Source organism: Clostridium sartagoforme (assembly GCF_039521405.1).
Lineage (GTDB): Bacteria > Bacillota > Clostridia > Clostridiales > Clostridiaceae > Clostridium > Clostridium sartagoforme.
Genome location: NZ_BAAACH010000016.1, coordinates 115,344 through 173,014 on the forward strand (window position 1 = coordinate 115,344; position 57,671 = coordinate 173,014).

The 57,671-nt window shown below is 28.4% G+C and carries 60 protein-coding genes and 1 pseudogene (2 of these 61 cut by a window edge); 1 reads left to right on the forward strand and 60 read right to left on the reverse strand.

Going from position 1 to position 57,671, the window contains the following annotated elements; genetic code table 11:
- The 57 genes and pseudogenes from ABDZ60_RS08035 to ABDZ60_RS08315 all read right to left on the reverse strand — a co-directional run.
- Positions 1-112: the 5' end (the start) of a flagellar biosynthetic protein FliO gene (locus ABDZ60_RS08035; protein ID WP_047001597.1), read on the reverse strand. 257 nt of this gene lie to the left of the window's left edge; the window shows 112 of its 369 coding nt (coding positions 1-112); it begins with the start codon at positions 110-112; the stop codon falls past the left edge of the window.
- Positions 113-130: 18 nt separating this feature from the next.
- Positions 131-577, reverse strand: coding sequence for a flagellar basal body-associated FliL family protein (locus tag ABDZ60_RS08040; protein WP_047001598.1), 447 nt, complete (start codon positions 575-577; stop codon positions 131-133).
- Between the two features lie 2 nt (positions 578-579).
- Positions 580-1,320, reverse strand: a complete 741-nt coding sequence (locus ABDZ60_RS08045) for an OmpA family protein (protein ID WP_343777384.1) — start codon at positions 1,318-1,320, stop codon at positions 580-582.
- Positions 1,320-2,129, reverse strand: coding sequence for a motility protein A (locus ABDZ60_RS08050; protein ID WP_047001600.1), 810 nt, complete (start codon positions 2,127-2,129; stop codon positions 1,320-1,322). Before ABDZ60_RS08050 ends, ABDZ60_RS08045 begins: the two co-directional genes overlap by 1 nt.
- A gap of 17 nt (positions 2,130-2,146) precedes the next feature.
- Positions 2,147-2,338 (reverse strand): flagellar FlbD family protein, encoded by a 192-nt coding sequence (locus ABDZ60_RS08055; protein ID WP_016206582.1) that lies wholly within the window; start codon positions 2,336-2,338, stop codon positions 2,147-2,149.
- A 310-nt stretch (positions 2,339-2,648) separates the two neighbouring features.
- Positions 2,649-4,724 (reverse strand): flagellar hook-basal body complex protein, encoded by a 2,076-nt coding sequence (locus tag ABDZ60_RS08060; protein WP_242849829.1) that lies wholly within the window; start codon positions 4,722-4,724, stop codon positions 2,649-2,651.
- 24 nt (positions 4,725-4,748) lie between these two features.
- A pseudogene (locus tag ABDZ60_RS08065) lies at positions 4,749-5,321 on the reverse strand (flagellar hook-basal body complex protein); the annotation flags it as partial.
- A gap of 43 nt (positions 5,322-5,364) precedes the next feature.
- Positions 5,365-5,751 carry a TIGR02530 family flagellar biosynthesis protein gene (locus ABDZ60_RS08070; protein WP_047001603.1) on the reverse strand — a complete coding sequence of 129 codons (387 nt, stop codon included), beginning with the start codon at positions 5,749-5,751 and terminating at the stop codon, positions 5,365-5,367.
- Between the two features lie 34 nt (positions 5,752-5,785).
- Positions 5,786-6,478, reverse strand: coding sequence for a flagellar hook capping FlgD N-terminal domain-containing protein (locus ABDZ60_RS08075; protein WP_343777388.1), 693 nt, complete (start codon positions 6,476-6,478; stop codon positions 5,786-5,788).
- A gap of 12 nt (positions 6,479-6,490) precedes the next feature.
- Positions 6,491-8,011: a flagellar hook-length control protein FliK gene (locus ABDZ60_RS08080; protein WP_343777390.1), complete on the reverse strand. Its 1,521-nt coding sequence runs from the start codon at positions 8,009-8,011 to the stop codon at positions 6,491-6,493.
- Positions 8,012-8,028: 17 nt separating this feature from the next.
- Positions 8,029-8,460, reverse strand: a complete 432-nt coding sequence (gene fliJ / locus ABDZ60_RS08085) for a flagellar export protein FliJ (RefSeq protein ID WP_047001606.1) — start codon at positions 8,458-8,460, stop codon at positions 8,029-8,031.
- A gap of 14 nt (positions 8,461-8,474) precedes the next feature.
- A complete protein-coding gene (fliI, locus tag ABDZ60_RS08090; protein ID WP_343777392.1) occupies positions 8,475-9,785 on the reverse strand; it encodes a flagellar protein export ATPase FliI in 1,311 nt (436 codons plus the stop codon).
- A gap of 15 nt (positions 9,786-9,800) precedes the next feature.
- On the reverse strand, positions 9,801-10,559 hold the full coding sequence (locus tag ABDZ60_RS08095; protein ID WP_016206589.1) for a FliH/SctL family protein: 759 nt from the start codon (positions 10,557-10,559) through the stop codon (positions 9,801-9,803).
- Positions 10,543-11,559, reverse strand: a complete 1,017-nt coding sequence (gene fliG, locus ABDZ60_RS08100) for a flagellar motor switch protein FliG (protein ID WP_016206590.1) — start codon at positions 11,557-11,559, stop codon at positions 10,543-10,545. Before fliG ends, ABDZ60_RS08095 begins: the two co-directional genes overlap by 17 nt.
- A gap of 4 nt (positions 11,560-11,563) precedes the next feature.
- Positions 11,564-13,126, reverse strand: coding sequence for a flagellar basal-body MS-ring/collar protein FliF (fliF, locus tag ABDZ60_RS08105; protein WP_343777393.1), 1,563 nt, complete (start codon positions 13,124-13,126; stop codon positions 11,564-11,566).
- A gap of 19 nt (positions 13,127-13,145) precedes the next feature.
- A complete protein-coding gene (gene fliE, locus ABDZ60_RS08110) occupies positions 13,146-13,451 on the reverse strand; it encodes a flagellar hook-basal body complex protein FliE (protein ID WP_016206592.1) in 306 nt (101 codons plus the stop codon).
- Positions 13,452-13,459: 8 nt separating this feature from the next.
- Positions 13,460-13,864, reverse strand: coding sequence for a flagellar basal body rod protein FlgC (gene flgC, locus ABDZ60_RS08115; RefSeq protein WP_047001609.1), 405 nt, complete (start codon positions 13,862-13,864; stop codon positions 13,460-13,462).
- A 2-nt stretch (positions 13,865-13,866) separates the two neighbouring features.
- The gene (gene flgB / locus ABDZ60_RS08120; RefSeq protein ID WP_343777397.1) at positions 13,867-14,262 is read right to left on the reverse strand and encodes a flagellar basal body rod protein FlgB; all 396 of its coding nucleotides are present in this window, start codon (positions 14,260-14,262) and stop codon (positions 13,867-13,869) included.
- Positions 14,263-14,585: 323 nt separating this feature from the next.
- Positions 14,586-15,443: a flagellin N-terminal helical domain-containing protein gene (locus ABDZ60_RS08125; RefSeq protein ID WP_343777399.1), complete on the reverse strand. Its 858-nt coding sequence runs from the start codon at positions 15,441-15,443 to the stop codon at positions 14,586-14,588.
- A gap of 166 nt (positions 15,444-15,609) precedes the next feature.
- Positions 15,610-16,659: a glycosyltransferase gene (locus tag ABDZ60_RS08130; protein WP_343777401.1), complete on the reverse strand. Its 1,050-nt coding sequence runs from the start codon at positions 16,657-16,659 to the stop codon at positions 15,610-15,612.
- A 187-nt stretch (positions 16,660-16,846) separates the two neighbouring features.
- The gene (locus ABDZ60_RS08135; protein WP_343777403.1) at positions 16,847-17,746 is read right to left on the reverse strand and encodes a UDP-3-O-(3-hydroxymyristoyl)glucosamine N-acyltransferase; all 900 of its coding nucleotides are present in this window, start codon (positions 17,744-17,746) and stop codon (positions 16,847-16,849) included.
- 28 nt (positions 17,747-17,774) lie between these two features.
- Positions 17,775-18,755 carry a Gfo/Idh/MocA family protein gene (locus ABDZ60_RS08140; RefSeq protein ID WP_343777405.1) on the reverse strand — a complete coding sequence of 327 codons (981 nt, stop codon included), beginning with the start codon at positions 18,753-18,755 and terminating at the stop codon, positions 17,775-17,777.
- The gene (locus tag ABDZ60_RS08145) at positions 18,752-21,130 is read right to left on the reverse strand and encodes a glycosyltransferase (RefSeq protein WP_343777407.1); all 2,379 of its coding nucleotides are present in this window, start codon (positions 21,128-21,130) and stop codon (positions 18,752-18,754) included. The genes ABDZ60_RS08140 and ABDZ60_RS08145 overlap by 4 nt, the downstream gene beginning before the upstream one ends.
- Before the next feature lie 223 nt (positions 21,131-21,353).
- Positions 21,354-23,399, reverse strand: a complete 2,046-nt coding sequence (locus tag ABDZ60_RS08150) for a glycosyltransferase (protein ID WP_343777409.1) — start codon at positions 23,397-23,399, stop codon at positions 21,354-21,356.
- Between the two features lie 193 nt (positions 23,400-23,592).
- Positions 23,593-24,411: a flagellin N-terminal helical domain-containing protein gene (locus ABDZ60_RS08155; protein WP_343777411.1), complete on the reverse strand. Its 819-nt coding sequence runs from the start codon at positions 24,409-24,411 to the stop codon at positions 23,593-23,595.
- A gap of 158 nt (positions 24,412-24,569) precedes the next feature.
- Positions 24,570-25,382, reverse strand: coding sequence for a flagellin N-terminal helical domain-containing protein (locus ABDZ60_RS08160; RefSeq protein WP_343777412.1), 813 nt, complete (start codon positions 25,380-25,382; stop codon positions 24,570-24,572).
- A gap of 158 nt (positions 25,383-25,540) precedes the next feature.
- On the reverse strand, positions 25,541-26,353 hold the full coding sequence (locus ABDZ60_RS08165) for a flagellin N-terminal helical domain-containing protein (RefSeq protein ID WP_343777413.1): 813 nt from the start codon (positions 26,351-26,353) through the stop codon (positions 25,541-25,543).
- A gap of 161 nt (positions 26,354-26,514) precedes the next feature.
- The gene (locus ABDZ60_RS08170; RefSeq protein ID WP_343777415.1) at positions 26,515-26,847 is read right to left on the reverse strand and encodes a flagellar protein FliT; all 333 of its coding nucleotides are present in this window, start codon (positions 26,845-26,847) and stop codon (positions 26,515-26,517) included.
- Positions 26,848-26,851: 4 nt separating this feature from the next.
- Complete coding sequence (gene fliD, locus ABDZ60_RS08175; protein WP_343777417.1) at positions 26,852-28,906, reverse strand: flagellar filament capping protein FliD; 2,055 nt, start codon at positions 28,904-28,906, stop codon at positions 26,852-26,854.
- 49 nt (positions 28,907-28,955) lie between these two features.
- Positions 28,956-29,339, reverse strand: coding sequence for a flagellar export chaperone FliS (gene fliS, locus ABDZ60_RS08180; RefSeq protein ID WP_343777419.1), 384 nt, complete (start codon positions 29,337-29,339; stop codon positions 28,956-28,958).
- Positions 29,340-29,352: 13 nt separating this feature from the next.
- The gene (locus ABDZ60_RS08185) at positions 29,353-29,643 is read right to left on the reverse strand and encodes a hypothetical protein (protein ID WP_343777421.1); all 291 of its coding nucleotides are present in this window, start codon (positions 29,641-29,643) and stop codon (positions 29,353-29,355) included.
- A 15-nt stretch (positions 29,644-29,658) separates the two neighbouring features.
- On the reverse strand, positions 29,659-30,009 hold the full coding sequence (locus tag ABDZ60_RS08190) for a flagellar protein FlaG (RefSeq protein WP_343777422.1): 351 nt from the start codon (positions 30,007-30,009) through the stop codon (positions 29,659-29,661).
- A 151-nt stretch (positions 30,010-30,160) separates the two neighbouring features.
- Entirely contained in the window at positions 30,161-30,385 is a 225-nt protein-coding gene (gene csrA, locus ABDZ60_RS08195; RefSeq protein ID WP_343777424.1) for a carbon storage regulator CsrA, read from the reverse strand.
- A gap of 172 nt (positions 30,386-30,557) precedes the next feature.
- Complete coding sequence (gene fliW, locus ABDZ60_RS08200; RefSeq protein ID WP_343777426.1) at positions 30,558-30,983, reverse strand: flagellar assembly protein FliW; 426 nt, start codon at positions 30,981-30,983, stop codon at positions 30,558-30,560.
- 13 nt (positions 30,984-30,996) lie between these two features.
- Positions 30,997-31,992 (reverse strand): flagellar hook-associated protein FlgL, encoded by a 996-nt coding sequence (gene flgL / locus ABDZ60_RS08205; RefSeq protein WP_343777428.1) that lies wholly within the window; start codon positions 31,990-31,992, stop codon positions 30,997-30,999.
- Between the two features lie 11 nt (positions 31,993-32,003).
- Positions 32,004-33,839, reverse strand: coding sequence for a flagellar hook-associated protein FlgK (flgK, locus tag ABDZ60_RS08210; RefSeq protein ID WP_343777430.1), 1,836 nt, complete (start codon positions 33,837-33,839; stop codon positions 32,004-32,006).
- Between the two features lie 16 nt (positions 33,840-33,855).
- Positions 33,856-34,266, reverse strand: a complete 411-nt coding sequence (locus tag ABDZ60_RS08215; RefSeq protein WP_047001628.1) for a flagellar protein FlgN — start codon at positions 34,264-34,266, stop codon at positions 33,856-33,858.
- A 1-nt stretch (position 34,267) separates the two neighbouring features.
- A complete protein-coding gene (locus ABDZ60_RS08220) occupies positions 34,268-34,543 on the reverse strand; it encodes a flagellar biosynthesis anti-sigma factor FlgM (RefSeq protein ID WP_047001629.1) in 276 nt (91 codons plus the stop codon).
- Positions 34,544-35,167: 624 nt separating this feature from the next.
- A complete protein-coding gene (fliY, locus tag ABDZ60_RS08225; protein WP_343777433.1) occupies positions 35,168-36,250 on the reverse strand; it encodes a flagellar motor switch phosphatase FliY in 1,083 nt (360 codons plus the stop codon).
- Entirely contained in the window at positions 36,243-37,238 is a 996-nt protein-coding gene (gene fliM, locus ABDZ60_RS08230; protein ID WP_343777435.1) for a flagellar motor switch protein FliM, read from the reverse strand. Before fliM ends, fliY begins: the two co-directional genes overlap by 8 nt.
- Before the next feature lie 16 nt (positions 37,239-37,254).
- On the reverse strand, positions 37,255-37,653 hold the full coding sequence (locus tag ABDZ60_RS08235) for a chemotaxis protein CheW (RefSeq protein WP_047001666.1): 399 nt from the start codon (positions 37,651-37,653) through the stop codon (positions 37,255-37,257).
- Positions 37,654-37,676: 23 nt separating this feature from the next.
- A complete protein-coding gene (locus ABDZ60_RS08240) occupies positions 37,677-38,036 on the reverse strand; it encodes a response regulator (protein WP_047001667.1) in 360 nt (119 codons plus the stop codon).
- 15 nt (positions 38,037-38,051) lie between these two features.
- Positions 38,052-38,651, reverse strand: coding sequence for a chemotaxis protein CheC (locus ABDZ60_RS08245; RefSeq protein ID WP_047001668.1), 600 nt, complete (start codon positions 38,649-38,651; stop codon positions 38,052-38,054).
- A gap of 14 nt (positions 38,652-38,665) precedes the next feature.
- Entirely contained in the window at positions 38,666-40,678 is a 2,013-nt protein-coding gene (locus tag ABDZ60_RS08250; protein ID WP_343777439.1) for a chemotaxis protein CheW, read from the reverse strand.
- A 14-nt stretch (positions 40,679-40,692) separates the two neighbouring features.
- Positions 40,693-41,457: a CheR family methyltransferase gene (locus ABDZ60_RS08255; protein ID WP_016208898.1), complete on the reverse strand. Its 765-nt coding sequence runs from the start codon at positions 41,455-41,457 to the stop codon at positions 40,693-40,695.
- Positions 41,458-41,465: 8 nt separating this feature from the next.
- The gene (locus ABDZ60_RS08260) at positions 41,466-42,056 is read right to left on the reverse strand and encodes a CheB methylesterase domain-containing protein (RefSeq protein ID WP_343777440.1); all 591 of its coding nucleotides are present in this window, start codon (positions 42,054-42,056) and stop codon (positions 41,466-41,468) included.
- 17 nt (positions 42,057-42,073) lie between these two features.
- Positions 42,074-42,574: a chemotaxis protein CheD gene (locus ABDZ60_RS08265; RefSeq protein WP_084820777.1), complete on the reverse strand. Its 501-nt coding sequence runs from the start codon at positions 42,572-42,574 to the stop codon at positions 42,074-42,076.
- Positions 42,571-43,017 carry a chemotaxis protein CheW gene (locus ABDZ60_RS08270; protein WP_343777443.1) on the reverse strand — a complete coding sequence of 149 codons (447 nt, stop codon included), beginning with the start codon at positions 43,015-43,017 and terminating at the stop codon, positions 42,571-42,573. Before ABDZ60_RS08270 ends, ABDZ60_RS08265 begins: the two co-directional genes overlap by 4 nt.
- A gap of 11 nt (positions 43,018-43,028) precedes the next feature.
- Positions 43,029-44,798 (reverse strand): flagellar assembly protein A, encoded by a 1,770-nt coding sequence (locus tag ABDZ60_RS08275; RefSeq protein WP_047001672.1) that lies wholly within the window; start codon positions 44,796-44,798, stop codon positions 43,029-43,031.
- A 119-nt stretch (positions 44,799-44,917) separates the two neighbouring features.
- A complete protein-coding gene (locus ABDZ60_RS08280; RefSeq protein WP_343777446.1) occupies positions 44,918-45,730 on the reverse strand; it encodes an aminotransferase class IV in 813 nt (270 codons plus the stop codon).
- Between the two features lie 16 nt (positions 45,731-45,746).
- Positions 45,747-46,385, reverse strand: coding sequence for an HAD-IB family hydrolase (locus ABDZ60_RS08285; RefSeq protein ID WP_016208892.1), 639 nt, complete (start codon positions 46,383-46,385; stop codon positions 45,747-45,749).
- Positions 46,386-46,536: 151 nt separating this feature from the next.
- Positions 46,537-47,730, reverse strand: a complete 1,194-nt coding sequence (locus tag ABDZ60_RS08290; RefSeq protein WP_016208891.1) for a pyridoxal phosphate-dependent aminotransferase — start codon at positions 47,728-47,730, stop codon at positions 46,537-46,539.
- A gap of 14 nt (positions 47,731-47,744) precedes the next feature.
- Positions 47,745-48,566: a PHP domain-containing protein gene (locus ABDZ60_RS08295; protein ID WP_343777449.1), complete on the reverse strand. Its 822-nt coding sequence runs from the start codon at positions 48,564-48,566 to the stop codon at positions 47,745-47,747.
- Between the two features lie 94 nt (positions 48,567-48,660).
- Positions 48,661-48,993: a DUF1292 domain-containing protein gene (locus tag ABDZ60_RS08300; RefSeq protein WP_016208889.1), complete on the reverse strand. Its 333-nt coding sequence runs from the start codon at positions 48,991-48,993 to the stop codon at positions 48,661-48,663.
- A gap of 155 nt (positions 48,994-49,148) precedes the next feature.
- Complete coding sequence (gene nifJ / locus ABDZ60_RS08305; RefSeq protein ID WP_343777452.1) at positions 49,149-52,661, reverse strand: pyruvate:ferredoxin (flavodoxin) oxidoreductase; 3,513 nt, start codon at positions 52,659-52,661, stop codon at positions 49,149-49,151.
- A 177-nt stretch (positions 52,662-52,838) separates the two neighbouring features.
- On the reverse strand, positions 52,839-53,264 hold the full coding sequence (locus ABDZ60_RS08310; protein WP_016208887.1) for a flavodoxin: 426 nt from the start codon (positions 53,262-53,264) through the stop codon (positions 52,839-52,841).
- 163 nt (positions 53,265-53,427) lie between these two features.
- Complete coding sequence (locus ABDZ60_RS08315; protein ID WP_343777454.1) at positions 53,428-54,513, reverse strand: undecaprenyldiphospho-muramoylpentapeptide beta-N-acetylglucosaminyltransferase; 1,086 nt, start codon at positions 54,511-54,513, stop codon at positions 53,428-53,430.
- A 259-nt stretch (positions 54,514-54,772) separates the two neighbouring features.
- On the opposite strand from ABDZ60_RS08315, the gene ABDZ60_RS08320 reads away from it, so the two are divergent.
- Positions 54,773-54,976 (forward strand): alpha/beta-type small acid-soluble spore protein, encoded by a 204-nt coding sequence (locus tag ABDZ60_RS08320; RefSeq protein WP_343777456.1) that lies wholly within the window; start codon positions 54,773-54,775, stop codon positions 54,974-54,976.
- Positions 54,977-55,093: 117 nt separating this feature from the next.
- On the opposite strand, the gene recJ is transcribed toward ABDZ60_RS08320, so the two are convergent.
- The 3 genes in view from recJ to ABDZ60_RS08335 are tightly spaced (at most 21 nt apart) and all read right to left on the reverse strand, a layout consistent with a single transcriptional unit that may run on beyond the window.
- Positions 55,094-56,875, reverse strand: a complete 1,782-nt coding sequence (recJ, locus tag ABDZ60_RS08325; RefSeq protein WP_343777458.1) for a single-stranded-DNA-specific exonuclease RecJ — start codon at positions 56,873-56,875, stop codon at positions 55,094-55,096.
- Positions 56,876-56,896: 21 nt separating this feature from the next.
- The gene (locus ABDZ60_RS08330; RefSeq protein WP_343777460.1) at positions 56,897-57,433 is read right to left on the reverse strand and encodes a DJ-1 family glyoxalase III; all 537 of its coding nucleotides are present in this window, start codon (positions 57,431-57,433) and stop codon (positions 56,897-56,899) included.
- A gap of 13 nt (positions 57,434-57,446) precedes the next feature.
- Positions 57,447-57,671, reverse strand: the 3' end of a protein-coding gene (locus tag ABDZ60_RS08335) for a DNA topoisomerase IV subunit A (RefSeq protein WP_343777462.1). Its footprint extends 2,685 nt past the window's final position; 225 of the gene's 2,910 nt are visible here — the last part of the coding sequence; its start codon lies off the right edge, out of view — the gene reads right to left on this strand; the stop codon is at positions 57,447-57,449.

Below are 57,671 nucleotides of genomic sequence, written 5' to 3' on the forward strand. Positions count from 1 at the left end.
CTTCATTAATCTTATTAAGTTTATTCCCACTTATTTTAAATAATATATAAATAAGCCCAAGTACTATCGTTAATGCAAATATTAACTTAAATATTAAAAATACTAAATCCATCTTTTAAATCTACTTCCTTTATTGTACTATAATATCACTTATATAAACATCTTTCAGTAATCCTGATGTTAACTTTTGATTAATTCTAGTCATTATATCACCTTTTAACACTGCTTCATTGGCTGGTTCAAAATCCTTTGCTTTACAGGATTTTATATAGAATATAGCGATATCTCTAATTACAACTTTTTTATCTTCTATTTCCTTTGCTAAATCTTTATTCTTACTATCATAACTTATTGAAAGATTAAGCTTTATGTATCTTTTGGAACCTTCATCACTTAAATTTACAAATATTTCACCAACCTCAAAAAAAGCTTCTTGTATAACAACTGGCTGTGAGGCATTATCTTTATTCATAAAATAATATACTCCTCCAAATGTTCCTCCGCCTAAAACTGCTAATATAGCAATAATTAAAATTAATTTATTACCTTTTTTCTTTTCTTTTTTCTCCTCAGCCACTTTTATTCTTCCTCCTTTTCAGTTGTTACAATTAAAATATCTACTCTTCTATTTTTAGCCATATTTTCATAAGTATCATTTGGTGCTACTGGATGAAATTCACCATAACCTGCTGCACTAAATCTTGTAGCATTTTGTCCTTTGCTCTCAATAAAATATCTTACTACATTAACTGCTCTATCTGCAGACAACTCCCAATTTGATGGAAACCTACTTGTATTTATAGGTCTATTGTCTGTATGTCCTTCAACTAATATAGGATTTTCGACAGACTCTATAAGAGAATTTATTTTGTTTAGTACTTCCTTACTGTCTTCTCTTAAGTCAGAACTTGATGTCTCAAATAATATGTTATCCCTAAGTTGTATTACTATTCCTCTTTCATCATCAATTATATCTACAACAGAAGATAAATTATTATCATTAACAAATTCCTTAACATCTTTATACATTCTTTCTTGCTCAGTTAATTCTTCGCCACCTTCTATGTTATCTTCTGTTTCTCCTCCTATTAAAGGAACCTCACCGTTATACATATTATATTCTAGTAAACTAGTTCCTTCACTTCCATTCATCATAGAAGTAAATGCCTGCGCTATACTTTTTGTTTTTTCAACATCAACAGATGCCATAGAATATAAAAGAACAAAAAATGTAAGCAATAAGGTTACTGTATCTGCATAAGTTGGAAGCCACTCATCACCTCTTAGTCCGCCTTCACTAGTCTTTTTCTTTCTTGCCATTAAATAACAACCCCTTCACCATTTTCAATATTGTTATTTAAATATTCTAATTTTTCTTTAGGTGGTAAATATGTTATTAGTTTTTCTTCTACAATTCTTGGATTTACTCCTGATTGTATTGCAAGTATACCTTCTAACATCATTTCTCTTTCTCCAACCTCTTTTGCACTTTTTTGCTTTAAATTTGCCGCTACTGGATTACATAACATATTTGCTAAAAGTGATCCATAATATGTTGTAATTAATGCTTTTCCCATTCCTGATGCTATATTGGCTACATCAGTTAGATTTGCAAGCATTTGAATTAAACCTATTAATGTACCTAACATACCAAAAGCTGGTGCATAAGCTCCCCAAGACAAGAAAAGTCCTGCTCCCTTTTCATGTCTATTTTCCATTTCTCCAATTTCTAGTTCTAATATTTCTCTTATAGTTTCTGGTTCAATACCATCTACAACCATTTGTAGACCTTTCTTCAAAAAAGGATCTTCCATATTAGCAATTTCATCTTCTAAAGATAGTAAACCTTCTCTTCTAGCTTTCTTGGAAAGTTCTGTAAAACTAAGAATTATCTCTTTTGCAGATGATTTATTTTCCTTAAAAGCTTGAGTCATTAATTTACCAATATTTTTAACTTCTTCTAAAGAATAAGTTATCAAAAGGGCTGAAATAGATCCTCCTACTGTTATTAATACTGATGATAGATCCCAGAAAATTTTAAGACTACTTCCACCAAGAACCATACCATAAAACATTAATATTATACCTGATATTAATCCAATGGAAGTTAATGAGTCTGACTTTTTCATTTTATAATTACCTCCAACTATACCCTATAAGTAACAATTTTATTTTTATATCTAATTACTTTTTCTACTATTTCTTCAACACTTTCAAGAACTATATACTTTTTTCCATTAGTCAATGTTATTAAAGTTTCTGGAACTTCTTCAATTTTTTCTATATGATCTGCATTTAGAATAATTTCTTTATTATTCATTGTTGTAACATCAATCATAAACTACCACCCCACTCTTTGTTAGTGAAAAGTTCACAAGGCACAGTGCATAGTTGATTTATTTTGCGAAGCAAAATAGTGAAAAGGGAATAGTGAAAAAGTGAATAGTGATGGAAAAAATTCTTATAGGATTTTGAAATAAAGAGTACTTAACACCTATATATTTAAAGTTTTGCTTAGCAAAACATCCTTAACTTTTCACTTTTTCCCTCGTAACTTTTAACTAAAAAATTGCTTCGCAATTTATATCATAACCTATTACATGTTCCCTTATCAAAAAACTGTGAACTGTGAATTGTGCACTATCTAACTATCTTTTTAAGTTAATTATATCTTGAAGTATTTCATCTCCAGTTGTTATCATCTTCCCTGATGCTTGGAAAGCTCTACTTGAAACTATCATATCTGTAAATTGTTCTGCTAAGTCAACATTCGACATTTCAAGCATACCTTGAAGTGAATCACCATATCCCTTTGAATTATCATCGTTTAATGTTCCTACACCACTCTTTATAATTGCATCTCCTGAGTTAACTGATGAGCTATAAAGATTTCCTCCAAGTTTTGTTAAACCTTCTGGATTTTTAAAGCTTGCCATAGCTATTTGTCCAAGTGCTGCTACTCTACCATCTTCAAGGACTCCATTTATTACGCCATTCTTATCTATTGTATAAGTTTTTACTCTAAGTTCTATATCTGATCCTGGTATTCTAACCTTATCAGGAATTTTAAGAGTCTTTAATTCTCCATCATAAGATTTAAGATCTTTTGTTCCATCTACAAAGTTAATACTTCCGTCCCCATTCATACTTTCTATTGGAGTTCCTCCATTTGTTTCTTCTGATTCAACTCCACCAATTTCCATAGGCTTGTTTGAAACTGTTATACCTTGATTTATTCCTTTATCTTCTAAAGCTCTAGTTAAAGCATCTTGTATATTTTTTGCTGTAATAGCATTTGCAGTAACAAAATCACCATTTATTGTTATTGTTTTATTTTTTGTATCAATTGATGCTTCTGTTTTGGTTCCTGCTGTTACTGTACCTATTTGGAATTTATATCCATTCAATGCTGCGCCTGCATCTAGAAGTATGTCTACTCCTCCAACTGTTACTTTTCCTGGAGCCTTATCAACTTCTCCTCCATCTATATTATCAGAAGTTAGTCCTGTATAAGGTTTAGAAGTACCTGATACTTTAACCTTTGGAGCTTCTACAGGATATTGTGCTAATAATGCTGCATTTATTTTATCTTCTAAATCCTTTGCTGCTACCTTTTTAGTAAAATCTCCTTTAATAACTAATTTATGAGCATTTCCATTTGCTGCTGGCTCATATTCTACTGATAATCCTGCTTCATTTATATCTGTAATTTCAAATTGTAATTCATTTAATAAAGTTCCTGTAGGAAGATCTACATTTAATCCTGCTATATTTAAAGATTTTGGAGAACTTGCTGTAACCCCACCACTTAATTTAGCTTTATTTGATATATCACCGATATTTATATTTCCTGCTACATTTAATTGAGTTTTTAATCCATTAGCTTTTAATGCACTATTTAACTTTGTTTGCAATTCTGCACTAGTAAATTTAGCTGGTGTTGTATTAAAATCTCCATTTATTATTATATTTCCATTTTCAACAACTACTGTAAGTGGAGTTCCTATTGCACTTTCTCCTATAGAAATAGTATAGTCATTTAATTCTCCATTAGTTTGTCCAGAAAAAGTAAATCCACCTACAGTTGTAGCAGTGCCTGAACTATTAGAATAATCTATTGATGCTGGAGAATCTACCTTACCTGAAGCATCTGATGCTCCACTGATATTTCCTAAGGTAGCTGGAGTTCCTGTAATTTTTGCTTCTTGCGTAATGCCTGCTGCTTTAAGCTTATTATTTAATTCATCTTGTAAATCAGATGCATTAAATGATTTATTTAAGAAATCAGCATTTATAACTATTTTCTTTCTTCCACTTTCTACATTTACAGATAATGGATCACTTGATATTTCACCAATTTCAAAACTATAGCCATTTAAAGCACTACCTTCACTAAGTTGTATATTAAATCCTGCTATTGTAACTGATTTAGGTGCTAATGCATCTGTTCCACCAACAACTGCTGGTGAACCTAATCCTTCAAAACTTATAGGTTTTCCTGAAACATATACTTGTTGAGATATTCCTGCTGAAGATAATCCCTTGCTTATTGCAGACTCAACTTGAGCTGTTGTTAATGCTCCTGTTGAAGAGAAATCTCCATTTACTACTATAAGCTTTTCTGCTTTATTAACGTCCGCTGAAGTAACAGTTCCTGGTCCTACTGCTCCTAATACAACCTTAAATCCATTTAATTGTGACCCTGGGCCAAATCTAAAGTCCAATCCTGCTGTACTAACTGAGTTTGGAGATAGCCCTGTTGCTTGTTGTGAACTATCATCATTAGTTAATGAGTAACCCATAATTCTAAATCCATCACCAGTTAATAAATTTCCTTGTTCATCTAATATAAATGAACCATCTCTACTATACATTATTTCACTTCCAGAGTTACTTAAGGATTGTGCTGTTATGCTATGTGCACCTGCTCTATGATTTACTTCCAATGATCCATCATAAATTGCTGGTCCTTTACTTACCATAAAGAATCCATCTCCATCTATTGCAACATCTAAAGCTCTACCTGTTGGCTGCATCATACCTTGAGTCATAACTGAATCTATACTTGCAAGTTGAACTCCAAGTCCTACTTGACTTGCATTTACTCCCCCTTGATTATTAGATGGAGCCATAGCATCTGATACATTTTGACTTAACATATCGCTAAATCTTGCTCTTGATGCCTTAAATGAAGTTGTTCCTACATTTGATATATTATTTCCTATAACATCTAATTTAGTTTGATTAACTTTCATACCGCTAATACCGGAATACATTGATCTTAACATAATTGACCTCCAAAATATTATTTTTTCTTGCATCTGTCGTTCAGCAAGAATTAAGCTTCCTAATACTAGGTCCAGCCTATAAAATTACTACACTATCTATATTAGTAAATACATTTTCTTTAGATCTTTCTTTTTCTACTGCTGTTATTACAGTTTTATTTTCTATACTTGCAATTAAAGCTACATCTTTATAAAGCATTACTGAATTTTTAGCTCCTTTATTTTCTGCCATTTTAAAGCCTTTTGCTATTTTTTCCATGTCTGCAGCTGTAAAATTAATCTCTTTTAATCTATCTGCTGCATGCTTTGATAAGGTATATTCTTCACTACTTTTATTTATAGCCTCATTTAAAATATCACTAAAATTACTTTTATTATAATTATCATCTTCATTCACCTTATCATTTGGTATTTGAAAATTTCCTACTGGATAAGCTTTTCCGTTTATAACCCTAAAACTCAAAAAAATCACCTACTTAAATAACTTACTTATCCCTTTACTCCTCACTACCCTTTATTTCATCTTTATTATTTGAAGCTTTTACTATCTTATCATAAGTAAATTCTTTTATTTCATCTGAATCATGTAGCTTAACTCTTACCTTTACAACTCCATTATCCTTAAGTACACCAAGAACTTCTCCCGTATATTTATTTCCCTCTTCATCACTTTCACTTAATTCAACATGCTTTCCAATAAATGAAGATGCAACTAAAAATGACATATTTCCATTAATATTATTAATTGATGGTATTGAGTAATCTGGAACATCTAAAACAGTAAGCACATCTGATATATCAAAATCCTTGTACACATTTGACCCATCTTCGTTAACCTCAACTGAAATAGTTGTTTTGGATGATGTTGAAGTTACAGATTTTACAACCCCTGTATAAGGCACTCCCTTAGAATCTACACTCTTTAATGTTACACCTTTTCCAACCATTGAGTTATTTGCATAACTAGACATTGTATTATTTAAATTAGTCATTTGCTCCATAGAAGCAAATTGTGCCATTTGAGTAACATATTGAGTAGAATCATTATTACCCATTGGATCCATATTAGATAATTCTGCAGATAATATGGTTAAAAAAGCATTTTTATCCATATCTTGTCCTGGTTTAACTACTTTAGTTCCTCTATCAGTCGCTCTTGCTCCTGTATAATTATTTATAACATTAGACACCGTACTTTCCCCCTATGCTAATAAATTTACATTACTTTGATTAAGTAAATCTTCTGTGCTATTTTCATCTTCATTAAGTATAGATTGAGATTTATTAATATTTTCTTTACTTTGGTTATTGTTAAAACCCTCAGATGAATTCTCTTCACCACTAAAGAATGTTGTATCTTCATTGTATATTCCTATATTTACTTCCTGAATCTTTATATTTTGATCTATTAAAGTCTTCTTTATATCCTGTAGATTAGAATTTAATAAATTATATGTTTCTTTGGACATAGCCTTTATTTCTGCTTTCATTATACCTTCTTCTGAAAGAATCTTTATAGTCATTTCTCCAAGTTCTTTAGGATATATTTTTACCTTCAATTCTTGCACAGCATTTTTTATCATAAATTTTACATTTTTTATTATATCTAAATCTATACTTTGTTTATTAACAACTACAGGTTCTTTCACTATATCTACATTATTTTTATTATATATATCATAAGAATTTAGGATTTTAGAAAAAGAACTTTTATCATCTCCATCTATAATTTTAGATAATATTCTATCTTCATCAGTATTTTCATCAATACTATATTTACCTGAAGATTCATTATCTTTCAAATTCTTATCTGTAGGTGTTTCATAGTTTAGTGTGTTATCTTCATTTAAAATATTTGATTCATCTAAAATTATCTTTGATTCATAATTATTAGCTTTATCTATACTACCTAAACTATTATTAATTTTTTCTAGTAATACTACACTTAAAATTTTAACCTTTTCTTCATCTCCTAGGCTAGAAGAAATTTTTTCTATACTTTCCTTTGGTAAAGTCTCTAATAAAGCAAAAATTTTGTTACCTAATTTATTCTCATAGCTCTCCGTAGAAACATTACTTGAAGTTTCTGATTTAATATTACTTAAAATATTGTCAGTTAAATCTTTCATATCTTTCAATAAACTTTTTATATCTTCAGAGTTTAAATTATTTTCTTCTAAACCATTTAAATTTAATAAAGAATCACTTAAATTTACATCTTCTGTATTGCTAAACAATGATAAAAACAAATTACTTATATCATTTTTGTTTAAATTTTCTACATCTATGCTACTTAAATCTAAGTTTTCTAAATAGCCGTCCTTAGAAGTAAATTCATTTAACTCTTCATTGTTTAACTTATTATTTAAAAGACTTATTAATAGATTTAGAATTTCAGTTAAGTCTTCTATATCAGATTCATTTCCTAGGAAATCTTCTTTACTTATAATCTCATCTAATTTATTAGAAACATCACTTAATATAGATTCTATCTTCTTAGTTTCCTTAGATACATCTGTATCAGCTTTTAAGGAATTATAATCTTGCTTCTCTACAGATTCTTTAGTTGAGTTATTTGAAGTGCTATTATTAATCTCCTTTTTTAAATAATCTTTAAAATTATCATTAGCCTTATTTTCTTTATTAGAAACATTATTACTAGTATTATTATTTATACTATTTAACTTATTATCTAAATCAACTATCATCTTAGTACTTATCATTAATTACTCACCTCCTTTCACTGTTTTCTCATATATGCATATAAGGCAAGTTCATCATTAAATATTTGCTCTTTTCTTTCTTGTTCTTTATAAAACTCTGAAGTTTTTCTTTCCTTCAATATGTCTACAGTCTTTCTTTCTATTTGCTTTTTAAGTAAATCTTCTCTTCTTATATCAAGTTCTTTTATTTTTATATGTAAGTCTTTTTGAGTTTGGACTATCCCCTTATCTAAAGCAAACAAATAATTTCTTTTTATTTTTTGATAAGCTAAAGTTTCACCTTTATTTATTCCACTATACTTTTCATAATTATTTTTAAGAACATTTAATCTCTCTTCTGTGTTTTGCTTTTCTCTTTGTGTCTTAGTGAATAATCTTTTACTTTCATCTTCTTTTTCTATTCTTATTTCAAGGAGTTTTTCTAAACTAAATTTAAATTTTTCTGACATAATCACCTCTCCTTTTAATTTCTAAACATTGAAAGGAGTTGCTCTAAGGAAGTGTTAAAATCGGACTTTTCCTCTATTTTTTGTTTTAAATAGCCCTTTAATCTATCATTATATTGAATTGATAAATCTATCTTTTTATTACTTCCCTTAACATAAGCTCCTAAATTTATTAAATCCTCTGCATCCTTATATGTTGCAAGTAGATCTCTTCCTATTGAAGCCGCTTCTTTATGTGGATCAGTTGCTATGTTCGGCATAAGTCTACTAACACTATTTAATATATCTATTGCTGGATAATGGTTTTTGTGTGCTAATGATCTAGATAAAACTATATGTCCATCTAATATACCTCTTACGGCATCTGCAATTGGCTCATTAAAATCATCTCCATCAACTAAGACTGTATAAAAGGCTGTTATAGAGCCTTTTTCTGATGTTCCTGGCCTTTCCATAAGCTTAGGTAATTTAGCAAATACTGATGGAGTATATCCCTTTTGAGCTGGCGGCTCTCCTATAGCTAGTCCCACTTCCCTTTGTGCCATTGCAAATCTTGTTACTGAATCCATCATCAAGATTACTTTTTTACCTTTATCTCTAAAGTATTCAGCTATAGCTGTAGCTGTTAATGCCCCTTTAATTCTTATTAAAGCTGGCTTATCTGAAGTTGCACATATAACAACCGATTTTTTCATACCTTCAGGACCTAAATCTTTTTCAATAAATTCTAATACTTCTCTACCTCTTTCTCCAATAAGAGATATTACATTTATATCAGCTTCTGCTTCTCTTGCAATCATCCCTAGAGTTGTACTTTTACCAACACCTGAGCCTGCAAAAATACCTATTCTTTGACCTTCTCCAACAGTTAAAAACCCATCTATTGCTCTTACTCCTGTTGGAAGAATTTCTGTTATTCTTTTTCGTTTCAATGGATCTGGAGGTTGGTTTTCCAAAGGATATTCTTCACCTTGAAAAATCCCCTCTCCCTCAAGTGGATTTCCTAAACCGTCAAGTATTTTCCCTAATAAATCATCAGAGCACTTCACTTCTAGCGGCCTTCTTTCAGGTACTACCCTACATCCTGGTGATATTCCTATAAGCTCTCCAAGAGGCATTAATAATACAGCATCTTCTCTAAAACCTACAACTTCACATTTAATTGGAAGATTATCCTGATTATATATAGTACAAAGTTCTCCTACGAAAGCCTTAACTCCTTGAACTTCAACCGTAAGCCCTATTATTTGCTTAACTGTACCCTCTAAATAATAAGTATTAGCTTCTTTTACTTTTTTATTTAATAAATCAAAATCTATATTTATCATATCTTCACCTAATTATTACTTAAATAATGCTTCTTCAAGTTTTTCTAAAGCAATATCTAACCCAACTATAGCTCTTCCAGTATCCTTTTCTATAATTGCATTTCCACTTTTCATCAAAGGATCCTCAAGTATAAATATTTCACCTTTTATAGCATAAGCTTTCTTATAGTAATCTCTTTTTTCTTCAATTGCCTTAATATGATCTTGATTACATCTTATTATTATGTTTTCTTCTCCTTTAGCATCTTTTAAGACATCTTCAATTAAAGATGTAATGCCATCAGATTCTTGCAATTCTTTTTTGGCTATTATTCTAGCCATTTCATATGCAAGTTTAATAATATCTTTCTCTTTGTTTAGTAAATAGTCTTTATATTCAATATTTGCATACTTCAATATTTTTTCTGACTTTTCTATATTTTCTTTTACCATTAATTCTGTTTCTATCTTTATTTTTTCTAAACCTTCTTTATATCCATCTTCAAAGCCATTTTCTTTTCCTTGGTTATAACCTTCTTCATAAGCCTTCTTTTCAATTTCTATAATATTCTTCCTAGTTTGCATAAGAAGTTCTTCTGCTTCAGTCTTAGCTTTTTTTAAAATATTAGCTCCTAAGTTTTCATAACTTTTTCTTATTTCATCCTCAATTGATTTTCTCTCTAACTGACTTTCTTCTTCTAAAACTTCAACTTTAGTTACATAATTAGTTTCTATTTTCTTTTTTGATGTTTCCTTAGTAGATTCATTTTTTATAAGATTATAATATAATTGCATCTTCTCCACCTCTTGAAATTATTATTTCTTGGGCTTCATCTAACCTTCTAATTATAGAAACAATTTTTTGCTGTGCTTTTTCTACATCCATAAGTCTTACCGGACCTAAGAATTCCATATCTTCCTTTAAAGCAGCTGCAGCTCTCTTAGATTGGTTTCTATAAACAGTGTTTGCAACTTCATCAGAACATCCTTTAAGAGCAAGTGCAAGTTCTTTTCCATCAACTTCTCTAAGAATTCTTTGAATTGATACATCATCAAGAGTGATAATATCTTCAAATACAAACATTGAGCTTTTAATTATATCTGCAAGTTCTGCATCTTCTCTTTCTAAGCTTTCAGTAATATTCTTTTCTGTTGTTCTATCAACTTGATTTAGAATATCAACTAAAGTCTCAACTCCTCCAAGGGCTGTCATTTCACTTCTAACAACATTACTTAATTTACTTTCTAGAACTTTTTCTATTTCTTTTATTACCATTGGTGAAGTATTGCTCATAGTTGCAATTCTATATGCAACTTCACTTTGTATATCCTCAGGTAATTCAGCTAAAACTTGCGCTGCCTTATCTGGTTGAAGGTAGCAAAGAATTAAAGCTATTGTTTGTGGATGCTCATAACTTATAACATTCAAAAGTTGATGAGCATCAGCTTTTCTTGCTATAGAAAATGGTCTATATTGCTGTGTAGCTTCCGTAACTTTCCCCAATATCTCATTTGCCCTTTGAGTTCCTAAAGCTTTTGATAATAGGGTTCTTGCATATTCAATTCCACCTTCTATTATATAATCTCTAGCCTTATTCATTTCTAAAAATTCATCTAATATAGTTTGTCTTTGCTCTGATGTAACTGAAGATATGTTAGCTATTTCATATGTTATTTTTTGTATCTCTGGTTCAGGAAGTTTTTTTAAAATGGCTGATGACGCCTCAGGGCCTAAAGTTATAAATAATATAGCCGCCTTTTGTACTCCATTTAATTTTGATGAATCTCTTGCCATTTTATCACCTCTCATTATCTGCTAGCCAAGATTTTACTATATCTGCAACTTGATCTGGTTTATCTGTTGCATATTTCTTTATCTCATTTTCAATATGCGCCTTTGGATTTATACTTTCAAAGTTAATTGGATCAAACTTTTCAGTATTTTCTCTTGAAACTCTATCATCTATAACAACATCTAACAGACTCTCTTTTTCCTCTTTTTTACTCTTAGATTTTCTTCTAATTAAAATTAAGCTTATTATAACCAAAATAAGTGCTAATACTCCTAAACTTGAGTATAATATTATTTTATTTCTTTTTTCTTTTGCTAATAATTCATTTATTGCATCAAATTCTTTTTGTGCTTCTTCCTTTGTTACTGGATCAAAAGTCATTCCAACTACTGATACATTATCTCCTCTTTCTGTACTTATACCAATGGCATTTGATACAGATTTTTCAATAGCTGCTTGTACATTTGCATCTAAGTTTCCATCTACAAATACAGATGCCGTAAGTCTTTTTACTTCTCCTGGAGCACTAATAGTTTTAGTTTCTGTTTTTCCAACTTCATAATTGGTTTTAACTTCTTCTCTTGAAGATGTTCCTCCAGTTGCTCCATCATCTATTGTGTTTTGCATATTATTATCTACAGGAGCTCCACTATTCTCTCCTGAGCCAGTTGTATTATTTTCTTTAATGGTTTCTTGGCTAATTATAACCTTATTAGGGTCTATTATAGTTTCTGTCTTTTGCTTTGAATCAAAATCTAGCTCGACATTAACAGAGCTTTTAACCTTATTTTTTCCAACAACTGGTTCTAAAAGCTCAACAATAGACTTTTGTATATCTTCTTCATATTTTTTTTCTAAACTAAATTGTTTTTCTACAGAATCTGAACTTACTTCTGCACTTTCTGTGTTGTTTAAATCCTTAGTTAGAAGATTCATATCATTATCCATTACTTCGATATTCTCTTTAGGTACATTTTCAGTACTTCCTGAAACAAGTGCAACTATTGATTCTACTTGTTCTCTACTTAATTTATTACCTGGAACTAACTTTATATATACAGCAGCTTTTCCCGGTTCTTTATCTTCTACAAAAACAGAATCCTTTGATGGAGTTATATGTACTCTTACCGTCTCTACTTGTGAAAAGCTTTTTATAGTTTTCTCAAGCTCTCCTTGTTGCATTCTCAACTTCTTTAATTTAAATTCTTCATCCGTCATTCCAAAAGAATTTCCACTATCCATTAACTCATATCCAGTGCTTCCCCCTGAAAGTTCTGGAGCAAGTTCTAGCCTTAATTCATCAACTGATTCTTTGGGAACCATTATTGTTTCCCCTTCAATTTTCATGTCCACTTTTTTTTCTTTTAATTTACTTGTTACAAGTTGTGCATCACTTGCTTCTAAGTTAGAAAATAAAACTTTATATTTAGTAGCTGAATTATAAAAAAATAAAGATCCTATAGCAATAATTACCGTTACCAATGTAGCTATTATTGCTATCTTTATTCCTTTACTAAAGGATTTAAACTTCTCCTTCAGCTTACCAAAGCTTTCCTTTAGCTTATCCATTAATAGCACTCCTTACTTATTACAATTGCATTCTTGTTAATTCTTGTACAGCTTCAACAACTTTATTTCTTACTTGTATTGCTAATTGAAGTGACATTTTAGCTTCTTCCATGCCAAGAATCATTTCATGAAGATCAACTTCTCCTCCTGAAACAAACTCACTTGTCATATTATCTGCTTCAACTTGTTTTTCATTTAACTTATCTAAATTATCTTTTAATATATTTTGAAAGCTGCCTTCTATAGAGTTTGTTTTATTACTACTATTGGAATTTATGCTATTCTCAAATATTTTTTCAGTTGGAATAAAATTATTAATTATCATATATCATCCTACCTTCCTAGTTCTAGTGTTTTAGTAAACATACTTTTTGAAGCATTCAATGTATCAACATTAGCTTCATAAGCTCTTGAAGCTGCTATCATATCTGCCATTTCATTAAGTAAATTAACATTAGGCATTAAAACATAGCCCTCTTCATCAGCATCTGGATGTGTAGGATCATATACACTCTTAAGTGGTGATTCATCATTTACTATTCCAACAGCCTTAACACCATTAAGCTTCTTGGCTTCATCTAAATTTTCTTGAAATACTGCAATTTTTCTTACATAAGGTTTTCCATCTTCACCTCTTGTAGTTGTTGCATTAGTTATATTCGATGTTATTGTATCCATTCTTAATCTTTCTGCTGAAAGACCACTTGCACTTATTCTCATAGTATTAAAAAGTCCCATGCTTAATTTCCACCTCCTGATATAACACTTTTAGTCATACTTAATTTGGAATTTGCTTGAGTTATTAAAGCATTATACATTAAAGTGTTAGCAGCTTGATTTACTTTTTCTAAATCCATATCCACATTATTCCCATCACTTCTCATGCTTGTACTATTATCTTCTTTAACACTAATTAAAGAATCATCTGAGCTTCCACTTAAATGTTGGCTTTTAGTTCTTTTTAATGAAAGTTCACCAGTTGCCTTGTTTAAATTTTCTTCAAAAGAAACATATGACTTTTTAAAATCTTTAGTATTAATATTTGCCATATTATTTGCTATAACCTTTTCTCTTAATGCTGATGCATCTAAACCATACTTTATAAATTTCATTGTGCTATCATTATATATATTCATAATACCTCTCCTAAAACTACAAATTTTTCATTTTATTTCTATATAATACCATAAAATAATTTTATTTTTTATACTTGCCTGTATATTTAATTAAAATTCTACATACTAGTATTATAGTTTAATATAAATTATTTTTCTATAATAATTTTTCAAAAAATCCTTCGCAAAATTTTACATTACTTATATGTAAACACTCAAAATGCCTATTTTATATATTTTATTACATATTTATACATTATTTTTGTTAACATACTACATTTTTTTTTATATATTTATAAAAAACAAAAAAAACAGAGGATTTTTTATAATCCTCTGTCGATAAATTATTTTAAATTTTCAAGAATTCTTAATACATCTTGTGGAAATTTGTTAGTTTGTTGCATTAATGCTATTGAACTTTCATGTAATATTGATGTTCTTGCATACTCAGCCATTTCTAATGCTATATCAGAATCTCGTATTCTACTTTCTGCAGTTTCTAAGTTAAAAGAACTTCCATTCAAATTTTGAGCTGATGTATCCATTCTATTTTGAATTGCTCCATACCGGCTTCTCACCGAGTTTATACTTTCTATTGCTGAATCTACAACTTTTAAATTCTTATCCAGTTCATTTATATTAGTTACATTGATATTTTTTAACGAATTTCCTTCTGGATCTATAAGCATAGTTGTATTAACATTAAATACAGGTATATTTATTTCCTCCTCAGTATTAGCTCCTACCATATGATTTAAATATTTAGGATAATCATTGTTAGTAACTTTTTCAGAGTTTAATAATTTTACTCCATTAAATTCTGAATTATTTACTGTATAATCAATATGTTCTTTTAGCTGATCAATTTCTTCTTGAATTATTTCTAAGTCACTATTATTTTGTGCCCCACCAGCTTGAACTGTTAATTCTTTTATTCTAATTAAAGATTCACTAATTGTTGATAAAGCTCCATCAACAGTTTGCATCATGGAAACACCATCTTGAATATTTTTTTCAGCCATTTGAAGACTTCTTATTTGCATTCTAAGACCTTCGCTTACCCCTAGTTTATTAGGATTATCCTTAGCTGAATTAATCTTACTTCCTGTACTTATTCTATTTAAAGTTGCTGCTTGAACCGTTAAATTCTTCTTATAATTTCTATATACATTTAAAGATTCCATATTTTGATTTAATCTCATAATATCTCTCCTAAACTATTATCTAATTACTTTATATATCGTTATATCTTATATTATCTTTAACTAATATAAAGAAAATTTATACATTGTTATGTAAATATTATTTATTAACTTTAACAACAGAATATGATCATTATCTTAAGAATTTATTCTATTAAAATTTATATCACTTTTCCAGAAAACTTATTCTTTCTAAAGCCTTATCATAATTTTTACACATATAATAAAACTCTACAGCTTTTTCTTTATTACCTAAACACTCAAATATAACACCTATATTATAATTTGCAAGATAATCATTAACACCCTCCATCTTGCATATTTCTATCTTTTTAGAATTCTGAAATTCAGTTATGGCTTCAATGAACAATCCATTATTCATATATATAAGACCTGCTAAAAATATATAATCTGCTGAATTTTTAAATTCTTCATATAAATTTAAAAGTTTTATAGATTCTTTATATTCACCTATATTAATTAAGGAATAACCATAACTTTCTACTAAGTCTTGAACATATTCATATTTAGTGTCTAAATTAAAACCTAGTGCTTTTTCAAAATTGATTTTTGCCTCATTATAATTCCCATCCATATAGTAACTTTTACCTAATTGATAGTATATATAAGGATCACTATCATTACTCATTAAGGATGCCTTTAATAATTGAATATTTCTACTTATTTTATTTTTTCTACTTATTTCGTCATTATCATATCCTAAGTGATTAATTGTTACTGGTAATTTGTATGTTTTATATCCATTACCATCTTTCCTTACTATTTGTTCATGTATACATCCATTATATTCATATTTATCTTTATCAAAAACTCTACTTACATAATCAGTATATACAAATTTATTGCCGTTTCTTAAGTACTCATTTTTTATATTTATTCTTCCTACTTCGTTAGCTCTATCAAGTATTTTTTTTCCCAATTGCTCTTTATCTAAGTTTATTACAATTTCATCTGCAGCTAACACCAAAACATACTTATTATTAGCTTTACTAATTGAAAAATTTATAGCTTTACTAAAATCATTACACCATTTAAAATCATATACATTTTTTGTATATCGCCTAGCTATTTCTTTAGTATTATCTATTGAACCAGTATCAACAATTACAATTTCAAAATTATAATCTTTTATACTTTCTAAACATTTTGCTAAAACTTTACTTTCATCTCTTACTATCATACAAATTGATATCATAGCTACCTCTGTTTCATTTAAATTATTTTTTCCGCCGAGCCTATCTATTAATCCCCTATTATTTTAGATAAAGATTTTATTATTTCCCTACTTATATTCTTAAATACAACTATCTTTAATCTTACCGTTAAATCATTTATCAAATAGTTATATTTATAAATAATTAACTTTACTATCTGTAAATATCTTAACGTATTTTTCTTATAAAGTCTAAGAATTTGGAATGATCAATTGCAAAATTGCCACTTACTTTCTTTCCATCATCAACATTTTTTGTAACAACTGAACCTATACTTACTCTCGTTTCATTTCCTATAACAAGATTATTTGACACTGTAGCTCCTAACCCAATCCAATTATCATCTCCTATTACTGTGTACCCACCTATTCTAGAATTTGCAGGAAATAAACACCTTTTACCTATTTTGGCAGAATGTCCAATGTGTACAAGATTATCAATCTTAGTAAAGTCATCAATTATAGTGTTGTCCCATGGAAATATTGCTCTATCTATGCAACAATTATATTGTATTTCTACATTATTACCTATTATTACTCCGCCAGCGTGTTTACCTGGAAATATTCCTTTATTATTAGCCTTATTAAATAAAAAGCCTTCTCCCCCAATTATACTACCAGCTCTTATTATTGAATTATCACCAATTTTAACATTTTCCCTTATAATTACATTTTCCTCAATAACAACATTTTTACCAATAGTAACATTATTATTTGATATAATACTTTTATCACTTATTATACAATCATCATCAATTATTGTACTATATATCATTCTCTTATAATCAAAATTACTATCGCATAACTTATTATGAAGTTTATAAAACTCATATTTAGGATTGTCACAAATTATGATTCCAAACCCCTCAAAAGAAAAACAATCTAGCATCTCCTTCCTTATAAATAAACATGATATATCACTTGAAATTTTATCAATATACTTTCCATCCTCAATAAATGAAATTACCTTTTTACCTATTTTAGTATCAATTAATCCAAAAGTTTCAAACTCTCCATCATATTTTATTTCTAAATTACCAAGAAAATTTAAACATTCACTAATTTTCATTTAAACACGTCCTTTATAACTTATTACTTTATATTAACTTCTCCACAGTATTTCGTATCCTTTCGATAGTTTCAGTAATATCAAACCATTTTTTAGATACTTTAGTTTCAGTATTATTTTTTACAGCTAAAATAAAATCTAATATTTCGTCATATAAGGGATTATTTGAATATCGTATTTTTATCATATCATAATTTTGAGAATACCATATATTCTCTCCAAAAGCCTCTATATTTCCTTTTTTCATTATATTAGCAGTCTGGTTCATAAAATCAAACTCTCCAAATACTTCATCATTTGAAATATTAAATTTTCTTATTTTTATACTTCCTCCCCTATCACATAAAAATCTTGCAATTGAACCATTATCAAACATTACACTAATATTTGAAATATCATATTTATTACTATTTTTATTATAAGAGGAAATATTTCCTTGTATATCTACAATTTTATTTAAATCTATTATTTCAGATAATACTGCTAAATCATGAGTCATCAAATCTTGAATTACATCAATATCTTTTGTATCATTTCTTTTACTTTTTTGTCCTATTCTATAAAAATCAATAATACTAAATCCCTTATGATCATTCAAATATTTTTTTACTCCAATAGTGGTACTGTTATAAACTTCCGTATATCCAGCTGAAATAAGAACTTTTTTCTCTTTAGATAGCTTATAAAGTTCTTCAGCTTGTGAAAGCGAAACTACTATAGGTTTTTCAATTAGTACAGGCTTGTTATTATTAATTAATAACTTAGCTATAAAGAAGTGTTCAGAAGATGTAGTTGCAATTATAGCTGCATCAAATTTATCATCCTTTATCATATCTTCTACACTATAATAAGCGTTAACTTTAAGTTTCTTTACAAATTCATCTGTTAATTCCTTATTATTATCACATATACATGTAAGCTTACATATTTTTTCACTCTCTAACTTAAGAATATTTTTTAAATGTAATTTCCCCATATTTCCAAGTCCAATAAGTGCTATACGTATCATAAAAATCTCACCTCATTAGTTAAAATCCATTCTTTTATTTCTATCATCTCTTTAGGCATATTTTCAACAGTTAAATTTTTTATAAAGTCTCTTTTTCTTATTATCTCTAAAAGCTCATTTAACTCTAGTTCATTTCTAATATACATAATAATGATTTCTGAAAAATCAACTCCATATCCATAAAGTTTTTGTAGAACTTCGCCTCTTTGTCTTATGGCATTTATAACTTCATCAATAGTTAAAATTCTATTTTTCAAACAATAATAACCTGAAATTAATAATGATAATAAATGAAGTGATAATTTTTCAAAATTAATTGTTTTACTTAAAGTATCATTAGAAATCCTTCTAACATATATATAATCTTCTGAAACTTTAATTTTTTTATATGGATTACTTGCTAAAATTCTTGCTAACATAACATAATCTTCAGATACTCTAAAAATTTCATTTGGTAACGACTTTTCTACATTTTCTTTAGTGTATATTGCCCCTGCATTAAACACATACATTTCACCTGTAAAAAAAATGTTTTTAAGAATTTCACTACTAGTAACTCCATCAAATTCTCCTCTATCATATCCTGGTGAGAGTTTATTTTCTGAATCTAAATTTACAACATATCTGGGAATAATTATATTATGATTTATATCTAATAGTTTTAAGTTTTCATTATACTCTTTATCATCATAACTAAGAATAATATCGTCATCTCCTAGAAATGTTACATACTTTGTTTTAACAAAGCTAACAGCTGTATTAACAGATGCTGCAACTCCCTTATTTTCATTATGAAAAACTATTTTTTGTATTCCCATAAATCCATTTAACTCATTTAAAGCTTTTCTATGATTCTTATCTGAATAATCATCAACAACTATTTTAGTTTGATCTCCTAATTTATAACCTTTTTTTAAATCATCTTCTAAAATTTTAGCTCTATTATATGTGGGAATTACTATAGTTAATTCTTTTATCTTTTGAAATCCTAAGCTTTCACTTAGTTTTGTTCTTGTCCTTTTTATATAATCTCCTAAGTTTTTTTCAAGAACATTATTTTCACTACTTATTTCAATTAACGTAGTTTTTATTTTTTCTATTTGTATTTCTAATGAATAATTTTCATCAATAAATTTTCTATATTCATTTGAATTATAATTCATATCCGTTATCATATTGATGGCCTCATCAACTGTATTGAAAGTATAATTTTCTCCCCAAATTTCTTTTGAAAAAATAAAGTTATGTATAATAGGCTTTATTCCTCTACTCATAGCTTCTGCTATCCCATATCCAAAACTTTCATGAATGCTAGTAGATAAAATGTAATTTTTATCTTGTAACCATTCATCTATATTATCCTGCCACCCCTCAAAAACCACATTTTCCTGTAAACCCATTTGTTCTATTTGATAATTAAAATATAGCTCAATTAAGCTATCTTGAAATTCGCCTGCAATATAGAGCTTATATTTTTTGTCAATCTTAACAAGTTTATCAATTATTTGAAGAAGTAAAGTTGGATTCTTTCTACTATGTATATATCCCACGTACGCAATATTGAATCCATATTTTCTCTCTTTTAATTTATATTTAGCCATATCTACCCCATTGAATATAGTGATAATATCTACACTTTCTTCAATTTTAGGTATTTTTTTTACTAACAATCCTTTAATATGATCTGTAACTATTATAAGCTTATCTACATTTTCCCAAACAACATTCTCTGGATAGTTCGTAAAAGCTTCATATCTATGTAATCTACATATAATTTTCTTTTCATTTGCTAAATAATTCTTACTTCCATAAACTATAAGTTCATCGCACCATTCAAACCAACATATATCAGCCCACTCCATACCAATATCTATAGATCTGTTAGCACTAACCTCCATTTTAATACATATAAATTCTGAATCTAATCCCTTTATTATATCTTTTAAAAAAGAATCCATACCTGGTTTTGAAAAAAATACTACCTTCTTTGCTTTTTCAATATTATATTCACACTCTAAACTTCTAATAATCTCCTTAATATTTTCTTGAATTTCAATTTCATTACAATACGAAAGTGCATCCTCATACATAGTTAAAGCTTTAGAAAGTTCATTATTATTCATATATAAGTAAGCTAAATTATATAGTAGATCAAAATTATATAAATCAATCGCTAATCCTTTTTGGGCAATATCTATGGCTTTTCTAATATCCCCTTTCATTGTTAATGAAACTACATACATAGAGTGAAATTCTATGCATTCAGGTATTTCTTCAATTAATACTTGTAAAAATTCTATAGCCTCTTTGTAATAATTACGCTCTATTAACTCCTTTATTTGATTTTTTATTTTTTCTATATCAAACTCCATCATATCTTACCTCTTAATTATTATCTCTTTTTCACTTGTTTTTGGTATGATTATTTATTTAAATTATTATTTTCAATTATATTAATCTGTTTCTTAAAAAGGTTATATTCGTTGCACAATTTATAAGCTTCACGATATCAGTTGCTATTTATAAAAGAATATCAATAAGTTTCTATGAGATTTTCTACATAATAACTGTTTTTATTGACAAGTAAATCTATATCCTTTAATAAAGTATATTAATATATTCCTCATAAAAAATAATATCTTCATCTCTATCTAGTATCTTGTTATATTCATTAATATTATTTTTTGCTTCCTCTAATTTATTTTCCATTAATAAATTCAAAATAATATTCTTAAATTGTTTCTTACATTGATCCATTTCATTATTAATAAAGGAATTTTCAATAAATATATTACTTAAGAGTTTAATAATATCCTTAAATTGCGGCTCAATAATTAAAGCATTTTTAAGTAAATCAACAGAATGTTTAACATCAGTATTTTTATAATTGAATGCCTCATAAATATAAAGACAAAATCTTTCTCTATCTGTTAATAAATACATATTTTCTGCTAAAAGTACTTCTTCTTTATAAATTGACGTTATATATTTTATATTTAACAAAATATATTTAATAATCACTTGTATATTTGCATCAGCTTTATTAGCCAGTAGAAATTCATATAAATAATTATTAAAAAACTTTATTTGTGATAAATCTCCAGTTTTAATCTTATCAGTCATAGCTTCAATAAAATTATTATTATCTACGGATTTTTTATTAATTAAATATTGAATAAATTTAGAGTTGCTTTTAAAACTTATTTTTTTCAAAAAATCACTTATATCAATATCATTGTTTATACTAATTTCTATTATCATTGAATAAAAACTTTCATTATTATTCAAATCATGTAAGCTTAAAAAGTTATTAATTAATTCATTCTTTTTATCTATATCTTCTTCAATTAATATTTTATTATAATCACCATAAATATCATTAATTTTAGATAATTCATACCTAATGTTTTTATTTAAATCTTTATTACTTTCTATATATTTATTTTCTATTATTTCTGAAATCATTTGTCTATTGTTAAAATCCATTTTTTTATAAAGTTCTAAAATATCTTCTTGTTTTAAATATTCTATTATTGCATTAATACATACTCTTTTATCCCCAATGTTTTTAAGTTTATCTATTTCTACTAAAGCTTTCTTATATTCCTTTTCTTTTAAATAGCAGGATATTAAATTTATCCTAGCTGTATTTTGAAATCCATCTTCTATATTATAAGAACTTATAGATAAATCTTGTGAAATCTCTAATTTATCAAATCTACTTAACAAATCAAAATATTTTTCAAAATCCATAATAGCTTCTTTATAATTAAATAACATAAAGTTATTTATTCCTCGTAAATAATATAAATCTATATAATCATTCCTAACAGTTATACCCTCTGTACATATTTCCCTTGAAACTTCAAATTTTCTAACTATATTTGCACATCTTGAAAACGCTCCATATAGATAACTATTTTTATATTTTTCATTATTAGACTTTCTACTTAATATATCATAGGCTCTTTTAAAAATATCATAGGCCTTTGCAGATTCATTATGCATATCATAGCTTACACCTAATTGAAAAATGTAATATATATTTTCAGGATCACTTTTCAATTCCTTTTCTAATATACCCTTTGTTCGTATAAATTTTTTTTCCATAAGTTCTTTATCTTTAACATTATATCCATAATGATTTATATATAAGTTAATTTTATGTATTGGATTTTTATAAATTGGTTGATTATGTACAGACCCTAAGTACTTAAACTCCCCATCATTTTTAAAGAATCTAGGTGATGGTGTTATAGCTACAGTGCTTTCATCATTTAAATCATTATAATTTCTTATGTTGCAAATTATTGTATTATTTTTATTAATATTTTTATCTAAAAGATATTTTTTTAGTTTATCTTCTTCTAAAACTTCTTCATCTGCATCTAAAATAAATATCCATTCTCCTGTTGCATAACTAATAGTTATATTTCTCATTTCTGAGAAGTTATTATTCCACTTATGAAAATAAACTTTGTCTGTATACTCCTTAGCTATGCTTACTGTATTATCACTAGAACCTGTATCTACAATTATTAGTTCTGCAATACTATTACATAGATTTTTAACACTTTCACAACATCTTCTTATATTTTTTTCTTCATCTTTAACCATCATGCATATACTTAAAATCTTTTTCATATATATTAACTCCTTAAATTCTATTTAAATCTACAAAATTCACCTTTGATTCTATTATCGTATATTAATTAAAAACCTTTATATAAAACAAAAGGGTATAATAATCAAATTATTATACCCTTTTAGCTTTATTTATTTTATTATTAACATTTCAAAATAACGTTTTAACTAAAGTTTAAACTTTGTTCTCTAATTATCTCAATAATTGAAGAACGCCTTGTGGTTGTTGATTAGCTTGTGCAAGCATTGCTTGTGCAGCTTGTTGTAATATGTTGTTCTTTGAGAACGTCATCATTTCTTTAGCCATATCAACATCTCTTACTCTACTTTCTGCAGCTGTTAAGTTTTCTGATGCAGTTCCTAAATTATTGATTGTATGTTCTAATCTGTTTTGTAATGCTCCAAGCTTTGATCTTTCTGTTGAAACCTTTGTTATTGCACCACTTATATTAGAAATAGCTTTATTAGCAGCAGTTGTGTTAGTTACAGCAATATTTGCACCAGTTATACTTAAACTTCCAGCTGACATATTAGTAATTGATAAACTTATAGTTTGTCCCTTATTAGCTCCAACTTGGAATTGTTTTCCTGTTATATTACCATTTAATAATTTTTGCTCATTAAATTCTGTTTGTTCTGATATTCTTGTTATTTCTGAACTTAATTGTTCCATTTCTGCTTTTATAGCTGATCTATCTACACTTACATTTGTATCATTAGCTCCTTGAACTGCTAATTCTCTCATTCTTTGAAGTATTGAATGAGTTTCATTTAAAGCTCCTTCAGCTGTTTGAATTAATGATATAGAATCTTGAGCATTTCTTCCTGCTTGATCTAAGCCTCTGATTTGTCCTCTCATTTTTTCTGATATTGCAAGTCCTGCAGCATCATCACCTGCTCTGTTTATTCTTAAACCTGAGCTTAATTTCTCCATTGACTTACCAGCTGTTGCTGTGTTTCCTGTCATATTTCTGTGTGCATTTAATGCATTCATATTGTGATTAATTATCATAATAAATTCCTCCTTGATTTTTAAATTGACATCCTTGTCATAACTTTAGTTATATTATATAAAATATGTTTTCTTTATTAAGGGAAACTCCTTCTGAATATTTGGAAGGAGTAAGTGACTCACACAATTTTAGCTAACGCTTAAAATTGGTTCCCTGCTTATCTCAATAATTGAAGAACACCTTGTGGTTGTTGATTAGCTTGTGCAAGCATTGCTTGTGCAGCTTGTTGTAATATGTTATTCTTTGAGAACGTCATCATTTCTTTAGCCATATCAACATCTCTTACTCTACTTTCTGCAGCTGTTAAGTTTTCTGATGCAGTTCCTAAATTATTAATTGTATGTTCTAATCTGTTTTGTAATGCTCCAAGCTTTGATCTTTCTGTTGAAACTTTTGTTATTGCTACACTTATACTTGAAATTGCAGCATTTGCACTTCCAACACCACTAACAGCTAAGGAATTTACACCTAGATTTGTAGCTGACATACCACTAATTGATAAACTTATAGTTTGTCCCTTATTAGCTCCAACTTGGAATTGCTTTCCTGCGAAAGTATTGTCTAATAATTTTTGTTCATTGAATTCTGTTTGACTTGATATTCTTGTTATTTCTGAACTTAATTGGTCTATTTCTGCTTTTATAGCGGATCTATCTACAGTTACATTTGTATCATTAGCTCCTTGAACTGCTAATTCTCTCATTCTTTGAAGTATTGAATGAGTTTCATTTAAAGCTCCTTCAGCTGTTTGAATTAATGATATAGAATCTTGAGAGTTTCTTGCTGCTTGATCTAAGCCTCTGATTTGTCCTCTCATTTTTTCTGATATTGCAAGTCCTGCAGCATCATCACCTGCTCTGTTTATTCTTAAACCTGAGCTTAATTTCTCCATTGACTTACCAGCTGTTGCTGTGTTTCCTGTCATGTTTCTGTGTGCATTTAATGCATTCATATTGTGATTAATTATCATAATAAATTCCTCCTTGATTTTTAAATTGACATCCTTGTCATAATTTTAATTATATTATATAAAATATGTTTTCTTTATTAAGGGAAACTCCTTCTGAATATTTGGAAGGAGTAAGTGACTCACACAATTTTAGCTAACGCTTAAAATTGGTTCCCTGCTTATCTCAATAATTGAAGAACACCTTGTGGTTGTTGATTAGCTTGTGCAAGCATTGCTTGTGCAGCTTGTTGTAATATGTTATTCTTTGAGAACGTCATCATTTCTTTAGCCATATCAACATCTCTTACTCTACTTTCTGCAGCTGTTAAGTTTTCTGATGCAGTTCCTAAATTATTAATTGTATGTTCTAATCTGTTTTGTAATGCTCCAAGCTTTGATCTTTCTGTTGAAACTTTTGTTATTGCTGCACTTATATTTGAAACTGCGGTATTTGCATTTCCAACATTATCAACTGCTAAAGCATTTACTCCTAGATTCGCAGCTGACATACCACTAATTGATAAACTTATAGTTTGTCCCTTATTAGCTCCAACTTGGAATTGCTTTCCTGAAAAATTATTGTCTAATAATTTTTGTTCATTGAATTCTGTTTGACTTGATATTCTTGTTATTTCTGAACTTAATTGGTCTATTTCTGCTTTTATAGCGGATCTATCTACAGTTACATTTGTATCATTAGCTCCTTGAACTGCTAATTCTCTCATTCTTTGAAGTATTGAATGAGTTTCATTTAAAGCTCCTTCAGCTGTTTGAATTAATGATATAGAATCTTGAGAGTTTCTTGCTGCTTGATCTAAGCCTCTGATTTGTCCTCTCATTTTTTCTGATATTGCAAGTCCTGCAGCATCATCACCTGCTCTGTTTATTCTTAAACCTGAGCTTAATTTTTCCATTGACTTACCAGCTGTTGCTGTGTTTCCTGTCATGTTTCTGTGTGCATTTAATGCATTCATATTGTGATTAATTATCATAATAAATTCCTCCTTGATTTTTAAATTGACATCCTTGTCATATATTTATTGAACTCCTACCACTTAAGGTGGAGAAATTCTCTATATAGAGTTTAAGTTGCTTAAGCTTATATTATATATATCGTGTCATTTTATTTAACTTTATAGTTTTTATATTTTTTTTATATTTTTATATTAAAAAAATTATTTATTTTTCTATTTTTTTCATAAGCATTGTTAGCATTTTTAATTTTATGAAGTTTTTTTATTTCTTCTTTCACTTTTATCTGTTCTTCCTGTATAGAATTTTTTAATTTTTTATCAAGTTCTAATAATCCTTTTGATATATATACTTGTTTTACTTCTTTAACATTTATATTTTCATGCTTAAATAACTCATTAATTAATGCTTCTCGTTTATCCATAAGATTATTTAAATCTTTATCATCATTACTGATATTTTGTATTATATATTCTGTTATAATTTTATATTCTTCTAATATATTTTCTAACATAGTTTTAACCCATTCCCAATTGTTGCGTTAAATAACTTTGCTGAGAATTATATTTATTCATAATAGTTTCTAAAGTAGAATACTTTGAATATAAGGCTTGTTCTCTTCTAGCAAAATCTATTTCCATATCAGCCATCTTTTTCTCATATTCTTCAATTGATCTAGTTAAAGTATTGTTATATGCTGTAACTGTACCTTCATACCCTACTTTTTTCAGGAAATTAGAGGTTGAAGTCATAGTTTCGTTATATATAATATCTTTTATTCTTTGTATCAAACCTGTTTTGGAGTATTTTTGAGAATCCGAAAGATTTTCATCTGTAGGTTTTGATTTTATAAATAAATTCATTACTTCTTCTGAGTTTTCTTCTAAAGCTTTTGTTAATGTATTTTCATCTATAGTAAAAGTCCCATTTTTAGTTCCTTGATAATCTGAAACAGGTTTTATACCTATTTTCTCTAAATTAAGACCAGACCCATCTACTAATGTTCTCATAGAATTTTTCAAACTATTTGCTATTCTAGTTAAATCAGTATCTCTACTAAGTTGACCTTTTTCTACTTTTTCATTCCAAAGCTTTATTTCATTCTCAGACATCTCTTTCTTTTGATCTGCTGTTAAAGGATCAAAATTTCTATTTCTTTTTTCAGTGGTCAATTTATTTAACTTTTCAATTAAAGTATTATAATCATTAATAAATTTAACTAATTTCTCCTTAGTTTCTGTTACATCTACTTTACCATTTATAGTTATAGAACTATTTTCAGGTATATCACCATTAAACTTAAATGTTACTCCATCTAAAGTAATAGAATTACTTATACCATTATGAGTATAAATCCCACCAGTACTATTTTTGATTACAATTTCAGCATCTTGCCCTCCGGTAGCTAATTCTACTCCACTTCCTGCTATTTTAACATTAACTTCTTTACTAGCTCCTGCTACATTTGATGTTAATATAACTTTCCCAGTTTCGAAGCTAGCTGTGATAGCTATTCCTTGATCTTTTAATACTTTATTTATATGATCAGAAATTTCATTTTCAGTTATTTTTCCAGTTAAATCAACTAAGTTGCCGTTTATAGAAATCATCTTTCCTGAAATATCATCTACAGTTAAATCAATGGTATTTTTTGTAAATGTAGCATCTATTCCATTAGTAAGTTTCCCCACCACATTACCTATTGATAGTTTAGGATCATCTACCTTACTACCTAATACAGTAGTTTCAAAAGTAATCTCTCCAGTCTCACTAACCTTTGCTGTTAAGTTATATTCCTTTAATTTATCTTGAAGTAGTTTTTCTATATCTGAATTAGCAAGAGTATCATTAAGTTCTATTTCAACTTCTTTATCACCAATTTTAATAATTCCTACTGCATTTTTTAAATCTTCAATAGTAAACTTACTTCCATTGTCTTTTGCTATAGTTGAGGCCGTTGCATCAATTCCCTTTTCAACAGTTCCTATATTATTACCAAAGCTACCCCCTATAGTAAAATTACTATCTTTTCCTAAAACAGTAGATTCAAAAACAAATCCACTTTTATTAGTTCCAGTAGTAGATGCAAAATCAGTATATTTTACACTTACATTAATTCCTTTTGCCTTAAGTTGATTATTTAAATTGTTGGCTCTTTCTCTTACAGTATCACCTTTTAATGTAAACTCCTCTCCATTAATTAGTAACTTATCACCTTCATTTATACCTTCTGTAACTGATTTTTGGTTAGCCTTTGCATTTTTACCAGTTACAGTGTAGTTATCTATCTTTGCAGTGCTGCTACCTGTAACTGAAACTAAATTTTCATTTGAAGAAGTAAACTTAGTAGTTGACCAATTTTTACTTAATAACAAACTATCACTTTTTGTTATATCAAAATATTTATTGTAAAGCTCTCTAGAATCTTTTACTATTTCTCTATAAAGTTTTTGTTTTATTTCAAGTATTTCTTTTTGTTGCCCTTTTTTGTCTATTTTTATTCTATAAGGCTTCATGGAATCTGTAACTATTTGATCCATGTCCAAACCCGTTGCAAGTCCTGTTATCCTCACTTAAACACCCCCGATTTTAAATTAATAATACATAATTCATATTTATAAATTATCTAGATTTTCTAGATATTTCGTATGCTTCATGCCATATATCCCTAACATCTTCAATAACTGGCATAAGCTCCTCCAACATTTCAGCATCCTTTTTTAAATTTATTTCAAATAATCTTGTTTTTATAAAATCATACACTTTGTATATTTGATTTGCCCAGTCTCCTGCATTCTTATCTAAACTTATCATAAGTTCTGTAAATATATCTTGAACTTTAACTAAGTTTTTATGACTTTCAATTACATTCTTATCTTCTAAAGCTTGCTTAGCCATTTTAGCAAATTTTACAGCTCCATCTACCAACATTAATAGTAATTGTTCTTTTGATGCGTAGTTTACGCTATTATTTTTGTATACATTTAATGCATTATTACCATACATTCTTTATTTCCTCCTACTTTTTAACATCTAAAAATGTGCCATAACCCATTGCATTTAAGTTTTCTTCTTTTTCTCCATATAAGCTTATATTAGATTTATCTAATTTTGTTGCATTAATAGTAATTTTCTTTTTCTTCGCTTGTTCTTTTTCAGCTTCAACATATTCATTAAAGAATTTTTTCTTTTGCTTTTCACTATCTTTATTAATCTTTATATCAGATTTTCTATGAACCTTACCATCTTTAGTTTTTTCGTAAATTTTTTTCCTAATATCATTATCAATTTTATTAAGTAAGAAATTCATAGATTCATCCTCCTATTAAGCTTTTTTATCTATTGCAACACCTACTAGTTCCATCATCTTTGCAACTAAATCTAGTATTTTTTTTGGTGGACATTCCATTATAACTTCTTTTGTATCTTGATTTATTATTTTTACCATTACATCTCCAAGCTTTTCATGGATAGAATACTCCGCATATGTATGCTCATCTTTTAGAAATTTATTTAATTTATCTACAGCTTTTGATAAATCTTCTTCTCTGTATCCTTTATTTTTATTTGTTATAGCCTCAACTACATCCTTGTTTACTGAAAGCTTGTTAACCTCTTTATTCTGTACTGTATTTAGGTTAGCTTGTCCTCCTTGACTTGTAACCTTTATTTCCATACAACTCCACCTCCCCCTTTTAGTAATTGATAATTAATAATGAATAATTGAAAATTATAGATTAATCCCCTATGGAGTTTAGAAATGTTCTTAATTCAGCACAGCAGAATTATTTCCTAAATTGTTAATCTTTAATTATCAATTAAATAAACTACTTTTTACCCAAATTTTTAAGTAAATTTATATTAACATTCATTTTTGTTGCTTCCTTATTTTGATTTTGAACTTCTTCATAAAGTTCTTTTCTTAAAATAGTCATTTCTTTAGGTGCCTTTATTGCTAACTTAACACTACCATCTTCTATTTTTGAAATAGATATTTCTATATCATCACCTATTAAAATAGACTCCCCTTTTTTTCTTGTTATAACTAACAAACTTAACACACCTTTCTTCAGTTCACAGTTTACAATTATAGGTTAAACTCCTAAGGAGTTTAGAAATGTTCTTAATTCAGCAGCTGAATCATTTCATAAATTATTAATCGTTAATTATTAATTGTACCTATTACCTGTTACTTATTATCTGTCCCATGTTACCTATTCCCTCTTACCTATTAAAAACTTTTTCCTTTATTCCGTACATTTCCTTATCTAAAATATATTGTTCCCCTTTTTTGTTTTTTATATTTATTACTAAAGGCGCCTTTAAATTTGCTGTTATTTCTTCTACTTTTGAATTAAGTGTAACTATTGAGTATAAAAGTGCTTCATCTGACCCCTCAAGCTTTAAGTTCTTTATTATTTCATCACTTATTTCTATTTCATAGTTATCTTTTATAAAAAATGGAGAAATAATTATAAAACCTATTTCTTTATCTTCTATTGATTGTAAAATACTAAAAGGACTTTCTTCTTCAACTTGTTTTATTACATACTTTTTCAAGTCACTAAAACCTGGTAATCCTTTTTCAAAATATATTATTTCATTCTTTTCATATATTATTTTTCCATGTATTGGTGATATCAATTCCATATTATATCATCTCCTATCTTAGGAAATCTAAAAGCGAAGGTTGAATAATTTTTGCACTTACTTGAAGAGAAGCCATATATACATTTTGTGCAACTGCCGCTTCTATGTTTTTTTGTGCAAGATCTATATCTTCTGTTTGTGATAATATATCTGTTAAGTTAAAATTTTGATCTTCATTTTGACTTCCTGCAGATTCCATTCTATTTTGTTTTGCACCAACTTCTGCTCTTATTCTTAAAAGATTAGATACAGTTTCATCCATAACTTTCAGATTTTCGCTTGTTATTTTCACACCATCTAGTGGATTTTCTGAAGCCACATTATTTGTTATATCCTTTAATAAATCCATAACATTAATACTTGCTCCATTTTTATCTTTAAATAATAGTATATCTGTAGCTGAAACATTATAATCCATTGTAACACCTTGTGAAACTTCAACAGCAAGTTTTTTATTAATCATATTTATTTGATTTTGTACATCTTCATCTAAATTATCAATATTTAAAACTTCTCCATTATTCCCACTTAGATGAAGAGAATTATTTCCTGTAATTATATTTTTATCAGTTCCAATTGGTTTTGTACTGCCTTTGCTTCCTCCAAAAATATATTTACCATCAAAGTTAGTATTTAATATTTGAGCTATTTCATTCACTTTTTCATTCATTTCATCTTTTATTGCTCTTTTTTCATCACTTCCATAAGCTGCATTTCCAGCAGAAACCATTAGTTCTCTAAATCTTTGAAAGCTATTTCCTAGTTGTTCTAAGGCGGTGTCTGTAGTATCTAGCCAATTTATTGTATCTTTTATATTTTCATTATATTGAGTATTAGCGTTTATATCTGAATTTAACTGCATACTTCTTGCAACTTTAAAAGGGTTATCTGAAGGTCTTCTAATCTCCTTTCCAGAAGTAAGCTGATCATTTATTCTTTTCATGTAATTTTGATTTCTATTAAGATCTTTTAAAAAACTTTTACTCATCATCTGATTTGTAACTCTCATTTATTCCCCTCCTATCTCTTTAATCCATTTACTATAACATCTAAAAGTTCATCTACTGTTGCTATTATTTTTGCATTTGCATTATAAGCATGTTGGAATTGTACCAAATTTGCCATTTCTTCATCTAAGGATACACCTGATACTGAAGCCCTTGTTTCTTCTATACTATATAATAAATCTTCTTGATTTGTAACCATTCTTTGTGCTTCTTGAGCTTGTACTCCTAATCTATCAATAGTATCTTTAAAATATGAACTTAAAGTCATTCCTGATGAACTATTTTCTAGCTTTAATCCATTATTTGAAAGAGTACTTCCACCTTTATTTTTATCGAACATATCTTTTCTTGAAATTACTTTTTCATCTATATCTTGAATTCTTATTAATGAATCTCTAAGTTGTGCTATTGCTAATGCTCTAGCTCCATCACTTTCTCCATCAAAATTATTTTCATTGGTATATGCAAATAAATCATCATGGGTTCTAGTTTTTATTTTCATTACATCTTCTAGAATTTCTTTGTTTACAGATATATTCTTAGCTGTTATATTTTGCTCTGATAGTAATGTTTCATCTAAATTTTGTAAAAGCCCATTGGCTCTATAGCTTGCTATATCCTTATTTACGAAAAATGGTAAAAAATCTTTTTCAGGTCCAGCTGTATTGTTTAGTGGATCTTCAATTCCACTATGAACAGCATTTACAGAAAATGCTATAGATTTAGCTAATTTATTTAGTTGATTCATATAATCTTCTATGTCTTTTTGTACTGATACAAGCCCATTAATACTACCTGTCTCAGGCTTAAATATCATAAGTTGTGAAGAACTTATCGTTTCTCCATCTCTTATTGGATACCCATCTCCTTTAGCAGCTTGTCCAGTCTTATCAGCCCATAAAACCCTATTATCTTTAATTTCTTTTGCTTGCTCTGGTGTTAAATTTGTTACTTTTAAAGTTTGTTTATTAGATTCACTATTCATATCACCATTTTTATAATATGTAACTACATACGTCTTACCCGATAAATCACTTGAATCTAATTCAACATTACTTATATAAGAAAATCTACTAAAATCTCCATTCGGACTAGAGTTTACTAAATTTGGAGACGTTATTTTTCCATCTGCTACTGGTTTTACATCTATTCCATTAAATTCTTTCTTATCCACTTGAATGCCAAATTTATAACTTAATTCATCTAATAACGTATCTCTTTTATCCATTAAATCATTTGGAGTGTTTCCTGCAACGGTTACGTTGATTATTTCTTGATTTACTCTATCTAATTGTTCTAAGACACTATTTACCTCAGTAACAGAGCTCTTTAGCATCTCTTGAGCATTAGTCTGTAAATTCTCAAGTTTTGTATAAGTTGCATTTAATGCATCTGCTAAAGCCGCTGTTTGTTGAGCTACTACAGTCCTTGCATTTGAACTGTTAGGTTGCTTCGATAGCTCTTGAAATGAATCAAAAAACTTTCCCATTAAAGTAGAAATCCCAGTATCGGATGGTTCATTAAAAACACTTTCTACTTGATAAAGAAAATTACTTCTCATATCATATTTTCCTAAAACTGCATTTTCGTTTCTTACTTGATAATCCAAGAAACTATCTCTAACTCTCTCTATTGCTTGAACTTGAGCTCCTGTTCCAAGTTGCCCTGCTTGGACGGATGACCCCATAGAAGTTCCTCCATAAGGTCTTGTTGTTTCTATCTTTGCTCTTTGTCTTGAATATCCAACAGTATTAGAGTTTGCAATATTATGAGAAGTTACATCTATGCTTTTTTGTTGTACATTCATACCTCTTTTAGCCACATTGAATGTTGAAAATAATCCTGACATCTCTTACCTCCTCATATTATCTTCTTATATTTCCGTAAGAGTTATAAATTGGTATATCTCTTTTAGGATTTATAAGGTTTAAAAGCTTATTTGTAAAACTCAACTGTTGCTTAATTAACAAATCATTAGTATCTTTTTGAAGTATCATTTCATTTAATAATTTTTGTATTTTTCTATATACATCTTCCAACTCTTCATTCTTTGAAGATAGTATAATATCTTTAATAGACTCTTTTCCTAATACTTTTCTTCTATTAACTTCACTCTCTGCAACAGTTCTATTTTTTAATTTTATTTCTTCAACTAATGATTCCATTCCAAATACATCTTTGTTTATAATTAACTTATATTGTTTATCCAATAATATCAATAATTCATTTAATTCTTTTAATTCTACTTTAAGAACTTCTATTAAACTATTTATCATATTACTCTTTTCCCTTCATGGCATCAAACATTCCTTTAGCGATAAGCTTTGCATCATATCCATATGTTCCATTTTGAATACTGTTCTTAATCTCTACGATTTTTTTACTATTATCATAATTACTTTCATTTATTGAATAATCCTTTAATATTTTAGCCTCATCTGATAATTCAATTCTGTCATAAACTTGTTTTTTTTCTAATTTTTCTATTTTATTAGAAGTTACCTTATTATAATAGTTTATTCCATTTGTGTAACCTACACCCTTAATATTCATAATTGCCTCCTAATAATTTCATTTAAAATTACTTCTATCATTCTATATATTTATTTATCGTAATAATTCTTTATAAGTTTAGCTATTAATTCAAATTTTATTAATCTCCACATTTTTCAGTTCACAATTCACAAGGTACAATGCACAGTTATTTTGATTTTATAGGTAACAGGGAACAGGTAGCAGGGAACAAGCTCAATTATAGTCTGCTCCACTTAACTAAGTTTTTAATTTACCTCACCAATTATTTTTTACCAATAACTTAATTCATTATTAATTTAAATTCTTAATATAAGTTGGCGAAGGTAAATAGACGGTGAAATAAGCATATAGCGAGAAACTAGAAGTACTTGGTGAAGGAAGAACTACTATGCCTTAGTGTTGTTGGTTTGTCTGAGCGCAACGAGTTTAACCAAAACTCTTGGCATAGTAGTTCTCCCAGCCTAGTACTTCTTTGCGTAGCTATTTAGCTTATGAAACATATCTATTTATCGTAGCCTTTATATTCGCAATTTAAAACTAAAGATTTTATAGTTTTCTCATAAATAGAAAAAAACTCCCGTAAGAGTTTTTTCTATATTTCTATTATCAATTATTAATTAATAATTTAACAATCCATATGTATTATTTAAGTGATCTTATTCTATCTGCTCCACTCACAATACTTGTTATTCTAACTCCAAAGTTTTCGTCAACAACTACAACTTCTCCATAGGCTATTTTTTTACCATTTATCAGAATTTCTACTGGTTCTTCTGCAAGCTTATCTAATTCTATTAGAGATCCTGTGCTTAAATTTAATATATCTTTAATACTTTTTTTAGTTCTTCCTAAAATTACAGAAACCTCCAATGGAACATCAAGTATTAAATCTATATTTTTATGTGATTCTCCAATAATACCTTGTGATAAAGGTTCAAAGCTAGCACCATGTACTTCTATATGTTTTTCTTCTACTTTTTTTGTTTCTACAGTACTTATAGGCTTTTCTTCTATTTTATACTCTCTATCATATGCCGCTTCTTGAACTATCTCTTTATCAACTTCTTTTTCTTCACCCATCATTATAGTTACAATCTTCTTTGCTGTATCTATAGGTAGTATTTGCATCATATTGGATTGAAGTAATCCTTCTATAGTCAAATCAAAACGAACTTCAACTATTGCTTCATCCTCCGGAATATTTTCTGATACTTTTTCATTAATATCTCTCCATATTGTTGACTTCGGAGGTGATATATTTACTTCTCTTGCAAACATGGTTGCCATAGATGTTGCTGCTGATCCTATCATTTGATTCATAGCTTCTTGAACTGCACTTACTTCTATCTCTGAAAGCTCTGTAGTATTGACTTGACCATCTCCACCCATCATAAGATTCGCAATTACTGCTGCATCTGTTGTTTGCATTATTAATATATTTCTTCCGGTTATTCCAGATACATATTCTACATCTAAAATTATATTAGGATACTCAAAATTATTTTTTATTTCTCTTAAGGTTGTTATCTTAACCTTAGGAGTTGTTATATTAACTTGTTTATTTATAAGCTGATAAAGAGCTGTTGATGCTGATCCCATAGAAATATTTCCTATTTCTCCAAGCAGATCTTTCTCTATATCTGATATTAGCTCTGGCTCTTGAGTTTCCATACTGCCATTTAACAATGAGTCTATTTCCTCTTGAGATAAAAACCCATTACTCATTCTCAATCACATCCTTATCTATAATATCTAAAAGCTCTATCCCTATATTTTTTCCTATAGTCCCAGGCTTTGCTATAAAACATTCTTCATCTTCTACAAAAACTCTTACAGGATCACTGTATTGAGAATTTAATATTAAAACATCTCCCCTAACTAACTTTAAAAAATCGTCAATGGTTATATTTGTTTCACCTAATTGAACATGCATATTTACCTCTACAGGCTCCATGCCTTTCTTAAGTTTTTCTCTAGATTCATCCTGAAGTTCTGATTCATCTGTTTTAAACCAATATTGAACAACAAGTTTATCTAACACTTTTTCTACACTTAAATACGGAATACATAAATTCATATATGTCGTACTTTTTCCTAGCTCAACAGAAAAACTAAGTAGGGCAACAGGTTCATTAGGTGCTAATGTTTGATTGGCTGATGGGTTAGTTTCAAGCCCTTCAAATTCTGGTTTCACTTCTAATATGCCATCCCAAGCTAGAATCAAGGACTTTATCATCTCTGAAGTAATATTAGATATAATGTTTTTATCTATTTCAGAGAATTCTTTTGCTCTTTCTTCCCTGTCACCTGTTCCTCCTAAAAGTATATCTAATATTTGAAATGAAAATTGTGGATTCATTTCTAATAATATATTTCCTTGAAGTGGCGGCATTTTAAAAATAGTCAGTATAGTGGGATTAGGAATAGAGTGAACAAACTCTTCATAGGTTATCTGCTCTACACTTTGAATATCTACTCTAACATGTTTTCTAAGCTGTCCTGAAAGGTAATTGCTTATTATTCTTGCAAAAGCATCGTGAACCATTTCTAAAGTCCTTATATGGTCTTTTGAGAACTTTTGAGGACTTCTAAAATCATATTTCTTTATTTTGTGTTTTTCTTCTTTTTCTTTTAGCTGTTCTGGTTCAACATCTCCTGTAGATAAGGCAGAAAGAAGAGCATCTATTTCGCTTTGACTTAAAACCTCTGCCATTTTTCTCCCTCATTTCTTAGTGGTTTAATATTTTTTCTATATCTATTACTGTTAGTAATCTACCTTCTAAGTCAATTACTCCCTTTATATATCCTTCAGTATTATGAGTTTCTAGCTTTTGCAATTTATATTCATCTATATCTATGACTTCTTCAACTTCATCTACTGATATGCCTATTTCCTCTTCATCAACCTTTAATATTATTATATTATTTTGTTCTTTCTCAGATTTTATATTTAGTAATAAATTAACATCAACTAAGGATTTTATACTTCCTCTGAGATTTATCAACCCTTTTATATACTCTGGAGATTTAGGCACCTTTGTTATAGTCATCATATCATTTATGCTTAGTATTTTGTCTGTTTCTACTGCAAAATGCTCTTCCCCTAATTTAAATATTACAAATTGCATTTAACTTGCCTCCTAAATAGTTTTTAACCAACTACCTTTCTTATTGCTTCTAACACCCTATCCGCTTGGAATGGTTTTACAATAAAATCTTTTGCACCTGATTTAATTGCATCCATAACCATTGATTGTTGTCCCATAGCAGAACACATTATAATCTTTGCAGCTGAATCAAATTTTCTAATTTCCTTTACTGCTTCTATTCCATCCATATCTGGCATAGTTATATCCATTGTTACAACGTCTGGATTTTCTTTTTTATATAAATTTACCGCTTCTATTCCATTGCAAGCTTCTCCTACAACTTCGAAACCATTTTTTTGTAATATATCCTTTATCATCATTCTCATAAAAGCTGCATCATCTACTATTAAAACTTTTGTCATTTTAATCCCTCCAAATTATCTTATTCCTAGTGATTCTAAAATTTTTTCTAATGATCCTGGAGCAGGTACAAAATAGAAATGTCCTTCTATTTTGTGGCTTCCTTCTCCTATAAATAATGTTTCTATATCTAAAACATACTCTTGGTGCTGACCTGTTTCAACAAAAGTTGAAACAAGTATTGCACTTAGCATGTCATTAGCTACCGCAGGTACTGAAGCTGTTGCCTTTAATCCTGTAAAATTTGCGATTGCATTCATAAAAGATGAGGATATTATATTACCTATCTCACCTATAACTGATATCCCCATTTCTGTTAATGTTTCTTCATCATTAGAAATCATTTTTGATATCATGTTTAAAGCTACATCTTTTTCAAACACATAAAGAATACTTCCTGGAATATCATCAAGCACTTTTACTAATACAGCTACAACTTCATTTTCTTTATAACTATTAAATAATTCGTCAAACTCTATCAAGTTTGTACTTGGAACTGACATATCTATTTTGGTTCCAAGCAACATTGATAAAGCTGTTGCTGAATTTCCAGCTCCTATGTTAGAAACTTCCCTTAAAGCATCTAATTGAAAGGTTGTTAAATTTTTGTATTCCATAAAAATCCTCCTCTCTAAATCAATGCTGCCACATCAAGAATCAATGTTACTAAACCATTTCCAAGTATTGTAGCTCCTATATATTCCTTTAGTGATCTTAAAGTTTTTCCTAAAGGCTTTATTACTATTTCTTGCTGACCAAATAATGAGTCAACTAGTAATCCAACGGTTTTTTCTCCTATCTTAACTATAATTATGAATTTCTTCTTACTCTCTGTAGTTTCAATTCCAAGTCTTTCATTTAATCTTATTAGAGGTATAATGTTATCACGATAAACTATTACTTCTTCTCCATTAGTCTTTTTGATATTTTCTTCTTTATAATCTATAACTCTATCTATAAATCCTAAAGATATTGCTAAAGTTTCATTTCCTACTTTAACTAAAAGAGCTTGAATTATTTGAAGAGTTAAAGGTAATTTTATAATAAAACTTGATCCCTTTCCTTCTTCACTTATAACATCTACAGTTCCTCCTAAGGAAGAAATTTTAGTTTTAACAACATCCATTCCTACCCCACGTCCTGATATGTCTGTAACTACTGTATTAGTACTAAAGCCTTGTGCAAATATTAAGTTTCTAATATCATTATCACTAAGTCCATCAGTATTTATACCAACTTTTTCAGCTTTAGCTTTCACCTTTTCAAGATTTATTCCAGCTCCATCATCACTTACCTTTATTAATGCCTTAGTTCCTTCTTGATAAGCTACTAATTTTATTGTTCCAACAGGGTCTTTTCCTTTTGCAATTCTTTCTTCTTTACTTTCTATTCCATGATCTGCTGCATTTCTTAAAAGATGTATTAATGGCTCTCCTATTTCGTCTATAACAGTTCTATCTAATTCTGTTTCAGCACCTTCTATAACAAAATTTATCTCTTTTTTAAGTTCTACTGATAAATCTCTTATCATTCTAGGGAACCTATTAAATACAACTTCTAAAGGAAGCATTCTTATCTTCATTACCAAGTCTTGTAAGTCAGATGTAGTTCTTTCAACTTGCTCTAAAGTTTCTATAAGTTCTTGTGATTTATCATTAATTACAATTTGTTCTAATCTTGTTCTGTATATAACAAGTTCTGAAACCATGTTCATAAGCTTATCAATTCTTTGCAAATCAACCCTAACTGATTGGTGAGCTTTTTTATTATTTTCTCTCTTCTTTTCTTGTTTTTCAACTTTATTTTTTACTAAATCTTCTTTTATATGAATTTTTTCTAATTCACTTACTATTTCATCATTAGCGATATTTTTTTCTGTTATAAAAGCATCATCTAAAACCACATATGAAGTTTCCACACTTCTGATCTCTGAAATATTCATAACTAAGTCTTCTATTTCTTCCTTAGACTTAGATGTTATCAAAACAAAAAATAATTCTGTATCAAATTGTTCATTTTCTATATCTTCTGTTGATGGAAAAGATTTTAATATCTCTCCTTGAGTTTCAAGTTCCTGAACTATTAAAAATGCTCTTGCTGATTTTAATAAAGTATCTTCTCTTAATATTATTTCTATATTAACTCCATTAAAGCCATTTTCACTTGCTTGCTTCATTACTGATAAATCATATTGATTTAATTCAATTTTTGTAGAATTATTAATATTTTCTTTGTTTATTTCTTCTTCTTCTTTTTCTTCTATCTTATTATTAACTACATTTTCTAGATCTTCTATAATATTTTTTATTTCTACATCTTCATCGTTACCATCTTCTATATTGCTAACCATTTTTTCTAAAGTATCTAAACAATCAAATAGTACTGTAACTACATTTCTAGTAACGCTTAATTTTCCTTCTCTAAACCTTGATAAAACATCTTCCATCTTATGAGTTAATTCAGCTATATTACTATAACCCATTGTAGCTGCCATTCCTTTTATAGTATGAGCTACTCTAAATATTTCATTCACCTTATCTATATTATTTGGATTTTGTTCTAAATCTAATAGCGCTTCATTTAAATTTTGTAAATTATCCATTGATTCTTCTAAAAACATTCCCATGTATTGAGATACGTCCATTTTATTTCACCCCTTTATACTTTCTTATAAATAAAAGTAGATACTTTTTCCAAGCCATACTCTTTATAATTATAAATACTTTCTGTAGCTCCTACAAATAATAATCCACCTTTTTTTAAGGAATCTGCAAATCTTTTGAAAATATCTTTTTTTACTTCATTTTTAAAATATATTATTACATTTCTACATACTATCAAATCAAAATCTTTATCATAATAATCTAAAATCAAATCGTGCTTTTTGTAGGTAACCATTGATTTTATTTTATTTTCTATTATGTACTTATCTTTTACTACTTTAAAATATTTTCTTTTATATTCTTCATTTATGTTTTTCATTTCAGCTTGTGTATACTCTCCAAGCCTTGCTCTCTTTAGTATAGTATCGTCTATATCTGTTGCAATTATGTTATTTCTACCATTTGAATTTATTTCACTTAACATCATGGCAATACTATAAGGTTCACAACCTATTGAACACGCTGCACTCCAAACTTTCAATCTATTATTAGCTAAAATATAATTTTTCAAAGTATTTTCTAATTCACTAAATAGTTCTGGATTCCTAAAAAATTCTGTAACATTAATGGTTATAAAATCTAGGAATCTTTGCCTTTCATCTTTATCTGATAATAAAAGTTTTTTATAATTTTCTAAGGAATCTACTCCTATTCTCGACATTAAGCTTCCAATTCTTCTATTCAATTGTTCTGGCTTATATGCATTTAAATTAATATTGAACTCTTTATATATCCAATTGTGAAACTCTGTAAAGTCCATATATCCTCCTAAGTCGCATTAACTAAGCTTTTTATTTTTGCTGTAATATTATTCAATGAAAGTACATAATCTACACATCCAGTTTCATATGTAACCTTTGGCATTCCATAAATTATAGAGCTACTTTCATCCTGTGATATAGTTATTCCTTTGTTCATTTTTACAACTACAGTTCCTTCTGCACCATCTTTTCCCATGCCAGTAAGCACAACAGATATAATTCTATTTCCATATATACTAGATGCTGATATAAACAATTTATCTGCAGCAGGTCTTACCCCCCAAATTGGTGGCTCTTGATTAAGCCTTATAATGCCACCTCTTTCTACTATCATGTGATAACCGCCTGGCGCAATATATATTTTGTTTTTTTCTATTTTTATACCATTACTAGCTTCTAAAACATTCAACTGACATTTTTTATTTAATCTTTCTGCAAAGGCTCTTGTAAAACCACTTGGCATATGTTGAACTACTAAAACTGATATATTCAAGTCTGTAGTTAATCCTGAAATAACTTTTTCAATTGCATTTGGTCCACCTGTTGATGCTCCTATTAAAATTATATCTCGTCTATTCTTCAAGTCATTATGTACCAAAATAGTGCATCCACCTCCTATAGCCTTTTTAGTCCACTTCCTATACTTTTAATTGTTACTGCACCATCTTCGCTTTCTAAAATCATAGTCCTTCCTTTGTTCCCACCTGTATCTTCAGCTATTATCGGGATAGATAGTTTATTTAGCATTTCTACAACTGCAAGACTATTTCTTTTACCTACATCACTTATTATTTTCTTATCTGGAAAATTAAACATAGATGCTCCACCTGCTATTTTGCATATAATATTATTTTTTCTACATCCAAGAGATATCATTTCTGATAATAATTTTTCAATTCCTAAATCTGCATATTTAAATGGATTTACTATATTTTTAAACTGTGTGCTATCTGGTAACATTATATGAACTAGTCCTGCTATTTTTTTTTCTTTATCATATAATGCTATACCAACACAAGATCCAAGTCCCAAAGTTATTAGCCTGTCTGGGGTAGATACAACTGCAGCATCAGCTATTCCAACTCTAACCTCTTTTTTATCTTCCAAATTTGTCACCCCTGAAAAATAATCTCTTCTTCTTCTATCGTTAATATTTTTTCTAAATCTAACATAATAATTATATTATTATGTTTTTTTACTAACCCCTTTATATATCTTTTTGATATTAAGGTTGAAAGACTCTCTGGATTATTTATTTCTTCTTCTAATATACTTTGAACTTCACTAACACTATCCACGCATATTCCAAATTTTCCTACATTTCTTTTTACCACTATAATCTTCTTGTCTAAACTATTTTCTATTTTTAATTTAAATTTGTTAACAAGATTTATAATAGGTAAAACCCCATTTTCATAGTTGATTACACCATCTAAAAAGCTTGGTGAATCTGGCAATGCAGTCGGCTCTTCATAGCCTAAAATTCTTTCTACTTCCATTATGTCTGTAGCATAAAATTCATTACCTAATTTAAAGACTAGTATTTTTATCTCCTTCATTCTCTTTCCTCCTATAGAAGTAATTTTTCTACGTTTAAACTTCCATCTTTTTCTATGTAAGCATGTACATTTTTTGATGGTTTTTCTAGAATATATTTTTTATTTCCTATAATAAAAATAGTGTTATGATACGCAATATCTACATTTATCTCTCCATCCTTCTCAACTTCCAAGCTTGTAACTACCCCTGATTCACTTCCTATAATAGAAGCTTTAATTAGCTTGCCTGCTTTTAAGTGACCACCCCTACACACTGAATTTCCTTTTAAAAAATTAATATTACAAGATGCATATAGTTTACTAGTAAATAGCCCTTTTCCTGTTATATTTATATTTCCCATAACATTTATTTGAGATTCTTGAGCATATTCTATTATTAAGTCGGAAGCTATTACAACCTCTTTCTCAAGATCCTCTATTTCCTTATCTAATTCAAACATTATTTCATCTAATTCGTTTATATTTTTTATATTACTAGGAGCTGCTCCTATGAGCTTTTCTTTTACTAACTTAACAACTCGTGAATTATGACAATCATCTTGCATTGTATGTGAAATAATCTTAATGCAAACTTTTGGGATATTCTTATATTTTGTTTCTATTAATGACTTAATTATCATTCCATATGTTACATTGTTTTGAACAAAATTATGATCTTTAAGATATACTATATTATTTATTAATGATTTTAAATAATCTTTTAATTCCCTTAATTCCTTAATTCGTTTTTCTTTAATTAAGTCTTTACCTCCTATATCAATAATAGAACTAACTATATTCCCTTTAATTTCAGATGTGTCTTTTGCTTCAATAAATCCGCTAAATACTCCATTTTTTATAAGAACACTTCCTTCAGAATATACACTCATTCCTTCTGTTACTTTACCATTTATTTGAACATTAGCAGGAAATTTAATATTACCTGTAGAAATTGTAACATCTTTATTTAATACATACATTGGTTCAACCCATACTTTTCCTTTATCAAAGCATGGTTTTCCATCTATAGTTGAAATTATTAAATTATCTTTTAACTTAGAACCTTGTCCTGCTGAAAAAACAATTTTTTTCTTTTCTTTTCCTGGTATCTTTTCTGAAAAAACATTTCTTCCATCAACACCATTTTCTCCTTTTATAATTTCGGCTAAAACTTCACCAGCTTTAACACTTACTATAAAATTAAAATCTCTATAATCAACTTTTTCTACATCGTCATCTATTTTTATTTTATTACTAGAGTTAAAAAATATTTTTATACTATCTTCAATTGGTTCTTTAGCCTTTATCCCTCTAGCTATTATCTTTCGGTAAACATTTCCACTACTTGCTATATACTTTATAGCATCATTATCAATTCCATAAGATATTCTAACCTTTTTTAACTCATTATTTAGCTCACTTTCGTTTATTATTGGAGGTTCAGCTTCTTCTTTAGCTTCTATATCTAAAATTAAGTTACTACTTGCCTCTATATCTTTTAAATAATATACGATTTCTTTTTTATATGTTATCGAAATATAAGCTTCTGTTTTATCTTCATTCAAACTTATATCTATAATTCTTTGTCCTTGCTCTCTAAACTCCTTAAATTCTATGTAGTCATCTTCACTTATGCTATGGGGTTTATTTATTCTTTTTTCATTTATATATAATTCTCCTCGTGAAGGTGGAGAAATAATTGCAAGCTTACCATTATTTTCTGGATTTTTTACTATTATCTCCCTATTTTTAACATAAACACTTCCATCTATAGCACTAATACTATTATGATTTTCCCCCATATTATCATACACCTTCCAAATTTTATATTATTAATCCAATAATTTAATAATACCATAATTTAAAATATATTTGAATAGTATTTAATTTTATTTGAAAACAACAATATTTTATTGTTTCTTTATCTAAATTTATTTATATATATAATTATTTCTTCATTAAATCCCTTAATTAACTTCTGCATTATATCATTATTTACATCTAAAGTTATATTATCAACTTTAGCTATAGGCAATATTTTAGGAGATGTTCCCGATATGAACATAGCATCTAAATTATCTACTTCTTTAAAATTTATCTTTTTTTCTTCAAATCCTATTCCTAAGCTTTTAGCTAATGATATGATTCTCCCTCTTGTGACTCCTGGCAAAACATCTTCTAAAGGTGAAGTATATAATACTCCATTTTCTATCATAAATATATTTGATTTGCTTCCTTCTGTTATAAATCCATTAGAATTAACTAGTATTGCTTCAAAAGCATTAGCTTTTATTATTTCATTATTTACTTTTTCTCTAAAATTACTATCAACTACTTTAGCATTAGGATTTTTTCTTTCTCCGTGATAAAGTATAGTATTTACTCCGCTTTTATAAAGATCATCACTAGGATAACTATGCTTTATACTAAATACTTTCATAGTATCGGTTTTTATATCGAAAGTTAATTTAATATTTCCAAAATCTATATTATTACCTTCAATAAGACTAATTAAATAGTCTTTAATTTTATCGTATTTATAAGAAAAATTCTTATCCATTAGCCTAAAAGAAGATTCTAATCTTTTTATATGATCCTCATAAAACAATGGAACTCTATCTATTACTCTTATAACCTCATATATAATTCTATCTCTTTCTACTGAATCTGCAGTATAATTTTTTATACTTTCCAAATGTCCATCTTCTAAATAATAATCTAAAATAGCTTCCATCAAGTCTTCCTCCTCATTATTTCCATCTTAATACTTCAAAAGTATTTTTCTTTCTAAAATTTATTAAATATGCATTACCAACTAGATCTAATAATGGTTTATCAGATAAGGAATCAGAAAACATATAAGAATTTTTATAATCAACTTCTATATTTTCTTTTTCTAGAACTTCTTTTAATCTTTTAACTTTTTCTTCTCCTTTACAATTCTCACCTTGCATTTTTCTTATAAACTTTCCACTTTCTAAAGTAAATCTTGTTCCTATTATCATATCTACTTCCTTTATCGCATAAAACTCCCTTAAATAGAATTCAGGAGATGCAGATATTAAATACACCTTATAACCTTTACTTTTTAAATTTTTCATCATTTTTATAGCATCTTCATATAAATTTTTTTCTAAAACATCTTTATAAAAATTCTTCACTAGTAGAGCTAAATCTTTTTCTTCTATTCCTTCTATAAATTTAAGAAAACTTTCTTTCACTCTCTTTTCATCATATATGTTTATTGAATACATAAAACCACTATATAATGCTCTTGGAAGAAATCTAATATTTTTTATATCTTTCATAATAACGTATTTAAATAATTGCATTAAGGTTTCTTTTTTTGTTATAGTATAATCCACATCGAATATTGCCAATTTTTCCATTATAATTCCTCCTAAAATGCTTCATTATTAATTATATACTATAAATCCTTATATTTAAACAAATTCATAATTGATTTGACTTAAAAGCTATAAATAATATTATTTCAACTAAAAAATTAAGGCACCTATTTTTTTAAGTGCCTTAATCTTTCTATTTTAATTTTTTTAAATATCTTTCCAGCCTATTTAATCCTTCTTCAATTATTTCCATAGACGTAGCATAAGACAATCTTATATAATTATCTAGACCGAAAGCAACTCCTGGTATTACTGCTACCTTTTCTTCTTCTAAGATACTTTTTGAAAAATCCAAAGATGATTTTATCTTTTCATTATTAATTGATTTATTATAATATTTATCAATGCAAATCATTATATAAAAAGCCCCTTTAGGCTCTATTATTGATAAATCATTAATTTGCTTAAGCCTATTAATCATATAATTTCTTCTTTTTTCAAATTCCTTTATCATTATATTTATGCTTTCTTTTGGCCCACTTAATGCTTCGATTGCGGCATATTGAGATATTGAATTTATATTTGATGTAACATGACTTTGCACACTACTCATTAATTTTGCTATTTCTTTATTGCAAGCCGAATATCCAATTCTCCATCCAGTCATAGCATACGCTTTTGATAAACCATTAATTACTATTGTTCTATTATAGGCATCCTCTGATATTGATGCAATACTTATGTGTTTTTCATTATCATATATTAATTTTTCATATATCTCATCAGAAATTATTATTAAATTATTTTCTTTTGCAAATTCTGCTATTTCAAATAATTCTTCTTTGGTATAAATACTTCCAGTTGGATTATTTGGGCTATTTATTACTATGGCCTTAGTATTCCTTGTAATTGAAGATCTCAATTCGTTAATTGTATACTTATAATCATTTTCTTTAATGGTTTTAAGAATCACAGGTACTCCATCAGATAATTTGATTAGTTCTGGATAACTTACCCAATAAGGAGTTGCTATTATAACTTCATCACCTTTATTTAATATTGCCGTAAATGCATTTGCTAAAGATTGTTTAGCTCCAGTTGATACTACTATTTGATTTGGTTCATAATTTAAATCATTGTCTTTATTTAACTTTTTACATATAGCTTTTCTTAAATCTAAAATTCCACTTGTTGGAGTATATTTAGTTTTTCCATCCTTCATTGCTTTTATAGCTGCTTCTATAATATTTTCTGGAGTGTTAAAATCTGGTTCTCCTGCTCCAAAACTTACGACATCAACCCCTAATTCTTTCAACTCTTTTGCCTTTGCTGTAATTTCCAATGTTATAGATGGATTTATTTCTTTAGCCTTGTTAGATAAATTCATTACTCTTCCCCCAATTATCTTCTATAATTTATTAATTTATTTAGCAAATCTTTATCTATTCCATAGCTTCCTATGAAATTTTCGTTGTGGCAGTCTTTTCCATGATAATCACTACCTCCTGTTATTAATAATTTATATTTCTTACATAAATTATAAAAATCATTTGATTGTTCTCTCGAATGACTTGGATGATATACTTCAATACCTTTTAATCCATAGAATTTCAAATCTTTAATTATATTTTCTACAACTATTTTTTTATAAATTTGTCCTGGATGAGCCAATACTGATATCCCACCTGAGTTATTTATTATTTTTATAGCCTCTTTATAGCTTAACTTACATCCTTTTACATAAGCAGGTTTTCCCTTTACCAAAAAACTAGAAAATGCACTTTTATAATTATCAAAGTATCCTTTCTTAACCATAGCATTGGCAACATGCCCTCTTCCTATGGTAGATTTTATATCAACTGATAAATCATCTAAAGTAATATGGATGTTATTTTTTTCTAATTTAAAAAGTATTTCCTCGACTCTTTCTATTCTAGATTTATTTAGCTGTTCTACGGTTTTTATTAAGTCTATATCATTTATATTAATAAAATATCCTAATACGTGAATTTCTAGATCCTCATATTCAGTACTTAGCTCTATTCCAGGTATTATATTTATATCTTCATATTCATTATTAATAACATATTGGGAGGATATTGAATCATGATCTGTTATAGATATACTTTTCACTCCCGCTTTTTGAGCTAAATTTATAATTTGTTCCGGTGCCAAGTTACCGTCTGAATAATTTGAATGAATATGTAAATCTGCATAGTTCATTTTAACACCTTATTTCTTAAGTAATATATTAAAAATATATCATTATTAATATAAAATGACAAATAAAAAAAGTGCCTAAAAGGCACTTTTATGATTATTCAGCTAAATCTTCACTGTAGAATTTTGATACTCTATCAAATTCTTCTTCTTCTGGAATTATTAATTCTCCATCTTCATTTGATCTAAATAAGTATACTGAATCTTCATTAGGATCTTGAGCTAAAATATATTCATTTTCTTCAAATTCAAAAGCGTCTATAATTTGACATGATACAACATTTCCATTCTCGTCTTCTAGATCTACAACAAAATGTTCATGATGATCTTCTCCACATCCGCATTCTTCGTCATGATGGTGTTCATGATCATGGCCACATCCACATTCTTTTTCTTCATCATGGCATCCACATTTATTTTCATTATCCATTCTAATAATCCTCCTTCATAGATATGATTCTATTTAATTCTACCCTTAATTAGTAAAAATTAAAAGTAAAATATTAAAATATTTTATGTTTCACTAATTATTAATAAAAAAGTAAAAATAAGGACCTGCCAAAAGGCAGTTCCTTATTATAAATATTATTGTTGTTGTGCTAATCTCTTATAGTTTGCTAATCTTTCCATAGCATCTTTTTCTGTCTTTTCAAATAAAGCATCAGCAGCTTCTGGGAATGCTTTTGCAAGTGATGCATATCTTACTTCACCCATTAAGAATTCTCTAAAATCAGATTTTGGTTCCTTAGAATCTAATGAGAATGGATTCTTAGTTCCAACTAAAGTTGGGTTATATCTGTATAATCCCCAATATCCACATTCAACAGCTTTTTTAGCTTCATCTTGGCTATTAGACATACCATTCTTAATACCATGGCTTATACATGGAGCATAAGCAATGATTAATGATGGACCATCATAAGCTTCTGCTTCTGCAATTGCTTTAAGAGTTTGGTTCTTGTCAGCACCCATAGAAATTTGAGCTACATATACATATCCATATGTCATAGCCATCATTCCTAAATCTTTCTTCTTAGTTCTCTTTCCTGCTGCAGCAAACTTAGCTATTGCAGCTGTTGGAGTTGATTTAGATGATTGACCACCAGTATTTGAGTAAATTTCTGTATCAAATACAAGAACATTTACGTCTTCTCCTGAAGCAAGAACATGGTCTAATCCACCGTATCCGATGTCATATGCCCATCCGTCTCCTCCAAATATCCATTGAGATCTCTTAACTAGGAATTCTTGATCCTTTAAGATTTCTCTTGCATAATCAGCATCAACTTGTGTTAATGTAGCAATAACTCTATCAGCTCTTAATCTAGTACCTTCTCCACTGTTCATATGATCTAACCAGTCTTGAAGTACTGCTTTAACATCTTCTGAAGTTTCAACTTCTAAAGCTTTAGTCATATTGTCAGCTATTCTTTCTCTTATAGCCTTAACTCCTAAAAACATACCTAATCCAAATTCAGCATTATCTTCAAATAATGAGTTAGCCCAAGCTGGACCATGTCCTTGATTATTTACAGTATATGGAGTTGCTGGAACTGATCCCCCCCAAATTGATGAACATCCTGTAGCATTAGCTATCATCATTCTATCTCCAAATAATTGAGTTACAAGTTTAGCATATGGAGTTTCTCCACATCCTGCACAAGCTCCTGAGAACTCAAATAATGGTTGTTCAAATTGGCTTCCTTTAACTGTATTTTTATTCATTGGATTCTTCTTAAGTGAAACTTCTTTAACTGCATATTCCCAAGCTTCAATTTGTTCTTCTTGAGTATCCATTGGTTTCATTATTAATGCTTTACCAGGTGCTGGACAAACTTGAGCACAGTTTCCACATCCTGTACAATCTAATGGAGTTACTCCAATTGTGTAGAATGTTGGTTCTTCTGTCTTCAATGCCTTTGCAGGAACAATTTTCATTGATTCTGGTGCATTTTCTTTTTCATTTTCATTTAATAAGAATGGTCTTATAACAGCATGTGGACATACATATGCACATTGATTACATTGAATACATTTGTCTTGTTGCCATTCTGGAACATTTATAGCTATACCTCTTTTTTCATATGCAGCAGTACCTGGCATAAATGTACCATCAGCTAATTCTGATAATTGTGAAACTGTTAGGTCAAATCCCTTTTGTGCATTTATTGGTTCAACTATATTTTTGATGAAATCTGGTACATCTTTTCTTTCTTCCTTAACTTCATCAGCAACATCTTTCCAATCAGCAGGAACTTCTATCTTAACTATAGACTCAACACCTTTATCTATAGCAGCATAGTTCATATTAACAACTTTCTCACCTTTTTTACCGTATGACTTAACAACAGCATCTTTTAAGTATTTAACAGCATCTTCAACTGGAATGATATTAGCAATTTTAAAGAATGCAGCTTGCATTATCATATTGATTCTTCCACCAAGCCCAATTTCTTGTGCTATCTTAACAGCATTTAAAGTATAGAAATCAATATTGTTTTCTGCTATAAATCTCTTCATTGAAGCTGGTAACTTTTCATTAACTTCTTCTGGAGTCCAAATTGTATTTAATAAGAACTTACCATTCTTCTTTAATCCTTCTAATACATCATATTTATAAACATAAGCTTGATTATGACATGCTACGAAATCAGCTTTATCAATTAAATATGGTGACTTAATTTGCTTCTTACCAAATCTTAAATGTGATACTGTTATACCACCAGATTTCTTAGAATCATATGAGAAGTATCCTTGAGCATACATGTCTGTATGGTCACCGATGATTTTTATAGCACTCTTATTAGCACCAACTGTACCATCTGATCCTAATCCCCAGAACTTACATGCTTTAGTTCCTTCTGGAGTAGCGTCGATATCTTCTTCTATATTTAATGATGTATTAGTTACATCATCAACTATTCCTATTGTAAATCCATTCTTTGGATTTTCATTAGTTAAGTTTGCGTATACTGCAGCTATATGTGATGGGTTTGGATCCTTAGAACCTAATCCATATCTACCTCCAACTATAACTGGAGCATTTTCTCTACCATAGAATACACTCTTAACATCTAAGTATAAAGGTTCACCAATTGATCCTGGTTCCTTTGTTCTATCTAAAACAGCTATAGATTTTACTGTAGCTGGTATTGCTTTTAATAATTTTTCTCCAGAGAATGGTCTATAAAGTCTTACTTTAACTACCCCAACTTTTTCTCCCTTTGCACTTAAATAATCAATAGTTTCTTCAACAACATCAGTTGATGATCCCATTGTTATTATTACTCTATCAGCATCTGGAGCTCCATAGTAATCGAAACAATGATATTCTCTTCCTGTTAACTTAGTTATTTCAGCCATATAGCTTTCAACAACTTCTGGAATATCTTCGTAGAATCTGTTTACTGATTCTCTAGTTTGGAAATATATATCAGGGTTTTGTGCTGTACCTCTAGTTACTGGATGATTTGGATTTAATGCTCTCTTTCTGAAGGCATCTAAAGCATCGTAATCAACTAATTTAGCTAATTCATCATATTCTAAAACTTCTATTTTTTGGATTTCATGTGAAGTTCTGAATCCATCAAAGAAGTTCATAAATGGAATTCTTGTCTTAATTGCTGTTAAATGAGCTACTGGAGATAAATCCATAACTTCTTGAACTGATCCTTCTGCAAGCATTGCAAAACCAGTTTGTCTTGCAGCCATAACATCTTGATGATCTCCAAATATACTTAATGAAGATGTTGCTAAAGCTCTTGCTGATACGTGGAATACTGTTGGAAGCATTTCCCCAGCAATCTTGTACATATTTGGGATCATTAATAATAAACCTTGAGATGCAGTATATGTTGTTGTTAATGCACCTGCTTGTAAAGATCCATGAACAGCACCAGCTGCTCCTGCTTCTGATTGCATTTCCATAACCTTAACAGGTTGACCAAATATGTTTTTTCTTCCTTGTGCTACCCATTCATCAACATGTTCAGCCATTGGTGATGATGGAGTGATTGGGAATATAGCAGCTACTTCTGTGAAAGCATATGATATATGAGCCGCAGCCGTATTACCATCCATAGTTTTCATTTTTCTCATCGTATTTGACCTCTCTTCCTTATATATAAAATTTTATAACTACACTAAATACAGAATTATTTTCTGTATTTAAACTAAGAGTAAATTGTTTGGTAAGAAAAGATTAAATCTCTTTAATTAAGTTTAAATACCTAACCCCTATATAAGTATTTAATTGATTCTTTCTCTTCTAAAAATCTATTTAGTTAATTCCTCACCAAGATTTTTTGCCTTTAATAGCTCTTCATCACTTGGCGATTCTTTAACGGCGATGTGTCCTATAACATTAAAGTTATAATCCTTCATACGTTGAACCCAATCGACCATAAACTTTCCATCATCCCATCCATATGATCCAAATAAAACTATTTTCTTTTGATTATTTGGTAACAATTTGAATTGATTAATAAATGGTTCCATCTCATGTTGTTCAATTCTGTTATTATCCATTGATGGGCTTCCAAATGCAACTGCATCAGCTTCTGTTACATCTTCTATTGTTGCATCATAAACATATTTAACATTTATATCCGCACCAGCATTTTCTGCTCCCTCTGCAATTGAATTTGCAAGAACTTCAACATTCCCCCCATTACTCCAATAAATAATAGAGATTTTCTTCATAATTACATCACCTCATCTTTTGACTTAATTAAGTCAGCTCTTTGGACATATATTACCTATTTTTTTACTTACTATTTTATTATATAACACTATTTTTTTTTTGCAAGTTTTATACAGGTCATATTAGTTGAATATATCCTTTTCTAATAAAAGATAGCTTGTTTCATTTATTTAACTCCATACTTTTTCTTATTACTGCCAAAATCGCCTCAACACCATTAGTAATTCCACTATTTTTCATATTTTTTATTAATATATTTCTATTTTCTGTTAATTCTTTAATTTTAGCTAAAAGCATTTTTTCATTCTCCATCATTTCATCTTCATCTAATACTAGTGAAAAACCTTCTTTTTCGAAAGATTTAGCATTAAGAATTTGATCTCCTCTACTTATTTTTTTTGATAATGGTATTAAAAGGGTTGGCTTATTTAATGCTAACAATTCAAATATAACATTTGCTCCAGCCCTTGATATTACATAATCTGCAGCCTTTAACAGATGAGGAAGCTCATCTTTAACATATTCGTATTGAACATAACCATTAAGTCCACTTAAATTCTGATCTAAATTTCCTTTTCCACATATATGAATAATATTAAAAGTTTCTAATATTTTTTTAATATTTTTTCTTACTTCATCATTAATGCTTTTAGCACCTAAACTTCCACCTATAACTAGTAAGATTTCTTTGTTATCTTTAAATCCGCAGATTTCTTTTCCTTGTCTTGAACTTCCACTTAATATTTCTTTTCTTATAGGTGTACCTGTTAATGCGCCTTTATCGTCTTTAATATATTTTAAACTTTCTCTAAATGTAACACAAAGTTTTGAACAAAATGGTGAAGATAACTTATTTGCTAATCCTGGAGTCAAATCTGATTCATGGGAAACAACTGGAATCTTTCTCATTGAGGCTGCAATAACCACTGGTACAGCGACAAAACCGCCTTTTGAAAATACTATATTAGGCTTTTCTTTTTTCAAAATTTTATTTGCTTCTATTACCCCCCTCATTACTTTAAAAGGATCTGTAAAGTTTTTTATATCAAAATATCTTCTTAATTTCCCTGATGAAATCTCATAATAAGGTATTTTTGCATCTTTTATTATTTCTTTTTCAATTCCATCCTTACTTCCTATATATTTTATTTCAAAACCTTCTTCCTTCAGCCTTGGAACCAAAGCCAAATTAGGAGTAACATGTCCTGCTGTTCCTCCTCCAGTCATTATTATCTTATATTTGTTCATTAAAAACACCCCACTTGTTTGATTAACAATTGTTAACCATTAATTATTTTAACTTTTTTCTTCTTAAATAATATCATATTATTCAAGACAATTTAATTGTTATTCAAAATAATTTATCTATTATTTATTTTAAATATTATTTTAAAATTATAAAGATTTGTTTTCCACTATTATGTCCAATTTCCTTTAGTTACATATAATATTCACAAAAAATTTGCACAAGCTATAGTTACAAAGATGAAAAGGAGGTGTAAACATTATGGCTAATAATAATAATAATAATAATAGAGTTTTAATACCTGAAGCTAAAAAAGGATTAGCTAAATTCAAAAATGAAGTAGCTAATGAAATGGGAGTACCTTTCTCTGATTACAATGGAGATTTATCTTCAAAACAATGCGGAAGTGTTGGTGGGGAAATGGTTAAAAGAATGGTAGCGCAATACGAAAACGGAATAAAATAGTTTTAATTGTAAAACCATTTTGATGTTACTTATACTTATATGAATGTAATTTTATATTACTTTAAGTAACAAGGAGTTGTCTTAATATGATGATAATCATTTTAAGACAACTCCTATTTAATTGATTCTTATATGTTTTATCATAAGTTGAATATTTCTATTGCCATTAAATTCATTTATATTTGGATAATAAATTATATCTGCTTTTAAGTTTATATAACTGCTATCACAAGCTCTAATAAATTCTTCTTCCCCATATTTACTTATAACTTCTTCTTTAAAAGCTTCAAATTTATCAAAACTCACTCCATCTATATATAAGAATCTTTTATTAGTTTCAAATTTAAATCTAAGCTTCAAAAAGTTCTTTTCTTTTCCTAGTAACCAGAGTCTTTCTATACTAACATTTTTAACAGCAAACAAAGGACTTGGGTTTCCTTTTCCAAAGGGTCTTAAGCTCTCAATAATACTTATTAAGTTTTCATTTAAGTAAATTAATTCAAGAGGCGAATCTATTTTAACAGTAGGAATTATATCCTCATCTGATAGCTTACATATATTGTTTAACTTATTTCTTAATAGAATTATATTTTCTTCCTTAATAGATAATCCTGCAGCCATTGGATGTCCACCAAACTTTTCTATAAGTTCACTACATTTACTAAGCTCCTCAAATATATTATAGGCCTCTATTGATCTTGCAGATCCTTTTGGCATCTCCTTGCCTTTAGTCAAAACTATACAAGGCATGTTATATTTTTCTTTTACTCTTCCTGCTACTATTCCGGCAATGCTTTCGTGTATAGTATCATCATATACTACTATGACCTTTTCTTCTTTCTTTTTTTCATTTTCTATTTTTCTAATAATTTTTTCAAAGCTTTCTTTAGTTAATTCTTGTCTTATTGAATTCAGTTCACTTAGCTGATTCGCTAGGTCTTTAGCATTATTAATATCCTCTGTTATTAACAATTCTACTGATAAATCTGCCGTTTCTAACCTTCCTGTAGCATTTATACATGGACCTATCACAAATCCTAAATGATATTCTTCAATCTTTTTAGAATTTAATCCTGTTGACTTTTTCAATTCTTGTATTCCAAAGTTCTTTGTCTCATTTAATAATTCTAAACCTTTTTTAACAATAATTCTATTTTCATCAACTAAATCTACAACATCACAAACTGTTGCTATAGAAGCAAATTGTATTAACTCTAAAAACTTTTCTTCATCTATTTTAAACTCATCATATAAACACTTAGAGAATTTTAATGCTACTCCAGCTCCACAAAGCTTTTTAAATGGATATTTACAATCACTTCTTTTTGGATTTATTACAGCATCTGCATAAGGTATAGTTTCTTTTAAGTCACCTTCACTATTTTCTCTAATTGGAATATCATGATGATCAGTAATAACTATTTCCATACCAAGTTCTTTAGCTAAGTCTACCTGTTCAAACGCAGCTATACCATTATCACAAGTTAAAATAACTTCATATCCCTCTTCTTTAAGCTTTTTTATTCTTCCACTATGCATTCCATAGCCTTCATCTTCTCTATTGGGAATATAATAACTATAATTTGCTCCTACATTTTTTAACGCTTTGTAGAATATAGTAGTACTAATTACTCCATCACAATCATAATCTCCATAAATTATTATTTTTTTATTATTTGTAATAGCATCTTTTATTATTTGTACGCCTTTCTTCATATCTGCCATAAGATAACCATCATAAAAATCTTCAATTGTTCCATTTAAAAATCTATTAGCATCTTCGAAAGTATCTATCCCTCTATTTGCAAGAAGTCTCAATACTAATGGGTTTTCATTTATAGAATTAGAGAGCCTTAAAAAGCTCTCTTTTTTATTTACTAATATCCAATTTTCTCTCATTTTTCCTCCATAGTAGGACTATTAAAATAACATTTTTCCTTTTATATCCTCAACCTTATCTTTAGATATTTTATCTAATATTTCAAAAGCAAAAGGAATTGCTGCTGCTGGACCTTTTCCTGTTATTATATTTCCGTCTACAACTACTAAATCTTCTTTATAATTGCAGTTTCCTATTTCATTCTCAAAACCAGGATAACATGTAATGTTTTTACTATTTGTTATTTCTGCTTTTGCCAAAGTTATTGGTCCTGCACAAATTGCACAAATCCATTTATTTTCATTATTGAACTTCTTTATAAGTTCAATAACTCTATTATCATCTCTTAAATTTTTAGCTCCTGGCATTCCACCTGGTAATACTAAAAAATCATAATCTTCGATTTCTTTATCTACAATGTTTTTATCGGCTTTCACTATAATATTATGGGATGTAGTTACCTCTTTATCTTTTAGTGAAAAAGTATGGCATTCTACTTCAGCTCTTCTTAATACGTCAACAACTGTTAAAGCTTCTAAGGTTTCAAAACCATTGGCTAATAAAATTGCTACCTTCATAAAAAATCTCCTCCTATAATATAATTTCTTTAATCTCGTCATCTAAAGCAATTGTTATAATATTGCTTCCTTTTCCCGCTCTATTTTGAAGCTTTATATCTTCTATATCTACTTCTTTCTTTTCTTTGTTTTTGGAAACTAAAATTATTTTATCATTAGATGTTATCGCTAATTCATTTAAATCCTCGCCATATTGAATAGCTATTATTTTTCCATAAATAACCTCATCATTTTCCTT

Bases quoted from the DNA above. Each gene is read 5' to 3' on its own strand.
- flgB (WP_343777397.1), bottom strand. From the start codon at position 14,262: ATGAATATATATAATGATAGCACAATGAAATTTATAAAGTATGGTTTA.
- fliY (WP_343777433.1), bottom strand. From the start codon at position 36,250: ATGAGTAATGGGTTTTTATCTCAAGAGGAAATAGACTCATTGTTAAAT.
- fliM (WP_343777435.1), bottom strand. From the start codon at position 37,238: ATGGCAGAGGTTTTAAGTCAAAGCGAAATAGATGCTCTTCTTTCTGCC.
- ABDZ60_RS08130 (WP_343777401.1), bottom strand. From the start codon at position 16,659: ATGATATCAATTTGTATGATAGTAAGAGATGAAAGTAAAGTTTTAGCA.
- ABDZ60_RS08190 (WP_343777422.1), bottom strand. From the start codon at position 30,009: ATGGAAATAAAGGTTACAAGTCAAGGAGGACAAGCTAACCTAAATACA.
- ABDZ60_RS08165 (WP_343777413.1), bottom strand. From the start codon at position 26,353: ATGATAATTAATCACAATATGAATGCATTAAATGCACACAGAAACATG.
- ABDZ60_RS08045 (WP_343777384.1), bottom strand. From the start codon at position 1,320: ATGGCAAGAAAGAAAAAGACTAGTGAAGGCGGACTAAGAGGTGATGAG.
- ABDZ60_RS08275 (WP_047001672.1), bottom strand. From the start codon at position 44,798: ATGGGGGAAAATCATAATAGTATTAGTGCTATAGATGGAAGTGTTTAT.
- flgK (WP_343777430.1), bottom strand. From the start codon at position 33,839: ATGTCAGGATTATTTTCAACATTCAATGTGGCTAAAAGAGGTATGAAT.
- ABDZ60_RS08215 (WP_047001628.1), bottom strand. From the start codon at position 34,266: ATGATAAATAGTTTAATAGAAGTTCTTAAAGTAGAATTAAAAGAATTA.
- ABDZ60_RS08170 (WP_343777415.1), bottom strand. From the start codon at position 26,847: ATGTTAGAAAATATATTAGAAGAATATAAAATTATAACAGAATATATA.
- ABDZ60_RS08095 (WP_016206589.1), bottom strand. From the start codon at position 10,559: ATGCAATTATATTATAATCTTATAAAAAATGAATCTACTAAGGAAACA.
- ABDZ60_RS08155 (WP_343777411.1), bottom strand. From the start codon at position 24,411: ATGATAATTAATCACAATATGAATGCATTAAATGCACACAGAAATATG.
- fliE (WP_016206592.1), bottom strand. From the start codon at position 13,451: ATGATAATTAATAATTTTATTCCAACTGAAAAAATATTTGAGAATAGC.
- ABDZ60_RS08270 (WP_343777443.1), bottom strand. From the start codon at position 43,017: ATGAAGGAGATAAAAATACTAGTCTTTAAATTAGGTAATGAATTTTAT.
- ABDZ60_RS08310 (WP_016208887.1), bottom strand. From the start codon at position 53,264: ATGAAGAAAATCTCTATTATTTATTGGAGTAATGGGGGGAATGTTGAA.
- fliS (WP_343777419.1), bottom strand. From the start codon at position 29,339: ATGTATGGTAATAATGCATTAAATGTATACAAAAATAATAGCGTAAAC.
- ABDZ60_RS08320 (WP_343777456.1), top strand. From the start codon at position 54,773: ATGGCTAATAATAATAATAATAATAATAGAGTTTTAATACCTGAAGCT.
- ABDZ60_RS08235 (WP_047001666.1), bottom strand. From the start codon at position 37,653: ATGCAATTTGTAATATTTAAATTAGGGGAAGAGCATTTTGCAGTAGAA.
- ABDZ60_RS08135 (WP_343777403.1), bottom strand. From the start codon at position 17,746: ATGAAAATTAGTGAATGTTTAAATTTTCTTGGTAATTTAGAAATAAAA.
- ABDZ60_RS08250 (WP_343777439.1), bottom strand. From the start codon at position 40,678: ATGGACGTATCTCAATACATGGGAATGTTTTTAGAAGAATCAATGGAT.
- ABDZ60_RS08300 (WP_016208889.1), bottom strand. From the start codon at position 48,993: ATGGATAATGAAAATAAATGTGGATGCCATGATGAAGAAAAAGAATGT.
- ABDZ60_RS08080 (WP_343777390.1), bottom strand. From the start codon at position 8,011: ATGATAAGTACTAAGATGATAGTTGATTTAGATAATAAGTTAAATAGT.
- fliF (WP_343777393.1), bottom strand. From the start codon at position 13,126: ATGGATAAGCTAAAGGAAAGCTTTGGTAAGCTGAAGGAGAAGTTTAAA.
- nifJ (WP_343777452.1), bottom strand. From the start codon at position 52,661: ATGAGAAAAATGAAAACTATGGATGGTAATACGGCTGCGGCTCATATA.
- ABDZ60_RS08240 (WP_047001667.1), bottom strand. From the start codon at position 38,036: ATGACAAAAGTTTTAATAGTAGATGATGCAGCTTTTATGAGAATGATG.
- ABDZ60_RS08315 (WP_343777454.1), bottom strand. From the start codon at position 54,513: ATGAACAAATATAAGATAATAATGACTGGAGGAGGAACAGCAGGACAT.
- ABDZ60_RS08255 (WP_016208898.1), bottom strand. From the start codon at position 41,457: ATGGACTTTACAGAGTTTCACAATTGGATATATAAAGAGTTCAATATT.
- ABDZ60_RS08280 (WP_343777446.1), bottom strand. From the start codon at position 45,730: ATGGAAGCTATTTTAGATTATTATTTAGAAGATGGACATTTGGAAAGT.
- ABDZ60_RS08245 (WP_047001668.1), bottom strand. From the start codon at position 38,651: ATGGAATACAAAAATTTAACAACCTTTCAATTAGATGCTTTAAGGGAA.
- fliG (WP_016206590.1), bottom strand. From the start codon at position 11,559: ATGGCAAGAGATTCATCAAAATTAAATGGAGTACAAAAGGCGGCTATA.
- ABDZ60_RS08160 (WP_343777412.1), bottom strand. From the start codon at position 25,382: ATGATAATTAATCACAATATGAATGCATTAAATGCACACAGAAACATG.
- recJ (WP_343777458.1), bottom strand. From the start codon at position 56,875: ATGAGAGAAAATTGGATATTAGTAAATAAAAAAGAGAGCTTTTTAAGG.
- ABDZ60_RS08140 (WP_343777405.1), bottom strand. From the start codon at position 18,755: ATGATACGTATAGCACTTATTGGACTTGGAAATATGGGGAAATTACAT.
- ABDZ60_RS08145 (WP_343777407.1), bottom strand. From the start codon at position 21,130: ATGATGGAGTTTGATATAGAAAAAATAAAAAATCAAATAAAGGAGTTA.
- ABDZ60_RS08125 (WP_343777399.1), bottom strand. From the start codon at position 15,443: ATGAGATTAAATCAAAATATGGAATCTTTAAATGTATATAGAAATTAT.
- ABDZ60_RS08055 (WP_016206582.1), bottom strand. From the start codon at position 2,338: ATGATTGATGTTACAACAATGAATAATAAAGAAATTATTCTAAATGCA.
- fliI (WP_343777392.1), bottom strand. From the start codon at position 9,785: ATGATAAATATAGATTTTGATTTATTAAATAAAAAAGTAAAAGAAGCT.
- flgC (WP_047001609.1), bottom strand. From the start codon at position 13,864: ATGGGACTTTTTAATACTATGAGAATAAGTGCAAGTGGTCTTTCAGCA.
- fliW (WP_343777426.1), bottom strand. From the start codon at position 30,983: ATGGAATTGATATCACCAATACATGGAAAAATAATATATGAAAAGAAT.
- ABDZ60_RS08285 (WP_016208892.1), bottom strand. From the start codon at position 46,385: ATGGAAAAATTGGCAATATTCGATGTGGATTATACTATAACAAAAAAA.
- ABDZ60_RS08330 (WP_343777460.1), bottom strand. From the start codon at position 57,433: ATGAAGGTAGCAATTTTATTAGCCAATGGTTTTGAAACCTTAGAAGCT.
- ABDZ60_RS08290 (WP_016208891.1), bottom strand. From the start codon at position 47,730: ATGAATTTATCTAACAAGGCTAAAGAAATAAATCCATCTATAACATTG.
- ABDZ60_RS08050 (WP_047001600.1), bottom strand. From the start codon at position 2,129: ATGAAAAAGTCAGACTCATTAACTTCCATTGGATTAATATCAGGTATA.
- fliJ (WP_047001606.1), bottom strand. From the start codon at position 8,460: ATGTCAGAAAAATTTAAATTTAGTTTAGAAAAACTCCTTGAAATAAGA.
- ABDZ60_RS08295 (WP_343777449.1), bottom strand. From the start codon at position 48,566: ATGAACTATGCAGATTTACATATTCATTCAAATTATTCAGACGGTAAC.
- ABDZ60_RS08150 (WP_343777409.1), bottom strand. From the start codon at position 23,399: ATGAAAAAGATTTTAAGTATATGCATGATGGTTAAAGATGAAGAAAAA.
- ABDZ60_RS08220 (WP_047001629.1), bottom strand. From the start codon at position 34,543: ATGAATATTAAGGGTGTAGGTTACACAAATGGAATAAACTATTATAAT.
- flgL (WP_343777428.1), bottom strand. From the start codon at position 31,992: ATGAGAGTTACAAATCAGATGATGAGTAAAAGTTTTTTAAAAGATCTT.
- ABDZ60_RS08185 (WP_343777421.1), bottom strand. From the start codon at position 29,643: ATGAATTTCTTACTTAATAAAATTGATAATGATATTAGGAAAAAAATT.